The 48,040-nt window shown below is 65.2% G+C and carries 67 protein-coding genes and 1 tRNA gene (1 of these 68 cut by a window edge); 51 read left to right on the top strand and 17 right to left on the bottom strand.

What is annotated here, in order from left to right:
- Nucleotides 1–294: 294 nt before the first annotated feature.
- From GQS65_RS19255 to GQS65_RS21485, 7 genes are read right to left on the bottom strand one after another with little or no spacing between them, the layout of a single operon-like run.
- Nucleotides 295–1,227, bottom strand: a complete 933-nt coding sequence (locus tag GQS65_RS19255) for a hypothetical protein (protein WP_158206251.1) — start codon at nt 1,225–1,227, stop codon at nt 295–297.
- On the bottom strand, nt 1,224–2,003 hold the full coding sequence (locus GQS65_RS19250) for a hypothetical protein (RefSeq protein ID WP_158206250.1): 780 nt from the start codon (nt 2,001–2,003) through the stop codon (nt 1,224–1,226). The genes GQS65_RS19255 and GQS65_RS19250 overlap by 4 nt, the downstream gene beginning before the upstream one ends.
- Nucleotides 2,004–2,867 (bottom strand): hypothetical protein, encoded by an 864-nt coding sequence (locus GQS65_RS19245; RefSeq protein ID WP_158206249.1) that lies wholly within the window; start codon nt 2,865–2,867, stop codon nt 2,004–2,006. It abuts the gene before it with no gap.
- Entirely contained in the window at nt 2,860–3,531 is a 672-nt protein-coding gene (locus tag GQS65_RS19240) for a zinc ribbon domain-containing protein (RefSeq protein WP_158206248.1), read from the bottom strand. The genes GQS65_RS19245 and GQS65_RS19240 overlap by 8 nt, the downstream gene beginning before the upstream one ends.
- Entirely contained in the window at nt 3,528–3,836 is a 309-nt protein-coding gene (locus GQS65_RS19235; protein WP_158206247.1) for a hypothetical protein, read from the bottom strand. The genes GQS65_RS19240 and GQS65_RS19235 overlap by 4 nt, the downstream gene beginning before the upstream one ends.
- Nucleotides 3,833–4,303, bottom strand: coding sequence for a hypothetical protein (locus GQS65_RS19230; RefSeq protein WP_158206246.1), 471 nt, complete (start codon nt 4,301–4,303; stop codon nt 3,833–3,835). Before GQS65_RS19230 ends, GQS65_RS19235 begins: the two co-directional genes overlap by 4 nt.
- Nucleotides 4,303–4,455 carry a hypothetical protein gene (locus tag GQS65_RS21485; RefSeq protein ID WP_199268510.1) on the bottom strand — a complete coding sequence of 51 codons (153 nt, stop codon included), beginning with the start codon at nt 4,453–4,455 and terminating at the stop codon, nt 4,303–4,305. The genes GQS65_RS19230 and GQS65_RS21485 overlap by 1 nt, the downstream gene beginning before the upstream one ends.
- A gap of 185 nt (nt 4,456–4,640) precedes the next feature.
- Here GQS65_RS21485 and GQS65_RS19225 point away from each other — a divergent pair, with 185 nt between their 5' ends.
- The 51 genes from GQS65_RS19225 (at nt 4,641) to GQS65_RS21990 (ending at nt 42,654) form a co-directional block, all read left to right on the top strand.
- A complete protein-coding gene (locus tag GQS65_RS19225) occupies nt 4,641–5,003 on the top strand; it encodes a helix-turn-helix domain-containing protein (protein ID WP_158206245.1) in 363 nt (120 codons plus the stop codon).
- Nucleotides 5,000–5,455, top strand: coding sequence for a type II toxin-antitoxin system VapC family toxin (locus tag GQS65_RS19220; protein WP_158206244.1), 456 nt, complete (start codon nt 5,000–5,002; stop codon nt 5,453–5,455). The genes GQS65_RS19225 and GQS65_RS19220 overlap by 4 nt, the downstream gene beginning before the upstream one ends.
- On the top strand, nt 5,452–7,512 hold the full coding sequence (locus GQS65_RS19215; RefSeq protein WP_158206243.1) for a hypothetical protein: 2,061 nt from the start codon (nt 5,452–5,454) through the stop codon (nt 7,510–7,512). Before GQS65_RS19220 ends, GQS65_RS19215 begins: the two co-directional genes overlap by 4 nt.
- Nucleotides 7,513–7,583: 71 nt before the next feature.
- Nucleotides 7,584–7,775: a hypothetical protein gene (locus GQS65_RS19210; protein WP_158206242.1), complete on the top strand. Its 192-nt coding sequence runs from the start codon at nt 7,584–7,586 to the stop codon at nt 7,773–7,775.
- Nucleotides 7,768–8,811 (top strand): HNH endonuclease, encoded by a 1,044-nt coding sequence (locus GQS65_RS19205; protein ID WP_158206241.1) that lies wholly within the window; start codon nt 7,768–7,770, stop codon nt 8,809–8,811. Before GQS65_RS19210 ends, GQS65_RS19205 begins: the two co-directional genes overlap by 8 nt.
- A 121-nt stretch (nt 8,812–8,932) precedes the next feature.
- Nucleotides 8,933–9,097 (top strand): hypothetical protein, encoded by a 165-nt coding sequence (locus tag GQS65_RS19200; RefSeq protein ID WP_158206240.1) that lies wholly within the window; start codon nt 8,933–8,935, stop codon nt 9,095–9,097.
- Nucleotides 9,098–9,187: 90 nt separating this feature from the next.
- On the top strand, nt 9,188–9,541 hold the full coding sequence (locus GQS65_RS21740) for a hypothetical protein (RefSeq protein WP_233265206.1): 354 nt from the start codon (nt 9,188–9,190) through the stop codon (nt 9,539–9,541).
- A complete protein-coding gene (locus tag GQS65_RS19195; RefSeq protein WP_233265205.1) occupies nt 9,471–13,733 on the top strand; it encodes a phage tail tape measure protein in 4,263 nt (1,420 codons plus the stop codon). The genes GQS65_RS21740 and GQS65_RS19195 overlap by 71 nt, the downstream gene beginning before the upstream one ends.
- Nucleotides 13,734–13,927: 194 nt before the next feature.
- Nucleotides 13,928–14,099, top strand: a tRNA-Ala gene (locus GQS65_RS19190).
- A gap of 211 nt (nt 14,100–14,310) precedes the next feature.
- Nucleotides 14,311–14,547 carry a hypothetical protein gene (locus GQS65_RS19185; protein ID WP_158206238.1) on the top strand — a complete coding sequence of 79 codons (237 nt, stop codon included), beginning with the start codon at nt 14,311–14,313 and terminating at the stop codon, nt 14,545–14,547.
- 12 nt (nt 14,548–14,559) lie between these two features.
- The gene (locus GQS65_RS19180) at nt 14,560–15,030 is read left to right on the top strand and encodes a hypothetical protein (protein ID WP_158206237.1); all 471 of its coding nucleotides are present in this window, start codon (nt 14,560–14,562) and stop codon (nt 15,028–15,030) included.
- A gap of 2 nt (nt 15,031–15,032) precedes the next feature.
- A complete protein-coding gene (locus GQS65_RS19175) occupies nt 15,033–15,470 on the top strand; it encodes a hypothetical protein (RefSeq protein ID WP_158206236.1) in 438 nt (145 codons plus the stop codon).
- Nucleotides 15,471–15,480: 10 nt separating this feature from the next.
- The gene (locus GQS65_RS19170) at nt 15,481–16,449 is read left to right on the top strand and encodes a hypothetical protein (RefSeq protein WP_158206235.1); all 969 of its coding nucleotides are present in this window, start codon (nt 15,481–15,483) and stop codon (nt 16,447–16,449) included.
- A gap of 37 nt (nt 16,450–16,486) precedes the next feature.
- Nucleotides 16,487–16,885, top strand: a complete 399-nt coding sequence (locus tag GQS65_RS19165; RefSeq protein WP_158206234.1) for a hypothetical protein — start codon at nt 16,487–16,489, stop codon at nt 16,883–16,885.
- Between the two features lie 58 nt (nt 16,886–16,943).
- On the top strand, nt 16,944–17,795 hold the full coding sequence (locus GQS65_RS19160; protein ID WP_158206233.1) for a hypothetical protein: 852 nt from the start codon (nt 16,944–16,946) through the stop codon (nt 17,793–17,795).
- A 2-nt stretch (nt 17,796–17,797) separates the two neighbouring features.
- The gene (locus GQS65_RS19155; RefSeq protein WP_158206232.1) at nt 17,798–18,220 is read left to right on the top strand and encodes a hypothetical protein; all 423 of its coding nucleotides are present in this window, start codon (nt 17,798–17,800) and stop codon (nt 18,218–18,220) included.
- Nucleotides 18,221–18,306: 86 nt separating this feature from the next.
- Nucleotides 18,307–19,656 carry a baseplate J/gp47 family protein gene (locus GQS65_RS19150; RefSeq protein WP_158206231.1) on the top strand — a complete coding sequence of 450 codons (1,350 nt, stop codon included), beginning with the start codon at nt 18,307–18,309 and terminating at the stop codon, nt 19,654–19,656.
- A 9-nt stretch (nt 19,657–19,665) separates the two neighbouring features.
- Nucleotides 19,666–20,616 carry a hypothetical protein gene (locus GQS65_RS19145; RefSeq protein WP_158206230.1) on the top strand — a complete coding sequence of 317 codons (951 nt, stop codon included), beginning with the start codon at nt 19,666–19,668 and terminating at the stop codon, nt 20,614–20,616.
- Nucleotides 20,617–20,706: 90 nt separating this feature from the next.
- Nucleotides 20,707–21,381, top strand: a complete 675-nt coding sequence (locus tag GQS65_RS19140) for a hypothetical protein (protein ID WP_158206229.1) — start codon at nt 20,707–20,709, stop codon at nt 21,379–21,381.
- The gene (locus GQS65_RS19135) at nt 21,382–22,479 is read left to right on the top strand and encodes a hypothetical protein (RefSeq protein ID WP_158206228.1); all 1,098 of its coding nucleotides are present in this window, start codon (nt 21,382–21,384) and stop codon (nt 22,477–22,479) included.
- 43 nt (nt 22,480–22,522) lie between these two features.
- Nucleotides 22,523–22,921 carry a hypothetical protein gene (locus GQS65_RS19130; RefSeq protein WP_158206227.1) on the top strand — a complete coding sequence of 133 codons (399 nt, stop codon included), beginning with the start codon at nt 22,523–22,525 and terminating at the stop codon, nt 22,919–22,921.
- On the top strand, nt 22,918–23,748 hold the full coding sequence (locus tag GQS65_RS19125) for a DNA adenine methylase (RefSeq protein WP_368280355.1): 831 nt from the start codon (nt 22,918–22,920) through the stop codon (nt 23,746–23,748). Before GQS65_RS19130 ends, GQS65_RS19125 begins: the two co-directional genes overlap by 4 nt.
- Nucleotides 23,749–23,807: 59 nt before the next feature.
- Nucleotides 23,808–24,023, top strand: a complete 216-nt coding sequence (locus GQS65_RS19120) for a hypothetical protein (protein ID WP_158206226.1) — start codon at nt 23,808–23,810, stop codon at nt 24,021–24,023.
- The gene (locus GQS65_RS19115; RefSeq protein WP_158206225.1) at nt 24,020–24,325 is read left to right on the top strand and encodes a hypothetical protein; all 306 of its coding nucleotides are present in this window, start codon (nt 24,020–24,022) and stop codon (nt 24,323–24,325) included. The genes GQS65_RS19120 and GQS65_RS19115 overlap by 4 nt, the downstream gene beginning before the upstream one ends.
- Nucleotides 24,322–25,044: a hypothetical protein gene (locus GQS65_RS19110; RefSeq protein ID WP_158206224.1), complete on the top strand. Its 723-nt coding sequence runs from the start codon at nt 24,322–24,324 to the stop codon at nt 25,042–25,044. The genes GQS65_RS19115 and GQS65_RS19110 overlap by 4 nt, the downstream gene beginning before the upstream one ends.
- 9 nt (nt 25,045–25,053) lie before the next feature.
- A complete protein-coding gene (locus GQS65_RS19105) occupies nt 25,054–25,731 on the top strand; it encodes a hypothetical protein (RefSeq protein ID WP_158206223.1) in 678 nt (225 codons plus the stop codon).
- Entirely contained in the window at nt 25,731–26,354 is a 624-nt protein-coding gene (locus GQS65_RS19100; protein ID WP_158206222.1) for a hypothetical protein, read from the top strand. The genes GQS65_RS19105 and GQS65_RS19100 overlap by 1 nt, the downstream gene beginning before the upstream one ends.
- Nucleotides 26,355–26,390: 36 nt before the next feature.
- The gene (locus tag GQS65_RS19095; protein WP_158206221.1) at nt 26,391–27,845 is read left to right on the top strand and encodes a hypothetical protein; all 1,455 of its coding nucleotides are present in this window, start codon (nt 26,391–26,393) and stop codon (nt 27,843–27,845) included.
- Between the two features lie 2 nt (nt 27,846–27,847).
- On the top strand, nt 27,848–29,185 hold the full coding sequence (locus tag GQS65_RS19090) for a hypothetical protein (RefSeq protein WP_158206220.1): 1,338 nt from the start codon (nt 27,848–27,850) through the stop codon (nt 29,183–29,185).
- A gap of 80 nt (nt 29,186–29,265) precedes the next feature.
- Nucleotides 29,266–31,419: a right-handed parallel beta-helix repeat-containing protein gene (locus tag GQS65_RS19085; RefSeq protein WP_158206219.1), complete on the top strand. Its 2,154-nt coding sequence runs from the start codon at nt 29,266–29,268 to the stop codon at nt 31,417–31,419.
- Complete coding sequence (locus GQS65_RS19080; RefSeq protein WP_158206218.1) at nt 31,416–32,615, top strand: right-handed parallel beta-helix repeat-containing protein; 1,200 nt, start codon at nt 31,416–31,418, stop codon at nt 32,613–32,615. Before GQS65_RS19085 ends, GQS65_RS19080 begins: the two co-directional genes overlap by 4 nt.
- Before the next feature lie 91 nt (nt 32,616–32,706).
- Nucleotides 32,707–32,952, top strand: coding sequence for a hypothetical protein (locus tag GQS65_RS19075; protein WP_158206217.1), 246 nt, complete (start codon nt 32,707–32,709; stop codon nt 32,950–32,952).
- A 75-nt stretch (nt 32,953–33,027) separates the two neighbouring features.
- Nucleotides 33,028–33,195, top strand: a complete 168-nt coding sequence (locus GQS65_RS19070; protein WP_158206216.1) for a hypothetical protein — start codon at nt 33,028–33,030, stop codon at nt 33,193–33,195.
- A gap of 128 nt (nt 33,196–33,323) precedes the next feature.
- Entirely contained in the window at nt 33,324–35,378 is a 2,055-nt protein-coding gene (locus tag GQS65_RS19065) for a hypothetical protein (RefSeq protein WP_158206215.1), read from the top strand.
- Nucleotides 35,379–35,508: 130 nt separating this feature from the next.
- Nucleotides 35,509–35,967, top strand: a complete 459-nt coding sequence (locus tag GQS65_RS19060) for a hypothetical protein (protein ID WP_158206214.1) — start codon at nt 35,509–35,511, stop codon at nt 35,965–35,967.
- Complete coding sequence (locus GQS65_RS19055) at nt 35,964–36,680, top strand: hypothetical protein (protein WP_158206213.1); 717 nt, start codon at nt 35,964–35,966, stop codon at nt 36,678–36,680. The genes GQS65_RS19060 and GQS65_RS19055 overlap by 4 nt, the downstream gene beginning before the upstream one ends.
- Nucleotides 36,677–36,964 carry a hypothetical protein gene (locus tag GQS65_RS19050; RefSeq protein WP_158206212.1) on the top strand — a complete coding sequence of 96 codons (288 nt, stop codon included), beginning with the start codon at nt 36,677–36,679 and terminating at the stop codon, nt 36,962–36,964. The genes GQS65_RS19055 and GQS65_RS19050 overlap by 4 nt, the downstream gene beginning before the upstream one ends.
- Nucleotides 36,957–37,121 carry a hypothetical protein gene (locus GQS65_RS19045; protein WP_158206211.1) on the top strand — a complete coding sequence of 55 codons (165 nt, stop codon included), beginning with the start codon at nt 36,957–36,959 and terminating at the stop codon, nt 37,119–37,121. The genes GQS65_RS19050 and GQS65_RS19045 overlap by 8 nt, the downstream gene beginning before the upstream one ends.
- The gene (locus tag GQS65_RS19040; RefSeq protein WP_158206210.1) at nt 37,118–37,447 is read left to right on the top strand and encodes a hypothetical protein; all 330 of its coding nucleotides are present in this window, start codon (nt 37,118–37,120) and stop codon (nt 37,445–37,447) included. Before GQS65_RS19045 ends, GQS65_RS19040 begins: the two co-directional genes overlap by 4 nt.
- 286 nt (nt 37,448–37,733) lie before the next feature.
- Complete coding sequence (locus GQS65_RS19035) at nt 37,734–38,099, top strand: hypothetical protein (RefSeq protein ID WP_158206209.1); 366 nt, start codon at nt 37,734–37,736, stop codon at nt 38,097–38,099.
- A 56-nt stretch (nt 38,100–38,155) separates the two neighbouring features.
- Entirely contained in the window at nt 38,156–38,599 is a 444-nt protein-coding gene (locus GQS65_RS19030) for a hypothetical protein (RefSeq protein ID WP_158206208.1), read from the top strand.
- Nucleotides 38,600–38,643: 44 nt separating this feature from the next.
- Entirely contained in the window at nt 38,644–38,829 is a 186-nt protein-coding gene (locus GQS65_RS19025) for a hypothetical protein (RefSeq protein ID WP_158206207.1), read from the top strand.
- 102 nt (nt 38,830–38,931) lie between these two features.
- Nucleotides 38,932–39,264, top strand: a complete 333-nt coding sequence (locus GQS65_RS19020) for a DUF3307 domain-containing protein (RefSeq protein ID WP_158206206.1) — start codon at nt 38,932–38,934, stop codon at nt 39,262–39,264.
- A gap of 342 nt (nt 39,265–39,606) precedes the next feature.
- Complete coding sequence (locus GQS65_RS19015; protein ID WP_158206205.1) at nt 39,607–39,939, top strand: hypothetical protein; 333 nt, start codon at nt 39,607–39,609, stop codon at nt 39,937–39,939.
- Nucleotides 39,932–40,612: a hypothetical protein gene (locus tag GQS65_RS19010; RefSeq protein WP_158206204.1), complete on the top strand. Its 681-nt coding sequence runs from the start codon at nt 39,932–39,934 to the stop codon at nt 40,610–40,612. Before GQS65_RS19015 ends, GQS65_RS19010 begins: the two co-directional genes overlap by 8 nt.
- Nucleotides 40,605–40,859 carry a hypothetical protein gene (locus tag GQS65_RS19005; RefSeq protein WP_158206203.1) on the top strand — a complete coding sequence of 85 codons (255 nt, stop codon included), beginning with the start codon at nt 40,605–40,607 and terminating at the stop codon, nt 40,857–40,859. Before GQS65_RS19010 ends, GQS65_RS19005 begins: the two co-directional genes overlap by 8 nt.
- On the top strand, nt 40,852–41,133 hold the full coding sequence (locus tag GQS65_RS19000) for a hypothetical protein (protein ID WP_158206202.1): 282 nt from the start codon (nt 40,852–40,854) through the stop codon (nt 41,131–41,133). Before GQS65_RS19005 ends, GQS65_RS19000 begins: the two co-directional genes overlap by 8 nt.
- 54 nt (nt 41,134–41,187) lie before the next feature.
- The gene (locus tag GQS65_RS18995) at nt 41,188–41,499 is read left to right on the top strand and encodes a hypothetical protein (RefSeq protein ID WP_158206201.1); all 312 of its coding nucleotides are present in this window, start codon (nt 41,188–41,190) and stop codon (nt 41,497–41,499) included.
- A 51-nt stretch (nt 41,500–41,550) separates the two neighbouring features.
- On the top strand, nt 41,551–41,760 hold the full coding sequence (locus GQS65_RS18990) for a hypothetical protein (RefSeq protein WP_158206200.1): 210 nt from the start codon (nt 41,551–41,553) through the stop codon (nt 41,758–41,760).
- A gap of 348 nt (nt 41,761–42,108) precedes the next feature.
- The gene (locus tag GQS65_RS18985; RefSeq protein ID WP_158206199.1) at nt 42,109–42,447 is read left to right on the top strand and encodes an ArsR/SmtB family transcription factor; all 339 of its coding nucleotides are present in this window, start codon (nt 42,109–42,111) and stop codon (nt 42,445–42,447) included.
- A gap of 81 nt (nt 42,448–42,528) precedes the next feature.
- Nucleotides 42,529–42,654, top strand: a complete 126-nt coding sequence (locus tag GQS65_RS21990) for a hypothetical protein (protein ID WP_267902944.1) — start codon at nt 42,529–42,531, stop codon at nt 42,652–42,654.
- Here GQS65_RS21990 and GQS65_RS18980 read toward each other — a convergent pair whose 3' ends face one another.
- The 10 genes from GQS65_RS18980 to GQS65_RS18935 all read right to left on the bottom strand — a co-directional run.
- Entirely contained in the window at nt 42,655–44,742 is a 2,088-nt protein-coding gene (locus GQS65_RS18980) for a hypothetical protein (RefSeq protein ID WP_158206198.1), read from the bottom strand.
- 20 nt (nt 44,743–44,762) lie between these two features.
- Nucleotides 44,763–45,464, bottom strand: coding sequence for a DUF7504 family protein (locus GQS65_RS18975; protein WP_158206197.1), 702 nt, complete (start codon nt 45,462–45,464; stop codon nt 44,763–44,765).
- Between the two features lie 103 nt (nt 45,465–45,567).
- Nucleotides 45,568–45,816, bottom strand: a complete 249-nt coding sequence (locus GQS65_RS18970) for a helix-turn-helix domain-containing protein (protein WP_158206196.1) — start codon at nt 45,814–45,816, stop codon at nt 45,568–45,570.
- On the bottom strand, nt 45,813–46,073 hold the full coding sequence (locus tag GQS65_RS18965; protein ID WP_158206195.1) for a hypothetical protein: 261 nt from the start codon (nt 46,071–46,073) through the stop codon (nt 45,813–45,815). Before GQS65_RS18965 ends, GQS65_RS18970 begins: the two co-directional genes overlap by 4 nt.
- The gene (locus tag GQS65_RS18960; protein WP_158206194.1) at nt 46,073–46,264 is read right to left on the bottom strand and encodes a hypothetical protein; all 192 of its coding nucleotides are present in this window, start codon (nt 46,262–46,264) and stop codon (nt 46,073–46,075) included. The genes GQS65_RS18965 and GQS65_RS18960 overlap by 1 nt, the downstream gene beginning before the upstream one ends.
- On the bottom strand, nt 46,261–47,160 hold the full coding sequence (locus GQS65_RS18955) for a hypothetical protein (RefSeq protein ID WP_158206193.1): 900 nt from the start codon (nt 47,158–47,160) through the stop codon (nt 46,261–46,263). The genes GQS65_RS18960 and GQS65_RS18955 overlap by 4 nt, the downstream gene beginning before the upstream one ends.
- Nucleotides 47,161–47,214: 54 nt before the next feature.
- Complete coding sequence (locus tag GQS65_RS18950) at nt 47,215–47,397, bottom strand: hypothetical protein (protein ID WP_158206192.1); 183 nt, start codon at nt 47,395–47,397, stop codon at nt 47,215–47,217.
- The gene (locus tag GQS65_RS18945; RefSeq protein ID WP_158206191.1) at nt 47,394–47,672 is read right to left on the bottom strand and encodes an SWIM zinc finger family protein; all 279 of its coding nucleotides are present in this window, start codon (nt 47,670–47,672) and stop codon (nt 47,394–47,396) included. The genes GQS65_RS18950 and GQS65_RS18945 overlap by 4 nt, the downstream gene beginning before the upstream one ends.
- Nucleotides 47,665–47,835, bottom strand: coding sequence for a hypothetical protein (locus tag GQS65_RS18940; RefSeq protein ID WP_158206190.1), 171 nt, complete (start codon nt 47,833–47,835; stop codon nt 47,665–47,667). The genes GQS65_RS18945 and GQS65_RS18940 overlap by 8 nt, the downstream gene beginning before the upstream one ends.
- Nucleotides 47,832–48,040, bottom strand: partial view of a hypothetical protein gene (locus GQS65_RS18935; RefSeq protein WP_158206189.1) — the 3' portion only. It continues 193 nt past the right edge of the window; the window shows 209 of its 402 coding nt (coding positions 194–402); the start codon falls outside the window, past its right edge; the stop codon is at nt 47,832–47,834. Before GQS65_RS18935 ends, GQS65_RS18940 begins: the two co-directional genes overlap by 4 nt.

Below are 48,040 nucleotides of genomic sequence, written 5' to 3'. Positions count from 1 at the left end.
CCACGCCGGGCAGTCCGCAATGTGACGTGGTGTTCTACTGAAGGGGCACGCATCGGGGCCGTGGATCCCCTTGGGTGTGCCACCAACCCCGTTGGCCCCCGGCCAGGTAGGCCCGGATGCTCAGGAGTCAGTGACTACTCGTCGCTACGCGCCCGGTAGTTCACGTCGTAGTTCTCGTCCGTCCAGAACCCACGCGGCTCGTGGCCGTATCAGTTGTTGCAAATACGATTTTCTTTTATTTCAGTCTGCGGCGTGTATTTTTCGTTCCGATACCTCCGTCTCGCATGAGCTATCTCACCTGGTGACCTTCGTCTTTTCCTCTGAGTTCTGACACTGGTCCGGCCGGGGTTCGACCGGCTTCACTCGTAGCTCTCCGAAGCCGTACTTCGAGTGACTGCCGACCCGGAGAATGCCGCTCTTTGCGGTCTCTACCGGGCGGTCGCCCTCGTAGGCGACCACCTGCCCGTGGTCCACCGTCTGGAGCTTGTACACCTCGCGTTGCTCCAGCACCTTCTCCTCACGTTCACGGAGATCGCGGCGATCTTCCTTCCACCACCACGGAACGTCCTGGTCGTGAGCGTTCGGATACTCCGACTCCAGCACGAATGGCGTCACGAGTTCGAGGATGAACGCCTCGCCGTCTTCGAGACGCGAGTAGTCCAACGCCTCCAAGTCTACGACCTGCGTGTCTTTCAGCGCCGTGATGCCGTAGCCGTAGTTGCGCTTCCCGCCGAACTGGAGGCCATCCAGGGCGCTCTCGTCGAGCGGGAGGACGTCGTCCCGGTCGGCGTGCAGGTACGCGTTGATGTACCACTTCGTGGTCTGCTGCTGTTTCCGCGCACCCTCGGGCTTCCCCATGATGGTCGCGTGGGACAGCGCCGGGTGGCCGCTCTGAACGCGGATGTCGTGGGTGTTCAGCGCGTCTCGCGGCCGGGAGTCGAGAAGCCACGAGTGCGACGCCTGCCGCATCAGGAACAGGTCGTCGTAACTCTCGACGTCGGGAAGCCCGCTCCCGAGGTACGGCCGGATGCCGCTCTGCGAGTGTTCTTCGGGAAACGTCCCGAACTGCCCGGGCACGAAGACGCCATGACTCGCGTTCAGGTGGCGGTGGACGTCGTGCGGGAGCTGCTGGCCGAGCCCGTGCATGATGGCGTTCCCCGAGACGTAGTAGGGATGGCCGATGTAGTCCATCTCCAACTCCCAATGGACTTGCTGGATGCGCGTCATCGGTCGAACGCCTCCCGGAAGTCCTCGATGTACTGAAGTGCGGTGGACCACGCGCCGATCCGGCGAAGATTCGCGTCGAGCACCATGTCGTACTTGTCGTGAGCGGCGTCAAGCGGGTGCGCGGTCAGGCGCTTCCACGCTGACGCCCACGACCGCCACGGCCGACTCCCGAGACGCGCCGACGGTCGCCCGCCCGCGCTCTCGTCGATTCGAAGCGCGAAGTCATCGCCTGCGTAGACCGTCCGGTGGGGCACGATCTCCCCGGCGCGGTCCACGACCAGGAGGAGATCGGCGAACTCGTGGCCGTCGCGGTAGTTGTCCAGCAGGGCCGCCACGAGGAGCGTGTGGTACTTCAGACTCGTGTACGGGTAGTAGACGCTCTCGTTGAACGCCGAGACGACGCCGCTCTCCAGCCACGCCCGATGCATGGTCTCCGGGTCGTTCTTGGTCAGGAGGTCGCGCACGGCGCTCTCCACGCCATTCCTCGTGAACTCCTCCGGGTCGTACCGACTCTCGCCCTCGATGAGAGACAGCCGGTAGAGCGTCTCGTGGTTCTCCATCGTCTGCTCAGGCTTCCCATTGGGCCGGCTGAGCGCCGACGCATCGCCGTCCGCGCCGTGGGGAACCGTCTGGTTGACGGGAACCCCGGCGAACGTCTCCGGGGCGTAGTCGTGCGGCTGGCCGTTCATCTTGTGGGCGTCGTGGCGGTACGCGGCGACCATCTCGTCCTGGCCGCCGTCGCCCTGGAAGTCGGTGAGGCTGGCGTTCTCGGGCATCTACGGCCCCTCCCCAATGCGTTCTTCCAGCGCCTCCACGAACGCCGGGCGATACTCTTCGGCCCACTGGTCGTCTTTCTCGTCCATCTTGTTCGTGTTGCCCTTCCCGCGGTCGAAGACGCGCTTCAGTTCGCGCTCCTCGTAGAGCGGATTGATGAGGTGGCAATCGACGATCCCCGCGCCGAAATTCCGCGCACCGCCGAGCTGGTGCATGAAGTCGGTCTTGTGGAGATCGAGGAAGTCGATGCTCTCGGCCAGGAGGCCGATGAACTCGGGTTTCGTCTCTCGGAAGGAGAGGTGCCAGCAGCCGTCGAGATTCGCTACAGCGTCCACTTCGGCGTTCCGGAGCGGTTCGCGGTTGTCCTCCCGGTTTCGGGAGACGATGTTCCGGTTGAGTCGCCGGTAGTGGCCTTCGGCCTGTCCGCGCGTGTAGTCCACGCTGGAGCGGACGGGGTTGAATTTGATCGGCCGCCGCATCACCTTCCCGGGGACGCCACCGAAGCCGCCGAAGAGGTCGAAGACCACGCAGCCGTCGTCTTCTTTCGGGTTGTCGGTGCACGCGCCTTTCTCGTGGTAGCCGTCATCGAGGTCGCGCTCGTAGACGTCGCTCTTCATGAAGTTCGCGGAGGCCTCGCCGGGGTGGCAGGCGGTGCCGTCGTACTTGTGGACGACTTCCTCCATCCCGTGGCGAAGCCACCCGGAGAGGGGGAAGGCGGGGATGATGCCGCCGATCTGGTTCTGTGGGTCGTCGTCCTCGTAGTTGCCGTTCGAGGCGTGATGGCGGTCGGTCATGATGCTGTCGCCGACCACCAGCAGGTCGGTCTGAATCCGCACGAATACGTCGCGGTTGATGTCTTCAATCATGGTGAACAGGTTTCATGGACTGGTCGCGTTTAAAGGTCAGCGAGGGGGCTCGCTGTGCGATACTGAGGGCGGCGCTCTCGTCTCTGGAGACCGTGCCGACGGGACAGTCCTCGGTGGTGCACTCCACGGCGTCCTGGCTGACAGAGCCGAGGTCGCCGCAGACGTGGCACTGCTGAGTCGTGTACTTCGGATCGACGTACGTCACTGGAATGCCCGCGTCGCAGGCCTTCGCCGCGATGGCGTGCTGGAGCGCCGGGAGCAACCACGTTCCCACGTCCGAGGCCGTCCGGCGCTCCCACAGCGGGGCGTCACAGAACGGCAGGTCTTCGAGCACCAGCATCGGCCCGGCAAACTCCTGAGCGTACCGAACGACGCGGACAGCCGCGTCGTAGACCTGCGGGCGGATTTGGTGCCACAGCGCCGCGAACAGTTGGATCTGCCCCTCGGTGCTGTCGAACTTCGCGCCCTGGAGCGCCCGCATCGCTTCCACGAGCGCCTCGTGGCGCGTCCGGATGTGACCGCCCTCGATGGTGAACGCCGACTCCACGTCGCCGTCCGCCGGGGCCGCCGCGATGAGGTTCTTCACGCCGACGTCCACGCCGACCGGCGTGACCCCGAGCGGGCGGCGCTGGCCGACCGTCGTGGGGAGGGGGGTGCTGCTCATCGGCTCACCCACTCGTCGCGGTTGGTCGGGCCGTAGGCCACGATCTTGTCCAGGAACTCCTGGAACTCGGTGACGGTCTGGAACGCGCTGAGGTTGACCGTCTCGATGAGGGCGTCATTCTCGGCGTGGATGTCCCACACCCGCGGGCCGTCTTCGTAGTGCTGGCTGTACAGCTGGAGGCCGTGGTACTCCAGAACGACACCGCTCGGGTACGCGCCCACGAACATCTCGCCGAGGAAGTCGGCGGTGTCGTAGGGGAGATCGTCCCGCGGTGCGATCACGTCGGAGGGTTCGGGGAGCGTCATCGGTCGCCCTCCAGTTCGTTCATCCGCCGCGTCTCTTCGTCGAGAATCTCGATCAGCCGCTCGTGCGCGTCTTCATCGGCATCGACGCCGGAGAAGTTCACGTCGCAGGCCATGTCCGCCGCGCACTCGCCACACAGCTGGCCGGCGAGCATCCCGGGGAGTTCAGCCGCGCCGAGCGGGAACTCCACCTCGAAGTAGAAGCCGGGCGAGACGTCGTCGCCACACTGCATGCACTGCCCGTCGCCGTTGTCGTGGTTCTGGACGTGCTGGCACGCCCGGCAGATGTCTGCTTCGAGCGGGGCGATGGTTTCGACGGTCGTCCGTTCGACCATCCCCGCGGGCTTCTCAGCGTCACATACGTCGCACACCTGCGTGTCCGGGGCTTCGTCGTCGGTGCTGGTGGCCGCTTCGACCGTGGGGAGCGTCGTGAGCGCCGCCGCAGCGCCGAGGAACGTTCGCCGCTGCATCACGCAAACTCCCCCGTGAACTCGGCGTCGCTGTTGATGTAGCAGTCGGCGCACGGGAAGCCGTCGGCCAGCTCCGCGCATTCGTCGCAGATGTCTTCATCAGTCGATTCGGTCGCCGTGGCGGAACTCTGAAGTCCGCCGGATGCCTTCATTGACATGGGTTCTTCACTTGCTGGGGAACCCGGCCCGCGTGGTACCAACACGCGGGCGTTTCCTGCGATGGTCTCGCCCCGAGGGACCGGGCTTCCTCACCGTACACTACATAGTGCACGGTATTAAGCCTATCGGTACATCTATTAGTGTATGGATTGTACCCTGAACCAGAGGTCGATTATCCATGTCTGGGAACACCGAACGCGACGAAAGTGGACAGTTCGAGTCCGAACTGGGCAACGAGGACATCATGAGCTACTTCGCCGAAGGGCGTCCATTTCACACCGCACAGGAGGTGGCTGACCGGTTTGGTATCGACCGGTCAACTGCGTACCGGCGGTTGAGTCGGTTGGAGGACGAAGGACGTTTGGAGAAGATTTCCCTCGGCAGTCGGACGGTTGTCTGGTGGTACACGGCAGACACGGCCACAGCGCCCGATGAGGTCGAGTCTGATGATCCACTCTTCTCTGCTCCGAAGTTCTCGGTTGACGAACCCGTTGATGAAGACGAGATCGATGATGTTCTCTACGGCGAGATTGAGGGATGAGTGGGCCAGGAACCGCACCTCTGTTCGTCGATACTGGCGCGTTTTTCGCGCACTTCGTGGAAAACTCTCCTCGGCACAACCGCGCTCGTGCGGTGATGGACGCAATCCGGTCCGGAGACCTCCGATTTCGGCCGATGTATACGACAGGATACGTCCTCAGCGAATTGACGACGTTAATCTTGCGGAAGAAGGGCCACGAGAAGGCCATGGACACGTTACAGCGCATCCGGGAGTCTCCAGTGGTGACTGTACTTCACCCCGACGCTGCTCAATTCGCCGCCGTCTGTAGCGAATTTGGCCGCTTTGATGACCAGCAAATCTCATTCGTGGACCATTCGACCGGGGTGCTTGCAGGCGAAGTTGACGCAGAACACATCTTCGCCTTCGATAGTGATTTTCGGACGCTTGGGTTTTCACTCGTCCCGGATGACATTGAGCTCCCTGAGAAATGACGGACGGCGGGTCGCCTTTCGACGAGGACGGCGAGTGGGTGACCAACGTCCCCGACGACGAACAGGACGAGACAGCCGACGACCAGTTGGTACGCGGGACGAACCTCGCTAAAACCTCGGATTCCTCCGTCTACAACTCGCCGGAACCGGAGACGGTGATGACGCTGACCGACTGGTGGGATCTCGGGATCGAAGGCCAGTTGATTCGGCACCTCCAGAACGGTGCCGATCTTCCCGAAGCCGTCGGGAGGCTCCGACTTCACCCGTACTACCCCTCGAAGAACGTTTTCGACGACTGGAGCACCTACAAAGACGGCGAGGACCTGATGCGCGGCCACCTGTACAACCAACTCTCAGAGACGAAGGAGTACCGCGTGGGCGACCGTATTCAGGGCCGGACCTCCCTTCGGGAGAAACTCCGCATTGAGTCGATGAGCGGGTCCACGCTCAACCGCGCCGAAGACATCATGGACGACGACGTGTCGGGGTACGACGCCGCCGGGTTGTTGAACGACGCGGCTGAGGCCGCCGTTCGCCAGCTCCACGAGGACGGCGTCGAAGTGGAGGACCTCCGCGCCCCGATCTACCCGGAGACGATCTCCGACGGCGAGGGCGAGTACCCGCTGACGCTCATCCTCCGCGACCTGCGCAAGAAGACGTACCCGTACATCCGCTTCAACCGGGACAAGAGCGTCACACACTCCAAGGACATGCTCCTGCGGGTGCTCGCCAGCGCTGCGCGGGACTACGTCCACCTCACGACCGCTGCGGACGGCCTCAAGTACAAGCACTGGCTCGACGAGGACGACATCCCCTCGCGGTGGACACTCGGCTACCACTTGCGGAAGGTCGCCCTGGTGGGCTGGGGCGAAGATGACGAAGAGGAAGACGAAACGGACTCCACCGACGACGAGTCCGAAGAGCCCGACGGAGAGGCGCGTCAGTTGGGCCTCGATGAGTTCGAAGACCTCGATGAAGACGAAGTGGAGGAACTGGAGTTCCGGGACTTCTACAGCGTGATTGAGGACATTCGGGACATGTTTCTCGCGGCGAATCAGGAACTGCACGACATCATTTCGAAGCACGGCTACTACGACGGTCAGCACGCCGTGGCCTTCGACACGACCGACGTCCTCTTCCGGGGCGACCCGGAGACGCTGGGGGCGAGCGGGACGAAGGCGACGCGGAACGCCTCCCACGCGTGGCAGTTCATCAGCTGCTCTCTCGTCGGCGCGGACGCCCCGGCGATTCTGATGTCCGAACTCGTGAAGACCAGCGGCGACAAGGCCGCGTTCCTGAAGCGCGCGCTCTGGATGGCGGACACGATGATGGACGTGAACCGCGCGTATCTCGACAGCGGGTTCTACAACGAGGACTCGGCGCGTGCACTCGGTGAATTCGACCGCCTCGGGTGGGTGATGCAGGCGAAACAGAGCGCCGATAAGATTGACGAGATGATGGACCACGCCATCGAGAACGAGCAGGACTGGCAGGCCACGAAGTGGGGCGTGAGCGATGTCCCGGAGCGACACAACCTCTGGGTGATGGAGTCCGAGAAGAAGTCGAAACTGTACAAGGAGGAGCCCGACGACCCGAAGGACAAGTGGATCGCCTTCTACACGAACATCGACTGGGTGGCCGACAGCCCCGACGAAGAGATCGACACGGAGAGCCTCACCGAAGAGCAGCGGGAGATGCCGCTGACGCCGTTGGAGTTGGCCGATGATTTCCGGGCGAGATGGGGGATAGAGACCGGCTACCGCAAGTTGAAGGAGGATTTCCTGGCGAAGTCGCGCTCGACGCGGTACTACATCCGCGTGCAGGTGTTCTATTTCGCGGTGCTCTGGTACAACATGTGGCTGGCCGCGAACGTGATTCGGGCTGGCAAGCTCGGACTCGACCTCGGTGACGACGACGTGAACTACCCGTTCCCAGGACCCCACGTGATGCGCGCCATCGAGGAAGATCCGGCCGACTTGCAGATCGGGGAGACCGATGATTTATCAGTGATAGAGGACAAATTACAATCGTTCGATCCGTGGTCTGAGTTCCGGTAAGAATCCGACTCAGTTTCACGGGTCAGACTGAATAAAGAAATCGTATTTGCAACAACTGCTATCGAGCCATCATGACGGACACCGACCGCGAATACCTCGCCGGTGAAGGTGACGCGACGAAACACCAGCGCCAACAGTCGGCTTCGCGTGTCCGCTCACGTATCACGAAGGAACTCCCCCGAGACATCGCCATCCTCGCCGAGCACCGTCCCGATTTACTCGACGAGCTGCGAGACGTCGTGTGCGAGGGCGACGATGGGTAACCGCGGCGACAAGTTGCTCGAAGTCGAGCACGATGGCGACCGCTACTACTGTCCAAGCCCCGGGTGCGACTACGACACGGAGAGCAAGATGGGCCTCAAAGTCCACTACGGGCGGAGCAAAGACCACGACGGTAGCATTGCAGGTGATCTCATCGAGTGCAAGCAGTGTGGCGAGAAAGCTCGCGCGACGATTCAAGGGGGCGATGAAGAGTCCAAGTTCTGCTCCCGAGAATGTCATGGTCTGTGGAAATCTGAACACCGGCTCGGCGAGGACGCACACGCATGGAAGGGTGGCAAGATAACCCTCACTTGCGACTGGTGTGGAGAAACACACGAGCGCTTCCCCTCAGATAAATCCCGACGGTTCTGCAGTCCCAAATGCCACATGGAGTGGCGGTCTGAAGGGTTGGATATGGGCGGCAAAGCTAACCCTGCCTGGGGTGGCCGCGAAGACATCGAATGTGAAAGCTGTGGCGACGTATTCCAGGTTCCAACGGGAAATACAGCAGGTCGCAGGTTCTGTTCGCAGTCATGCGCGGGCGACTGGCTCTCAGACAGGGCAGGTGAGGCCCACCCACTTCGGAATCGGGTCGAACTGGAGTGCGCGGAGTGTGGCGATACGTTCGAGGAAACGCCATCTCGTGCATCTACCCGCGTCTGCTGCGGATACGAATGCGCGTCAGAGCGACGTTCGCGCCTATACTCCGGCGAAGGTCACCCCAACTGGCGTGGGGGAAAATCCATCTACGATGCTGTCAAGAAGCTACTCGGCCCAGTGCCGTTTCCGTCGGCGAGGGCGGAGACACGGGCTTCGACCGGCGGTGAGTGCGAGTGGTGTGATACGACGCGCGAAGAAAACGGCCGCGCACTCGACGTCCACCACATCGTCCCTATCATGGCCGGCGGGAATCACGCTCAAGAAAACTTGATGGCTCTCTGTCGGTCGTGCCACCGGACTGCCGAACTCTACACCCGGGAGCTACTTCATCCAGTTCTCGTTGAAGGAGATACACACAGCGTAAGAGACAAGACCTGACAGAACGTCATTTCACATAACCGCCCTCCACAGGCGGGTTCTTCGACCAGCCGACGCTGTCTCAATCCTCGACACTCCTGAGCGCGTAGCTATTTGTAGCGCTACAAACGTTACTGCACGCATGAGCGAACAGCGATTCGAGTACGAGACGTTCGAGATTCCCCGTGGTCAACTCGCGTCGTACGCCGACGCTCTCAACGAGAAGGCCGCCAACGGCTGGCAGGTCAAATACCCGCTGATGAACGGCGGGGCGATTCAGGGATTTCTCCTTGAACGTCCCGTCTGAACCGTCTGCTAATCACTACCCTCCGTAATTCACTATGTCCTCAGAGCCATCGCTACCGGCCAGTAGCGACAGCGCCCGGAGGTGGCTCTGATGGCGTCGGGGCAACTCATCCGTCGCCTCACCGTCGAGATTCGGGCCGACGCTGGGAACGCGATTACGAGTCTCGGTGCGGTCGACGAAGCCGGTGACCGGACGGCTGACACGCTCGGAACCACAGCCTCGAAAGCCGATTCGCTTCAGACTGCCTTCTTCGGACTGGGGGCCGCCGCCGGTGGCCTCGCGTTCGGCCTCACCCAAATTGCTCAGGGGGGGGATGCGCGTCGACTCCATCCTGAAGACGGTGGAAGCCACGACAGGAGCCAGTTCCGACCAGATGGAGCGGCTCAGACAGGAAAGCTCCCGGCTGGGTGCTCAACTCCCGGTCGACGCTATCCAGGCTGCTGAGGGCTTCCGTGAACTCGCGTTCGCTGGCTTCTCCGTCGAGGAATCGATGGCGTCGATGGGCTCAGTCGCCGAGCTTGCCTCCGGGAGCACGCTTTCCATCGGCGCTGCTGCGCGGACAGTCAGTTCGACACTCAACCAGTTCCAACTCAGCGCAGACCAAGCCGGGAGCATCGCCAACCAGATGGCGACGACCTTCGCTTCGTCCGCGCTGACGATGGACGAACTGAACGCCGCGCTAGAGTATACCGGTGCGGCCGCCTCGGCTGCAGGACAGTCTCTAGTAGAAGTAAATTCGGCCATCGGAATTCTTTCTGACAGAGGTCTGAGAGCTTCACGTGCTGGAGTTGGGCTTCAGCAGATGTTCCAACGACTGGCTTCGCCGTCACAGAAGGCGTCTGAGGCTCTAGCCCAGGTGGGCCTGTCGGCGGACTCGTTCCTCGACAAGAACGGCGATTTCAAGAACCTCTCCGAGATCGTCCGTATCCTCGGCGAGAACATGAACGACCTGCCCGAAGGTGAGCGCCTGCAGGTCCTTACTGACGCGTTTGGAGCGAGAGGCTCGCGCGCTGTTGCGCCCCTTATCTCGGACGTCACAGCGCTCCGGGACCGCGTAAACGAGGTTGCGGCCGGTGACCTCGCGGGGGCTATCGACGACCTCGGCGACCTCTCGACGGAGGAACTCGCCTCCCGCCAGGACGCCATCGCCTTCGACCTGCGTGCGGACATGAACACCGAGGACGTTCTCTCGCAACTGACGTCGCTTCGCTCGGAGATGAGCGAAGAACAGCTAGCGACGCAGATTCAGGTTGGCCTGAACGTTGACCAGCGAGCAGCAGAGTTGTTCGCCGGCCGGATCGCTGATGGCGAGTCAGCCCAGTCTCTCGCAAACTCGCTCGAAGAGGCCTCCACAGCGGCCGAACTCGCGGATGCCCGGATGCAATCGCTGAGTGGTAGAATCGAGTATATCCGTGGCTCAATTAGTTCTTTTTCTCAGGATATGTACGCAGGATTTAAACCTGCACTGAACGCTGGCGCGGGTGCGGTCATGTCGCTTCTCGACGTGCTGAACGGCGTCCCGGGGTTAGCGAAGGCGACGGGTGTGGCCGTCTTCGGCCTCACCGCTGCACTCGGGACGGCCGCTACTGCTGTCGGTGGGATGTACGCGCAGGTCGCAATCTCGAACACCATCCAGCAGGCGCCCGCGAAAAACACGGCAACGTATCGAGCTGCTCTGTACGGACAAGCAGCCGCGTCTCGCGTGGCGACTGGCGCACAGGCGACCTACACGGCTGCCCTCAATGGCAACCTCATGGCGCTGACGCGACAGAAGGCGGCGCAGGCAGCCTCCACGGCGTCGACCTACCGGCAGGCAGCGGCCTCAAAAGCCTCGGCTGTCGCCTCGCGGGCGAGTGCAGCGGCCACCACCGCCCAGACGCTCGCCTCGAACGCGGCGACGGGCGCACAGAACCTCTACACCGCGGCGACGAACCGTGCGACACTGTCGCTGGCGAGACAGAAGGTCGCGGCGTGGGCCTCCACGGCGGCGACCTACGCATCGAGTGCGGCAAGCTACGCGGCGTCGGCTGGGCAGACGGTGTTGGCAGCGGTGACGAGCGGGGCGGTCGTCCCCTCGTTGTACGCTGCAGCCGGTGCTGCGAGGGCATTCCTCGCCGCTCTCGGACCCATCGGGTGGGCGGCGATGGCCGGTGGCGCGCTCCTGTTGGGCGCGGCCGTCTCGGACTTCGGTGGGACGGTCGACGCCGTCCTCTCGCCGGTGCAGGGCTTGCTCGCGCTGGGCGGTGACCTGCTGGGGTGGACGCTCGACCTCGCGGGTTCGGTCGGCGGGCTAGCGATGGCGCTCGGCGGGCTCGGTCTCGACGCAGTGCTCACGCCCTTCGAGTTGTTCTACGACCTCGTCAACGCCTTGACGGGTGGCGGGGTCGACGAGGCGGCCTCGCAACTCGGTGGGCTGGCGGGCGCGGCCATGACACTGCTCGACCCGCTCATCAGCCTACCCGACACTATCGATAGCGTCACGGAGCGCATCGAGAACTTCGACGCCGGTGCGTTCCTGGCGGGGCTGCCCGGTCAGGCGGCCGACGCCGCTGCTGGTGTGCCCGGTGCGATTGCCGACCGGCTCGGCGGACTGTCGTGGACGGCGGCGGTCCCGCCGTTGGCTATCGGTGACCTGCTCACCGGCGGTGGTGTGAGCGACGCTATCGAGAACGCGCTGGGCGGGCTGTCTTGGGAGTCGTTCGTCCCGCCGCTGAACTGGACGACCGTCGTCCCCGTCCTGGGGTGGATGAACTTCATCCCTGGCTTCGACTGGGGCGAGTACGTCCCGACGCTCGACCTCAGCGAGCGAGTGTCGGGGGTCGACCTCGGTGCGTTCCTCACCAACGCGACGCTGGGGAGTCTCGTCGCGCCGGTTCGTCTCGCGGAGTTCGTGACGGGCGTCTCTCTCGACGAGCACGTTTCGTGGCCGGGGTGGGCGAGCGTGTTGAATCCGCTGTCGTGGGGCGAGTTCGTCCCCGACCTTTCGCTGGGTGAGGACCCGACGCTCACGCCGCGTGTAGACACGAGCGAGTGGGACCTGTCGGACCTCGGGACGCTCGCCGGTGGTGGGCTCGGTGGCCTGACCGCGACGGCGGTCGTCCGGTCGCGTGGTGTGGACGCCACCCAGCGGCGGATCGACGCACTCAAACGGGAGTTGGAGGCGCTCGAATCGGCTGGTGCCCCGCCCGAGGCGCTGGCGGCGACGGAGAACCAACTGCAGGTCGCTCGCCGGGAAATGGACGCGACCGAATCCGAGACGGGGCGACTCCGTGGGGCGCTCGCCTCGCTGGCGGTCGACCCGCTCGGGATGGCGACGGACGGCGTGACCCGGCTGCAGGCCGCTCTCGACGACGTCTCGCCGGACCCGCTCGGCGCACTCCGGCGGGGGGCGAGCGACGCGCGTCAGGCACTCGCCGCGCTGCCCGACCGGTTGGGCGTGACGGATGCGTTCGGTGCTGCCGAGCAGGCTGTCGACGACTCCGTGGCGAGCATCCAGTCTCGCTTCGCGTCGCTGTGGCCGGCCTTCGAGGACCGCTTCCCGCGAACCGCGGCGGCACTCGAAACCCGAGCCGACCGCCTCGGCAAGAAGTTCCGCGCCGTCGGGATGGGCGCGGAGGCGCTCGGCGATGCGGTCGGTGAGACGCTCCGCCCGTTAGAGGGCTACGCCGACCGGGCTGCCGACGTGGCCGGTGCGGCCGGGGCGAGTGCCCTGGGACCGTTCGTCGCCGGTCTGCGGGCGACCGAGTCGGCTGCTGACGACGCCCGGGCGGGGTTCGACCGCCTCGTCGGCGCGCCCGTCGATGCCTTCGTGACGGACGTCAAGACGGGCGTAGCCGACGCGCGGCGGTTCCTGCGTGGGTTGGTGCCCTCGCCGCGTGAGGTGCTCTCGGACGCACGGGCGTTCGGGAGTGGCGTCCTCGACGCTATCGCCGGTGGCCTCCTGACGGGGCTGGACGTCACGTTCGCCACGCTCCTCACGCCCGAGGAGATGCTGCCGAAGGTCGCACGCTGGTGGTACGACGCCGGTGCGGGCTTCATCGGCGCGCTGGCGGATGGGATTCGCAACGCTCCCGAGAAGGCCAAACAGGCGCTCATCGGCGTCCTCAAGGACCTCCTGCCGTTCCTCCCGAGTTCGGACGCCCAGCGGGGGCCGCTGTCGAGTCTGACCGACCACGGTGGGTCGGTTCCTCAGACGCTCGCGTCGGGTGTCGAGAGCGAGTCGGGGACGCTGGCGAGCACGTTCTCCGGCGTGCTGGCGTCGGCGATGCCCGAGGGGGCCGGTATGGTCCCGACAACGCCGACGCCCACGCTCGCCGGGCTATCGATGCCCGGCGTCCCGGCGGCTCCGACCCCACCCCGGCCGCCCAGTCCACCCCGCCCACCCCAGCCACCGACGCCCGAGACGGCCGAGGCGTCGAGTGGCCCGTCGGCCGACGACATCGGTCGCGCGGTCGCCAAACACGGCTCGTCGGGCGTCACTATCGAGCAGACTAACATCGACGCCGGGACGACTATCGGCGAGGTGCGGCGCATCCTGCGTGAGGAAGGCGTCGACCCCGCGTCCCTCGACGGCGCGCTGACCGGCCTGTTGCGCCGTGGCCGGTCGGGTGTCGGTGTCGGGCGCGGTGGTGAGTGACGCCCCACCGCAAGACTCTAGATTGACCGACACGTCCTCGTGATAGGGCCAAGACGACAGGGACGTCGCTGGGAAGGAATCGAGTCACGGGATGTGCAGAGTCGGGGGACGCCCCGGCCAGTGGGTGACCGACTGCACTGCCTCGTGGTGAAGCGACCCAGTCCTCCGAGTTCGAGTCTCGGTTGGCTCATTGCGGACAGGTAGCTCAAGGGTAGAGCGGACGACTCGCGTCCATCCCGCGTAGAGTACCCCCGACAGGCTGGCCGGGAGACGCGCCCGATGTTGCCCTCTGTTGGTGTGGAAGAGCGGCCGGCGTCCCTGCCGGTGGCGCATCGCAACGTGCTGGTTCGAGTCCAGCCCTGTCCACTCCCTATGCAACACTACCTCGCCAACACAGACACTGACGTCGCCACACCCATCCGCGGCACGGGTGTCTGTCAGTGGTGTGGTGACCGCGCCAACTCGACGTATGGCGTTTACTCCGTCGTCGCCTCGGCCTCGGGTCGCTTGCGACGTGGCCTCTTTTGTGACGTCGACTGCCGAGAAGCGTACGAGCACCACGGCGTCTGAGCCTGCTATGATGTCGCTCGCCATCGGCCACACCCACGCCGAGTGCCCGTGTGTGGTCTGCACCGGACACAACGAGGTCGGCTACGACCAGGACAATCGCCGCTATACGAAGAACACGCTCCACGGCGAACTCTGCCCCTGTCAGACCTGTGGTCGGCTCAAGACCGAGTACGTCGACCACTTCACGTGGGGCGAATACGAGTGCTGGTGGTGTTCTGACCGCGCCCGTGCCATCGATTGCTGACACGCTCACCACATGACCATTCAGAAAATCCAGCTTCGCGGGTCGCCGCTCACCGACGTGGGTGGCGTCGAAGTGTTCGGTAACGTCGCCGAGGACGCCCAGGCGAGTCAGTCCGTCCCCGAGCGGAAGGTGGACTCGAATTACACCTGGGGCACCAGAGTCGGCCCGGACCCGAAGACGCTGACTATCGAGGCGTGGTGTGACGACGCCACCCAGAGCGCGCTCGTCGCGCTGACCGAACGGGCCGAACCCGTGAGCGTCGTCGGCGCGACCCTCTCGCTTCCCTCGGCGGCCGTGACGTCCGTGGCCCCGTCGACGACGGGGAAAACGCCGGGGAGTTGGAACACGACTATCGACATCACGGAAATCCAACAGGGAGGCCTGAGTGGGCGTGGCTTCGGCGATTCGGGTGGGTCGTCGGCCGGCCGTGCGCCCGATGGCCGCCCGTCGGCGGGGGCCTCCCAGCCGTTTCAGCCACTTTGAGCATGTCCGAGCCATCCTACCCCCGAGACGTCCGCGAGACGTTCGTCCCCTTCCGGTATGGCGAACCCGAGCGCCTGGCCCTCGACCAGTTTCAACAGGCGATTACCAACAGACAGGACTTCGCCTTCGAGGATATCGAACTGTTCTCGTGGCCCGGCCAGCGCCTCGACGTCTCGTTCACCTACTCACCACCGGCTGCACGGTGGCTCTGGGAGGTCGTCCACCGCCGCCCCACGCGCGAGGACGTGACGCTCGTCGACGCGCCGGCGGTCATCCACCGGCCCTATCGCTATCGTGACGTGCTGGTGTTCACCTTCCGCTACACGGGGCAGGTACGCCCCCAGAAGGTGGATGCGAGCAACCTGGGGCGCAGGGTCGAACTCGTGTGCTATCCGGGCCCGGAGAGCGAGGCGTTCCCGTTCGACCTGAGCGAGGCGTAATTATCCATCAATGCGCTATCAACAGCAACGCCGCCTGTCGTTCGACGGTGTGACCGTCGAACACCTCGGGCGGCCCACCGACGACCTCGATTTCGAGGTATCGGTCTCGACCAAAGAAGAGGGGCTGGGCTTCACCATCACCATCTACAACCTCGCCGAAGCCTCGTGGTCGACACTGCAGAAGAAAGACGAGGTGCAGATCGACCTCGGGTGGGCCGAGACGGGTCTGGGCGGCGTGTGTCTGGGGCGCATCGAGGATTCCCGAGCAGAGCCGGCCAACGGCGGTGCGGACACGAAATACGTTTTAGAGGGTGTCGACGCGACGAGCGAGGCGTACGCCTTCCGGTACAACCGGACGTGGTTCGACGCGGACCCGGCCACGATTGCCCGGCAACTCAACGCCAACGCCGGTGGTGGGACGCCCGCTATCGTCGAGTCGGTTGGTCAACCGCTCGACGGCGCGTGGGCGGTCAAAGACGACCTCGCGGTCCGTGACCACCTCGACCGTCTCACGAAAGAAGCCGAGGGCATGACCGGCGAGCAGTGGGAGTGGGACGCCAGAGGCGGCAAGTTCTACTTTCACCCGACGGGCACGCCCGGCGAGGGTGGCTATCAGTTGTTCTCGACCCAGACCGAGGGCACGCTCCAAAGCGTGTCGCGGGCGACGGGGAACTCTACGCAGGACGGTGGCGAGGAGTTGTCGTTCCGGGCGTATCTCGACGCTGCGATTGGAAAACACACGCCTGTGAGTCTGCAGAGCCAGCGCAATCCGGGCTACAACGGCGAGTATCTCGTCAGCGACTACGAGTTCGTCTCCGATACGGTCTCTGGCGACCACTACGTCGAAGGCACGCTGACGCCGACGGCCGCCACCTACAGCGCGCCGCTGCCCGGCAACCCCTCGATGAAACAACTGCTCCTCTCGAAACAAGACGAGCTTGAGCGGGCGGCTGACCCCGACGACCGCGACGGTGTCTGAACCCCTACTCAAGAGGCGATGGGTGAGTGTGTAGAGTATGGTAGACGAAACGCAGTCGCAGGGTGTCGAACACGACCCGAAAGCCGAGAACGACGAGTGGAGTGGGAACAACAAGCGGTGGGCCGAGCACTTCGCCATCTACGTCCGGGCAGAAGGAAACGAGCGTCTCGGCGAGCAGATGATAATGCCCGCAACCAGAGTTGTTGACGCACACAAGAGTTCGGACGAAACGCCGTTTGAGCCGGGCAACGTGCCCAGTAGCGCCGAAGCCGTCTCCGACACGTGGTCGGAGATTCGCTGTTGGGACTATCGGGATACGACCCTCGAAGTGGAGATGAGAGCGACCGACGAAATGGAGCGGTCTGCGTTCACGGCGCTTGCCGATGCGGTGGGCGAAGCACTCCCTGAGGACGCTGAGGTGTTCGTCCATGAGTGACAGACCCTCCACGACCCTCTAGCGCTGCCGTCCCTGTTGACACCCCCATCCTCCACCCATGCCTGATTTCTCCACCGAACTCAACCGGCGGATTCGCACCCACCAGCGTGGCCTCTACACGGCGACGTTCGCTATCGTCGTTGAGGAACCCGACCCCGAGACACGGCGGGTCGTCGTCGCCCACCAAGACGCTCCACCGGAGTCGGGGGCGGGCGACGGCCCCGGCGGTGGCGTCGTCGTCGACAACGTCCCCGTCGCCTCCTACTACGCCGGCGATGGGTATGGGATGACCGCGCCCATCAAGAAGTGGGACCACGGCCTCCTGTTGCAGACGAAAGACCCTATCGACCAGTTTCTGACGACGCCGGATTTCCTGGTCGACGTCCCCAAGCAACGCCAACACGACATTCGGGACGCGGTGTTCATGCCGATGGTGTGGACGGACTTCGAGGCCGTCCCGGCCACCGCCGACGGCCACGACCCCGAGGAGTGGCTCTGGATGCACGAGTCGGGGACGTGGATGCGGATGCGCCCCGAAGCGAAGACGGGAGCGTGGGAGGTCCAACACGCGGTGGGCCACTCCGCGCTCGTTTCGGATACGGAGATTACGCTGGAGTACGAGAACGGGACAGCGCTCTCGGTGCTCCGCGAGGAGATACTCGCCGACGGCGACCTGCACGTCACGGGCGACCTCGTCGTCGACGGCTCGATTACTGCCGGTGGGGACATCACCGACGGGCAGGGCAACACGCTGGCTGACGTTGCGGCGACGGCCGAGAGCGCCCAGACGACCGCCGACTCCGCGAGCACGTCGACGACGTCGCTGTCGGACACGCAAGACGTCCAGCAGACGACGCTCGACGACCACGAACAGCGTATCAGCGACCTCGAAAGCGGCAGTAGCACGTAATCATGGCCGGTGAACCACTCCCCGAAGACGACACGCCACCGAAGGGGTCGACGTACGGCACTGCCATCGCCCTCACGGACAACGGGTCACCGAAGCCCAACGGCCGTGGCGGGTGGGCACGCGTCCACGACGTCGATGCCGTGATTCAGGACCTGAAGATCGCCGTCCTCACGCCACAGGGTGACGACCCACTCCGACCCCGCTACGGGCGCGTTCTCTCGCGGCTGTTGGGGTCGTCGGTCCCGTCGTTCAAGACGGAACTCCGGCGGATTCTGCTGTTCGACGGCCGTGTCGCGGCCGTGCCGACTATCGATATCGACGGCAACCCGGCGGTGAACCGCTCGAATCTCGACGTGACCGTGACAGTCGAACTGCGCGAGGGCGAGGTGGCGACGTTCTCGTTCACCCCTCGGACCTTCGCGTAACGCCCCACCGACGTCTCGCTCACCACTCCGCGCCTCACCACCGACGCCGCACCAGCCCCTGCTGACGCCTTCTTCCCCATCCATCCATGCCCGACGAGTACGACCCACAGGCCGCTGCGGCGGCCTCCGAGTACGGCGTGCAGTCCGACGGCTCGTTTGCCGTTCCCGAGACACAGGTCATCTTCGAGCGGATGGACAGCGCGCTCCGCGAGCGCCTGCCCACCTACGACCCGGCGGGCGGGTCCGCCGAACAACAGCTTCTCGAAGTGTTTGCCGACGCCCTCGACGATGCCTGGCAGTCCAACCGCGAACTGTTCTACTCCGGGTATTTCGAGGACAGCTTCGGCGCACACCTCGACCGCCTGCTCGCACTTGCGGGCGTTCAACGCCAGGTCAGACGCGGGGCGACCGGCGAGGTCACCTTCGACGCTGGTAGCCCCGTTCCGAGCGCCCTGACGATCCCCGCCGGGACGACCGTTCTCGCCCCCGCCACCGAGGACGAACCGGCTATCCCCTTCCGAACCACGCACGCCGCTCGTCTCGCCGCTGGCGAACAGACCGCCGAGCGCGTCTCGATTGCCGCGCTGTCGCCCGTCGAGACCGACCTCGACGAGCGGTGGCTGGGGGCGGCGACCAACGTTGCGTCGGGGGCGATTCAGCGCATCCGCGACCCCGTCCAGGGCATCCCGCCTAGTGGCGTCACCAACCCGGAACCGACGGGCGAGGCCGGGACGCGTGCCGACGGGTCGAGCTATGGGTTTCAACGCGGTGTCGACCGCGAGACCGATAGCGAACTCAAAGAGCGCTATCGCACCCAGTTGGGCTTTGGCGGGCAGGCGAGTCTGAAGAACATCCGTGCGGCCGTCGCGGCGATGGACGTCGTCGACAACGCGAGTATCGAAGAGAACGTCCAGATGGAGGCCGTCGACGGCATCCCACCAAAGGCGTTTCGCGTGACCGTCCTCGCCGAGCAGGGCCACGCCGACGACATCGCCCAGACAATCAAAGACACCGCCTCGGGTGGCATCAACACCGGCGGGGCGGTGACGGGCACGGCCGTCGTCCACGGGCAGGCCTACGACGTCAACTTCGATTTGGCCGGGCAGGTCGACCTGTCAGTCGATATCGCCCTGCAGGTCACCGACGAGTTCCCCACCGACGGCGAGACGCAGATTACCAACGCCATCGTCAACTACGTCGGTGGGCGGACGACCGACGGCGAACTCCGGGCGGGGACGCCTATCGGCCACGACGTCTCCCAGGGGCGGATTGCCTCGGCGTGTTTCCTCGATGACTCCGTTTTCGAGGCGGACGTGACGCTCGCCACGCCGAGCCAGAACTACGGCCAATCGAACGTCCCCATCGGCCCCCAAGAGGTCGCCCGGACGGTGCCGGCGAGCATCGACATCACGACGACGACCACCGAGGTGCCCTGAACACCAGCCATGAGTGGAACGCCCGACGACGAGGAGACGACGGAAAGCCAACCCAGCGCGTATGGCGACGGGTCGGTCGGCGAGGGTCGCTTCGGTGGCACCTCGCCTGCCAGGGAGACGAGCGACCACCCGTTTCTCGGCGATGCCGGTATCGGGCAGGGCTATCTCGGGACCGGCGACCCCACCCGTGGACAGGCCGATGCCACCACGCAGGCGACCTACGCAGTCGGTGAGTACGAGTCGCTGGTGTCGTCGCTCGACCCGCCCGGTTCGGCGGCGGCCCGCGAGCGCCTGAGCGAGTTCCTCAAGACACCGTTTCCCGTCACGCCGAGCGCCCAGCCCGGCGACGACGAGTACACGCCGTGGGACGCGTATCTGCAGACGCTCGGCGACGAATTCGAGCGCCTGTCGTACGCCCGTGACGAGACGGTCTTGGCACGCTACGTCGAGACCGCACAGGACGGCGCACTCGACAGTCTCGGCGCACTCGTCGACACGCCGCGTCAGCGTGACGAGACCGACCCTCACTACCGAGCGCGCCTGAAGCTGCAGTTGCGCGTGAGTATCGGCGGCGGGACAATCGCCGACGTCAAGGAGGCGGCGGCGGCCATCCTGCAGACCAGCCCCGAGGCGATTCGCATCGACGAACCCTTCGGGACCGAACCGGCCCGGATGGACCTCTCGGTCCAGCGCGAAGACCTCGATGAGGCGGCCGTCGAACTCGACGAGTTCGTCGAGGTGCTCACGGATGCCAAAGCGGCGGGCGTGCGCCTGTTCGGGACGCTCCTCGGTGGCTTCGAGCATCGGTCGCTCGCTGACGCCGAGAACAGCGTCAACGACCCCGAGAAAGGCTACGCCAAGAGCTACGCGACCGACGAGGCGGGCGCGGTCGTCTCCCGGAGTGGGGGTGGCGAGTACTCCTCGCTGCTCTACACGCCCGATGCCGAGGTGACGCTGTAGCGCTGCTCAAGAGGCCGTCGCGCCTCGCTCCTGACAGCCCTCCACAGTCCCTGCTGACGCCCAGCCCTTCCCTTTCCCTCCCCTCCACTCATGTCCGACACACCACTCCCCGACACCGATAGCGACGAGCGACGCACCGACAGTGACAAAGCCGCTGCCCCGGACGCTGACGCTGATGCCGGCGACACCCGCGAGGTAGTCGTCGAGACTGACGGCGCTCCCGACGAGGAGACAGCCATCCGCCAGCGAGCCGAAGACGAGTTCGAGCGGTACTTCCGCGACACGAACGGCGACTCACGCCGCGAGCGGCTCCACCAAGCCAAGGCCGACCTCACCGCCAAGCACGAAGAGCTGGTCGGTCAACACCAGCAACTCGGTCAGAAGCTCTCGAAAACCGAGCAACTCATCGACGGAGCCGAGCGCCTGCGCGGGGAGGTGGCCGACGCCAGCGAGCAGGACGCGGAGGCCGCCCCGACGTTCTCCGTTCCGCTCGAGCTCGGCGTCATGAAAGAGGTACCTCACGACGACCTCGGCGGTGTCATCGAGGATATCGACGAGCGCCTCACCGAGTTCCGCGAGCGCCGCGAGGCACTGGCAGAGCGTGAAGACGCCTACGCGGAGTTCCGACAGGTGTTCACAGTGGCCGTCCAGCATGCCGACGAAGAACTCCGGCGCGAAGGCCGGTATGCTGAGATGGATGGCAGTGGTGAGGCCGGCGGTGGCCGACCGACCGACCAACCGGGCACCCACGGAGGCTCACAGTAGATGGTTCTCGAAATCGCACCGCGCGAATCGTTCGTCTGGACCGACAAGGGCGTCGAACCGCAGAACTACGAGGAGGCAGCGTATAACGGCGGAGAGCAACCGATTGCGGAGTTCGACAATTTCACATTATGGGCGTTGTCGAAAGACGTCGAGACGCTCAAGAGCGAGATTACAGAGCACGTCGCCCGCCACGCCGCGGGCGGCCCGGACGAACTCGACCTGCGCAACCTGTCGGTGTCGAACGTCGGGACGCTTCGGAAACCCGCCGCGAATCGGTTGCGGGTCGCCGCCGGCGAAGCCCCCGACGGGACGCCACTCATCGAGTGGGATACTACCGCCGATGCCGAGTCGGTCACCGCGCTCCCACCGCTGTCGACCGCGCTCACTGCCCACGCGGGCGTGTCGGTCGAACAGGCCCCCCTCGACGTGACCGACCAGCCGATTGCCGCCGGCGAGACGACGGTGTGGGACGCCGCCGAGGGCGAGGTGCCCAAGCCCCAACTTGGCGGGCCGGCCTCGCAACTGACCGCGTATCCGCTGCCCAACGAGGATTTCGCCAACGACGCGGTGACGATCCAGACCGAGGGCTCGCTCTCTGGGGGTGGGTCGGTCGCACTCGGGGGGTCCATCACGCTTTCCTCGTCGAGTGCGGGCAACATCACCGCCGAAGACCTCTCCCAGAACTGGTTCGAGGCCGAAGAGGGCGGGCTGGTCTTGGAGGGTGACGTCGCGTACGTCCTGACCGCCCGTATCGACCCCGGACAGACGGTCAACGTCTATCAGGCCCGGCTTATCGGCCCCGACCTCGGGCCGGTCCCCGAAGGCATCGACCTCGTGCTCGTCGGTGGTGACCCGACCGACGACACCGGCACGCAATCGCTGACGCGCCTCAAGACGATTCTCTCCGGCGACGGGTCGACGCGCTTTACGGACGTCTCCGGGGAGACGCCTATCGCTTCGCATACGAACACGGCGAACCACCCCCGCGACGTCTTCATCGGTGTGGACAACGGCGATTCGCAGGTCGGGCTCTCGTCATCGGGCGCTGCTCGTGAAATCCAGGCCGGCTGCATCGTTCACACTCCCGAGAACGAATGATGCCACAGGCCCTACTCAAGAGGCGATGGCCGGGAGTCGTGGTATGGTAGACGAAACGCAGTCGCAGGAGGTGTTGCACGAGTCGGAGATTGAACCGGCGTCGATAGACCCACACTGGCGGGCAATAGGTGCGCTTCAATCGCTTGCCGACAACCCGGAGCGGGCGCTACGAATCGAGTCAAATCCGAACCCGATGTACGCGACCGTAGAGGACAGCGAACTGGTGTTTTGGTGCTTTGACTACTCGAAGAAGTGCCAAGTGCAAGACGACGTAACCGAGTCGAAGACGTTCACCGCTGAGAACGCCGCAGACATGGTTCACATCTACGCACACCGCGAATACGGGTTTTCGTTCACCGACCGGGGCGAAATCAAGACCGAACCGGAGCCACGGGGGACGACCCTGCGCTCGTTCGGCAGTGAACAGGAGGCAGAACAGTGAGTTTCTCGCCGTTCCCGTGGCCGGGCGGAAAGGCCGCGCACGTCGAGTGGATTCTCGACCACGTCCCCGAACATACGACGTGGTGTGAGCCGTTCGGCGGCTCTGCGGCGGTGCTGTTCAACAAGCCACGGTCGCACATCGAGGTCTACAACGACCTCGACGGCGACATCGTCCAGTTCTTCGACGTGGCACGTGAGCGCCCCGACGACCTCAAAGAGTGGTGTCGCAGGACGCCGTTCTCTGAGGAGTTGTTCAACCGCTGGGCACCCGCGTACTACCGCGGAGAGCGACCGGACGACGACGTTGAACGGGCCGGTATCTGGCTGTTCCTCCGGTTCACCCAACACTCGGGGAAGGCCGACCACGTCGCCGGGTTCAAGCGCGACTACCCGCGGAAGAAACGCGGGTCGTCGTTCCGCTGGCAGAACGTCGACGCGAAGATCGACGCTATCGCCGACCGTATGCAGGGCGTTTCGATTCAGAGCGGCGACTTCGCCGAGATGATTGCCCGCTACGACACCCCCGAGACGGTGTTCTACTGCGACCCGCCGTACCTCGGGAGTGAGAACAGCTACCGGGTGCGAGACTTCGAACACGGCGACCTCGCCGCCGCCCTCCGGGGCATCGAGGGCTACGCGCTCGTGAGCTACACCGACCGACCCGACGGCTACGTCGGCTGGTTGGAGGAGACTCGCGAAAGCCACCACGAGGGGCACCAAGACGCCAAGCAAGTCACCGAACGACTCCTGATGAACTTCGACCCAGAACGACACCCACGCTTCGTCGACGACAGTCAGCGGACACTCGCGGAGGTCGGTTCTCAGTGAGCCGAAACGATACGTTGTCCACGATTGTCTAGCCGTTCGACCAGCCGCCCGTCTCAATCATGCCCGACGATACATCCGACGAGAGTGACGAGTACGACCCCGAGACCACCTACGTGTTGCACGTCAACCTGACCGACGAGCGCCTGCGCGACCTGCAGCGTGGCGAGCCCCTCACCGTCGGGTTCGACGCCGAGGAGGGAATGCCAGCCGTCGACGTCGTCCTCCATAGCGACCCCGAGGACAACCCCCACCGCGTCCGAGGTGACCTTCGGTGACTGTCCAGATAGACTTCGAAGCATCGAACACCACCGGCGAGTACGGCAATCTTCGCCTCCGGAACCCCGAGCGCGACTGTGACTATGCGTCATGGCCTTTCGTCGCCGATGGACAGGAGGCCGACCGACGGACGGCCGATGGCAATACGACGTGGCACTGGACGAACCCCGACGAGCCACTCGGAGACATCACGCTCGCCCCGTCGCTGAAACTCGACTGGGACGAGGATGGCTTCCACATCTTCGTCCGCGACGGTGAGATAGAACACTGCAGCGACTGTGCCTGTGGGTGTCACCAATGACCGCTCGGCCCTTCGCCGGGACGGGCGAGTCCGACCTCGACCCCGAGGACTACTACATCGACGACGATTTCGACGACTACGCGCTGACGAATCGCTCACCACAGACGTTTCACGACCACTTCGCCCCGGAAGAACAGGCCGGCGTCCGCCTGCGCGGGGCGTTCCAACCCGACTACCGCGTCGTCGACGGGACCGTCGAAGCACAGGACGTCTTCACGAACGGGCGACTCGTCTACGGCCCTGGCGGCGAGGCCGGCCGTCACGAAGTCGCGCTCTCCTCGACGGTCACCACTGGTGAATGGCTCCTCAACTTCCGGTACGAGGAGGTGACGGGCGTCGACCAGTACTGGTTCGTCGACCTCGTCCACGACCCGGCGACGGGCGAGGCGATTCAGTTACGCGGCGATACGGAGTTCGACCTCACGCTCCGCAAGCGCTACGCCGACGGGAGCGAGGACGTCATCCTGCGTGGGGAGTGGCAGTATTCGTGGAACTCTATCGCCGTCTTCGCGGAGTGTCGCATCATCCGGGACAGCACCGGCCACTGGACGGTCGCCACCGACAAAACGGGCGCGCAAGGCGACGTGGTTGACCCGTGGCTACCGTCGAATCCCCGCGAGATACGCTTGGGGTCCGATGCCCCGCCGGGTGGGGCGAACACGGTCGAGAAACAGACGTCGAATCTCTTCGTGAACACACAGAACCCCTACCAGAGCTAATCTACACCCATGCCAGCCGGCCCATTCGACTTTCGTGGTGACACGCTCGCCCCCTACCACCTCCGGGAGGACTGGGGCGACGGGCGGTATCGTAATCGTGACCGAGCCTCCGCGACGGCAGGCCACCAACAGTGTCTCGACGGCGCACACGACGCCGTCGCCGGGCGCGTCCTCGCCGCCCGTGCGCGTCCGGAGTGGGCCGTCTTCGAGGGCGACCCGCTCGTCGACGCGGGGGGCCTGACTCACGATGGCGCATCGCTGGGCCTGGCGACGGCGGCCAACCAGACGATTGGGGAGTGGCGACTGACGGTCCAGTGGCCTCGGACGCCGACGCCGAGTGCGAGCGTGGCGATGGACGTCCTCGCCCGCCATCCTCGGCCCGACCGTGACACGACTGACGACGACACGGACCGCCTCGACCTCCTCGTCAGTGGCGACCAGACCTGCGCGCTCCGGGCGGGTGGCGAGTCGGTTATCGACGGTGGGTGGTCCGCGACTCGAAGCGCCCCACACGTCTATCGGGTGCGTCGCCACCCCGACGGGCGGGTCAGCCTCGCCGTCAACGGCATCCAGCAGGGGAGCGTGCCGGCGGCGACCGTCGGCCCGGTCCGCCCCGGCGTCTGTGGCCTGCGCTTCGCTGGTGCGAGCGGTGCTCGCCAGCGCGTCACTCGCGTGGAGGTTCGCTAATGCCCGCCCGGACGCTCGGCGGCGCGGTCGGCCTCGACGACCAGCCGTTTCACCTGTTCGACGATTTCGCCGACGAGCGCCTGACCGACCGCGCGCGGTCCTACCGGGGCCTGTTCTTGGACGCCCCCTACGAGAACGAACCGGCGAGTTACCTCACCGCCCAGGCCTATCCGACGTGGGGGCGTGTCGCCGGCCGCCCACTCCCGGACGCGCCGGCCGGCGAGGTGGTGTTGAGGAGTGCGACCGGCCTGTCGACGCCGTGTGTCCTCACGCAGGGGGCGTGGACGCTCGACACCGCCGCCGTGTCGGGGGCGTTCACTTGGCGATTCTTCGAGACACCCACCGGACAGGGCTACGCACTCCGCGTGACCCCCGACACGGTCACGCTCGCCCGTGACGACACGGCCGGCGTCGAGGCGGGCCTGACGCCGCTCGTGAGCGACACCGGCTCGAACACGAGTGGTCGGTCGGTCAGCGTCGAGCGGACGCCCACGGGCGCGTTCACGCTCCGCGTCGACGGCACCGCACAGGGAACGGCCACCGACCAGCGCTACTCGACGCCCGCCCGGACGACGCTGCTCGGTGACGGTACGGCAGCCCTGACGCGTCTCGACGTTCGCTAGCCGGCGCATCGCCTGTTGACGACTCACTCACACATCATGCAATCGACGAAAGCCACCGGAGCGACCGCACTGTTCGAGGACGCCGGGACGAACTCGGGGATTTCGCTCTCCGACCGAAGTAAGGACCCACCCGACACCGACGACGCGGCCAACTTCGGGCAGGCCTTCCGCGCCTATGGCCTCTCGAATCGGGTCAGTTTCGGCCTCACCTTCGAGAACTACGACGGCGCGTCGACACCGCCGACTGTCGACATCACGCGCGGAGCGGCCGCTATCGACGCCCCGAGTGCCTTCGCCGCCAAGGCCGGCCGAACCCGACAGGACGTCTCCTACCCGGTTCGCATCCCTGCCCAACCGTCGGTGCCGCTCGAAGCCAACACGCAGAACGAACTCTGGGTCCACCTGCCGTTGACGGGTAACGACGAAGTCCGACTCATCGCTCGGGACGTCGCCACCGACCCCGTCCCGAACCAGCCCGCGCTGAAAATCGGGAGTGTCGACACCGCGACGGCGACGAGTGCGGCCGACGTCACGCTCCACTCGCGCGGGGCGATCCTGAACCTCAAAGAGATCGTCGGCGGCATGACCGACGGCGTCTCCCTACGGAGTTTCGTCGACGGGGATTTCGCCATCAACCAGGCCGGCGCACTCGTCTTCGACTCCTCGGGTGGCGCTGACCTCTCGGATGCGGACACGCTCGGTGGGGATCCACCCAGTTACTACGCCGCCGTCGAGGAGAACGAAACAATCACCGGCGCGTGGACGTTCCAGAACGGGCTGACGACCGCCGGCGACGTCGTCGACGGGGCCGGAAACACGGTCTACGACCACTCGGCGGGCGTCGTCCCGAGCGCCCGGCTGGCGAGTGACGTCGATGCAGCGACGGTCAAGGGTAACGATATCGACACTGACGGCGACGGCATCGTCGACCAGGCCGACCTCGCGGACGACGCGGTGCGACTTGGCGGCATCCAGCCGGGGAACTACGCCCGGACGGACGTCGGCGAGACGTTCGACGACGGTATCTTCATCGACACGCACGGCTTCGGTGGCGGCCCGGCCCAAATCGGCGTGGCCGTCGGCGATAACGACACCGGCCTGGATTCGACGACCGACGGCGAGTTACAGGTCTACGCCAACAACGACATCGTCGGGCGTATCAGTAACGCGACGGGGGCGGATTTCACGACACTCAAGGAGGCCAACGAGCGGGTCGAGACCCGCCAACACGCGAGTGAGACCTATCGGTCCGGGACCGTCCTCATGACGGGGTCGGTGACACTCTCGGGTGGCTCGGGGCGCATCACCACCGGGTCGGCGAACAGCAGGCTGAACGTCGACCTCGAAATCGACGGCTCGTCGGTGTCGGGTGACTGCACGGTCGGGGCGCGACTCATCTGGGATAACTCCGCCGGGAGTCACGATATCGAAATCGTCGAACAGGGCACCGCACAGGACCCCCGCGTTCGATTCACCGTCTGGGAGGACTGACCGTGTTCTGGACGGTCATCGACGCCGGCGCGACGCTGCTCGCACAGGGCTTCGAGAACGGGTTGGGGATGTTCGACCGCGTCGACTCGGCGTACACCTCCACGAATCACGCCCTGCCCGAGTCCGACGGGCAGTTCGGCGCGGGGTTCGACGGGTCGCAGTACTCCCAAGAAGAACTCGCAGCCTACGCCGGGTCGCTCGAACGGGATTTCGAGCCGGGAACGACGGTCCACGTCGCCTACGAGAAGCTGTCGGGCGATGGCGTCAACGTCTATTTTGGCCTGCGCGACGGGTCGTTGCTCACCCGCTATCACCTCGTGCTCTACCCGCGTGGTGGCTCGGGGGGCTACGCCCTGTTCCACAACGACGGCTCGCGGTCGACACTCCGTGATGCGTCGGGGGTGGCCAACTTCCCGGCGGACGCCGGCAACTGGGGGCACATCTACCTGACGTGGGACCCGCCCGCGGGCGACCCGCGTGATGGCGATAGCGACCCGACGGGCGACTGGCTGCTCGAAGTCCAGAACCAGGCTCACGAACCGCTCGTCACCGACTACATCGACGCTGGGGACACGCGGTTGCGCGACGGCGGCCTCGCGTTCGTCCAGTCGGGCGGCAACGGCTGTTTCTGGGACGACCCACAGATTGGCGACCACACCGCCTTCGCCCCAGCGTTCGACCCGCTCCGACACCATGCCGGCCCGGCCGAAATTCACAGCTTCGAGCACGCCGACCTCTTCGCCTTCGGGTCGGCAGACAACCGCCGGCAGTTCCGCTGTTCGAGTGCGCCGCCGACGCTCGGGCAGGCGTTCGTCCTCGCCAACCCCGCCGGGACGGGTTTTTCACAGGTGTTCAGCCGGCCCGATGGAGCGGTGACCGACCAGCGCCACACGCTCCCCAACTACCACCCCGACGGGACGGTGGCGGATATCTACCTCCGGGCCGACCAACTCCAAGGTCGCCAGGACGTCTACTACGCGGCGGCGGGCGGTGACGATTACCTCCGCTTCGAGACGCGCTATGGCGAGGACCGCCTGCGCGTGTTGACCAGCGTCACCGGCACACCCAGTGTCGAGTTCGACAGCGACGACGGGGCCGCACCCGGCCTCTCCGGCGACCAGTGGTATCGACTCCGGAGTGACCGAACCGTCGCTGGTGATGACGTCAGGCTCTCGCTCGACCGGGTCGCCACCGACCGCTCGGTCCTCGGGTCGGTCGTCGACGTGACGGTGAGCGTCCCGAGTGCGCTCGCCGGCAACGCTGGCGTCGGTCTCGGTGGCGCACAGAACACCGCGACGACCGACGCGACGTTTTTCTTCGCCGACTGGGCGCTCGCCTGACGCCGGCCGTCGACGCGCAGACTCACGCCCACGCCGCCGTGCTCGCACAGCCCGCCGACTAGTGCCGTTCCTGTCCCTTCATGACAACGTTCAACCCCGAGAACTTCCCCGAGACGCCCCGTGCCGCTCGTGACGACGATATCCTGTTGCCCACACAGGGGACGTTCGACAACGCGTGGCACCGCCCGCTCAACCACAACTTCGACCGGATTGCGACACAGATTGCGACGCTGCAATCGAACAGTCGCACCTCCGAGGAGTTCACCGCGGCTGTCGTCTCGCTACTCACCAGTGGCGTCGACGCCGCGACTATCGACGCCCTCACCGCCACCTCACTCGACGGCCCGCTCACCAGCGGCGCAACCGTCACGTCGCTCGTGGGACCGAATCTGAGCGTTCAGGCGGGGAAACTCGCCGCGACACAACTGTCCGATTCGGACGTCGTCACCGCGGTCGAACAGGCGGGCGCTATCACCCTCTCGGGCGACCTCGACATTTCCGATAGCTTCCTCCGGAACGTCGAAGGGATTTATTTCACCGGCGATAACACCTACGACTCGCTCTATATCCAAGGTAACACCCTCCGTGTCGAAGACCAAGCGAGTAATACCACCCTCTTGGAACTCGACACGAATGGCGTCAGAGCGCCGAACACACTCGTCTCGGACAGTCGTGGGACGCTCGCGGCCGAAGGGGCGACGGACGTCACGGACTTCGTCTCCGGCGCGGCGGCCGACGGGGAACTTCCGACCGCCGACGGGACGGGTGGCGTCGCGTGGGAAGCACCGCCCTCGGGAGGCACGTCGGACACGCGGGTCGACCTGAGCGACGGCACGACGACCGTGAGCGGGCCGTCAGAAGCGACGTTCGCGGCGACCGATGCAGCGGACGTAGCGGTCGCCGACGACGGTGACGGGACCGCGACGGTCACCGTCTCCGCGAGTGTCGACGACGACGCAATCACACCGTCGTCGGTCAACGACCTTCAGTATCCACGAACGAGTGGGATAGCGAGTCGCATCGAAGGCACCTCCGAGACGGTCGAGTTGCCGGCCGGAGAACACACCGTCGACAATCCCATCACGCTCACGTCAGGCGTGACTATCCGCGGGAACAACGCCGTCCTCGTCCCGCAGAACGACGGCCACCTCTTCCACGCAGACCAAGTCGACAACGTCACCGTCGAGAACCTCGTCGTCCACGATAAGAACGCCGTCACGACGGGCGACTCGGCGGCCGTGGCGTGTGACTCGTGGCGGGACTGCCAGGTCACCGGCGTCCGGGTCCGAAACTACGCGACAGGATTCCGGCTTCGCACGACTGTCAACTCACACAGCACGGAGCGAAGCAACTTCCACAACCTCACGACGCTGTTCTGCCGCGTGCAGGACATGCTCATCACCGACTCCGTTCAGGACAACTCGTTCACGAATCTCACGTTTTGGTCCGACCCCGGAACCGGGAACGGTGGGGGGCTGAAGATGGACCGGACGCAGGGACCGGTCACCGGCCAGCACGGCGGGAACAAGTTCGTCAACCTCAAGATCATCGGCCCGCCGAACTTCGGCCTCGAACTGACCAACTGGGATCAGGCGTGGTTCCAGAACGTCGTCATCGACGGAATCGACAACAACCACGGCCTCAACATCAAATCTGTCGGCGTCGCGCCCAAGCAGCTGTATTTCCTGAACCTCTGGAGCAACGTCAACGGGAATCTCGGCGTCCGCATCAACGGAGCGCCCGGAGCGGTCATCGAAGACCTCCAGATGGTGAACGTCGCCATCGGCGCGAACACGAACGAGGGCGTCAAGATGGGCCACGTCAAGGATTCGGTGTTTCAGAACGTCATCATCCACGACAACGGCCGCGAGGGCATCAAGTTCAACGGCCCGGTGACGAACTGCCGGTTCACCGACGTGGTGTTCCGCGACAACTCGTTTTTCTCCCTCGACCACAACGGCAACGGGACGGACAACACCTACCGTGGCTGTTCGTTCCCGAGTGGCGTCAACGTCGGCACGCGGGCGGTCGTCAACGACTGGGGGCTGACCGCCGGCCCGCCCGACGAGACGGGCGACTGGCTCGGCGAGGGCTTCGAGGGCTTGCAGGTGCGTGATACCGTCGACGGCGTCAACTACGCCTACCGCGGCGGGTCGTGGTTCCCGGTCTCGCCGGTCTACAAGGGCGCGACCGCCCCCGCTGACGACGACCTCGTCTGGGTGAATGGACCGTGACGGACTACTACATCGGCCCGGCTGGCGACGACTCGGCGGGCGACGGGTCGGCGAGCAACCCGTGGTTCACGGTCACCCACGCACACCAGCAACTCACTGCTGGTGACCGTCTACTGGCGTTTGGCGGCGTCTACAGCTACGACGCGGCCGGTACCCAGAACATCAACAACCAGAACGGGACCGCCTCGAATCGCTGTACGTTCACGAACGTCGACGGCGAAACACCGATTCTGGATTTCGGCGGCGACACGGGCGGTGACTTCAACTCCTTCGCTGATGGCGGTCTCGACGTCCGCGAGGACTACTGGACGGTCTCGGGAATCACGGTTCGGAACAGCCCGTACGTCGGGTTTCTCTGCCGGACGGGCACCGACATGGTCGTCGAGGACTGCGTCGCTCACGACTGTGCGATTCCCGGCTTCTACGTCATTTCCTCGGCCGGGACGACCGTCCGCAACTGCACGAGCTACGACAACACCGAGGACGCCGGGAACGCCGACGGGTTTCAGGCGACGTCCGGAGCGAGTGACGTCCTGTTCGAGGGCTGTGCGGCCTACGGAAACGGCGACGACGGGTTCGACCTGTTCGAGGCGTCGAACGTCACCCTCCGCGCCTGTCGAGCACACGACAACGGCATCGGCGGCGACGGGAACGGCTACAAACTCGGTGGTGAGGATGGCTCTGGGAACAACACTGTCGAGCAGTGTCTTGCCTACCGGAATCCGGGATACGGCATCGGCGACAACATGCCGACGGGCAACGGACGGACCTACCTTCCGGTCACGATCCGGAACTGCACCGTCTGGAACAACACCGGGAACGGCGTCGAACTCTACAGCGACGTCGGTCACGAGGTGTCGAACACGCTCGCGTGGAACAACGCGTCGGCGTTTTCGTACTCGAACCCCTCGACGGTCACCGAAAATACGAACTCGTGGACCGAGTCCATCGGCGACCCGCTGTTCGCCGACACCTCGGTTGATGCTAGCGGCGTCCCGACCGACCCGGCGACGTTTCTCACGCTCTCGGCGGGGAGTCCGGCCATCGACGCCGGGACTGCGTTCGACGAGACGTTCGTGGGAAGCGCCCCAGAGATCGGCGCGAAAGAGTTCCCGACGGTCAGGCTCTACGACGCGACCACCAGCGCGTGGGTGAGTGCGAGCGTGAAGACGAACGACGGGTCCGGGTGGAGTTGACCGTTGCCGCCATCGGTGCTGACGAGGCCGGGCGGACGCTAATCAGTCTCCAGGCAGTGCTTAATACAATCGAACTGCAATGTATAATCCAATGCCAGTTCGGGACGCTATCCGGAGGGTCGCACAGGTGCTCGGGGCAACGGACGGGGCAGAGTCCTCCCAGTCCTCTGGAGACGCCCTCAACCTCTTTGCAGAGACGTGGTGTGAGGAGTGCCACTCCTACGCTCGCGTCGACATCCTCGACGTCCACACGGGGTTCGACGAGCACACCGGGTCGTGTCAGTGCGAGGAGACCCGTGTCCACGCGAGTCTCGAACCGCTTTCCGAACAGAGGTAGCGCGCTTGCCGTCTCCGGTGGCCGGTGCCTCCTGGGTTTACAGACAGCCGTTGACGACCTCCGCACCCCTCAGCCATGGCTTCCGAGCAAATCACGATTACCGCGACCGATAGCGACGGCACCGTCCTCGAAACACTCGTCCTCGACGTCTCGACCGAGACCGATATCTCACTGACCGCCGGGTCACTGCCGGACTCTGGTGTCGGTCAGGGTGGCTACGGCGACGCCATGTGGGGCGTTTGACACCCACTGCTCAAGAGCGCCGCCGGCCCGTCGTGAGATAGCGAGGGCCGATTGGAACCCACACGGCCACACAAGAGCCCCTTCGGCGGGGGCGTCCGGCCCGACCCCGCCAGTGCTACCAGCTACCCATGACTCCAGACACCAGACACGGTATCCAGTTCGACCGCACCGTCCACGCCGTCGACGACCTCGGTTGGTCGCCCGACGGTGACGAGCCAATCGATGTTCCGACCGACGACGGCCTGCTCATCGAGGTCCCGCCCGGCGAGTACGTCTTCGAGGGCTCGGGGTCCAAACACGGCCCCGTCGACGGGACGCTTCGACGCTGGGGGATTCGCGGCACGGGCGACGACCCGGCGGACGTCGTCGTCCGGTCGGATGGCCCCTCCACGCGGTTCATCAACAGTTCGTTCGACAGCGAGGGCATTCTCGTCGAGAACCTCGCGTTCGACAACGGCGACTCCTGGACCGGCGGGGACATCGGCAACGCGCTTCGCGCTCGGGACGGCATCGAAGTCCACGACGTCGACCACCTGGGCCGGTCGGGCGCGGAACCGTTCTGCCGGTGGTCGCTCATGCCGCTCATCGGCGAGCCCGGCGGTGAGGGGACTATCGAGCGCTGGCGGAAGACCGGCCCCTCCATCTACGTCGGGCACGGCTCCTCGGACGGCGGCGGGGGTGTGTTCAACCGTCACGAGGGGCATCTGACGTTCCGGGAATGCCACGTCGCCAACCAGGGCGGTGACGGCGGGCTCTACACCGGGAAGCACCCCGGCACGATCCGCTTTGAGGATTGCGAGTTCGAGCACAACGACATGGCGGTCATCCGGTCGGCCGCCGGGTCGGAACTGCACGACTGCACCGTGGTGATGGACTGGGAGAACGCACACCCCGACAACCTGCTCGCCTCAGAGATACCCGAGGCGGTTCGGGAGGTCTACAACGCCCACCGCAAGCCGTTCGACGACACGAACAAAGGCGGTCCTATCGAGGAGGACCAACCGACGGGCGTCAACGGCGTCTACTTCTCCAGCGCCCAGTTCGGGAAGTCCGGCGGCGGCATCTACGGCTGTACCGTCGAGATTCGCTCGGTCTATAGCGACCGCGGGCAGGCGGCCATCTGCATCAACAACTCCGACGGCGACGTCGAGATTCACGACACGGTCGTGGTCGTCGACGTCGACGGCCTCCCGGCCATCTGGTGTCGAGACCCCGCCGACCAGCGCCTGTCGAATCACACGCCGCCCCCCGACGATGCGTGGAACGTCGACCTGCGGAACGTGACCGTCAGCGGCGACGGTGATGGCGACGGCCGGGCGGGTATCGTCCTCGAAAATCGCCACGAGTCGCGGTTGGAGGCCGTCGATGTAGCCATGCCGAACGCCCCACAGGGCGTGGACATCGGTGACTCTCGTGGCGTGGTGCGGACCGACGGGGGGACGGACAGCGGCGACGGCGACGACAGCGAGGAGACGATAGACACGCCCATGGACCTCACGTTCACCAACGACACCGACAGCACCGCCTTCTACTCGTTTCGCGCCGACGGGGTGACGCCTCCCGACTCGGTCTCAGAGGCCGGGGGGGTCCGCTCACACAAGGACGACGACGGCGGGGGCGGGATTCTCGCACCGAGAGAGACCCACACCTGGCGTGTGGTGAGTTCGCCGGGGAACTGTTCGACCGCCCCGACCCGTGGCGACGGCGTGGTCGTGACGGTCGGGGGCGACTCACTCGGCGAGGTCTCCCCGATGAGCACGCCCGACTACGAAGCTCTCGCCGAGTCGTGGGGCTACTCCCCAGCCGATTTCGAGCGCGACGATTCGGGAGACACACCCGACGGCTCTGGCGGGGACTCTGGCGGGGACTCTGGCGGGGACTCTGATGGCGACGAGCGCGACGGTGACGGTGACGGTGACGCAGGGGGCGAAGAAGAGGAGACCGAGCCACCGGCCGGCGATGGAGCCGACGACACGACGGGCGTCAGCCCCGAGCGAGTCGCCGCTCTCGAAGCGACTGTCCAAGACCTCACCGCGCGCGTCGACGCCCAGAGCGAGGCGCTCACCGCCGCCAAGACGGCTCGCAGTGAGTTGCAGGCCGACCTCGACGAGGCCGAGGCCCGACTCGACGATATCGAAGCCGACGGGTGGCTTCGCCGCCGGCTCACGGCGCTGTTCGGCTGACCGACGTCGACGACGACCCTGCGAGACTCCTTTTTCAGCGGAACTCCGGTGTGCTATCTGAACGTACAGTGGCGACGCTGGCCGGTCGTCGACCCCTACTCAAGAGGAGGTGGCGAGACGGTAGAGTCGTATGGCACGACTCACCTGCGCCCACAGCAACTGTGGGACGTTCCTGATGGACGACGCACTCGTACAGCGGCTCAAGCGGACCGGTGACCCGTTTTACTGCCCGGGTGGCCACGAACAACACTTCGATGGCGCGTCGCCCGAAGCGAAACTCCGTGAGCGCATCGCCGAGTTAGAACAGGAGGTCACGCGACTCACCGAGCGCGCCAAGAACACACGCGAGCAGTTGTTCGACACCTACGACGAACTCCGCGACGAGCGCGCGCGACGCAAGCACGTCGAGGCGCTGTACCTCGCCGGTCAAGAGGGTGTCGTGGAAATCACCGACGACGTCTACCGCTGGGTGTGCCCCTGTGGCGCATCGTGCCGGACGGATTTCGAGACGCGTGGTGAGGCCTACGGCGCGTACGACGACCACCGTGGCCGAGACGCCTGTGACGAGACCGAGCAGGTGGTGGCGTGAATCGCCGTCAGTTCCCCGACGAAGCGCGCGAGAAAGCCACCACCATGTCACCGCGCGAGGCATTGCAGACACAGGTCCACAGCGCCCTGAACAACACGATTCCTGCCGTCGCTGCGCTGTGGTCAATCGAGCGGGCGCTGGCGGTCGAAGACGCGGGCGGCAGTGTCGATTGGGACCGCGTCGAAGACGACCTCTGGAAGGCAGCCGAAACGGTGGGGTTCGCACACACGTACGTCCACGACGACGCCGGTGTCATCGAGCAGTGGCTCCGGCTCGAAGACCACCCCAGCGACGGGCCGAAACAGGTCAGCGAGGAGTTGCGCGAGCGCCCACCGATGCAGCTCCTCGACGACATCCAGAAACTCGCTGCAGACCCTGACTCGAAACTGCGCCCCGAAGACCTGGCGACGATAGCGAGCAACGTCAACGACCGCGAGACGATGGGACTGGCAGCCGAGTCCTGCCGAGGCGAAGGAGCGCCCTCTGAGGGCTCTGTGGCCACGTCGGTGACTGAAGACATCACACAACCGAACGCGGTCTCGGATGACGTGTGGGAGTCAGTGGGGCCAGTGAGCAAGCGGTGGCTCTCCGAGGAGGCGATGGGCAGCCGCATCGCCACACCGGACGGCCTACAGCCAGTCAGCGGATTGGGGAGTAGAGCCATCGCGGACTACGCCCACGCGTGGCGGTCCCGGTCGGGTGGTGACCGATGACCGAGGAGACGCACCCAGACTATCCCTGGGCGGCGCGGGAACTCGTGATCGACCACGCCGACGAGCGGTTTCGAGAGAAACTCGACGAGCACGGGTCCGGAAAGAACTGGCTCGGAGATAACCCGGCGTGGCACGCCGACGATGCGGCCGAGAAACTGAACGAAGCGGCCGATGCGCTGGAGGCCGGTCACACGAAGACGGCGGTCGTCCGATTCGGCGATGCACTCAACCGGATGGCGATGGCCACCGAGATAGCGACACTGGGGTTGATTGACGATGAGTGACTGCGCTATCGAGAACGTCATCACGAATGTCGCGGAGTTTCAGCCCGACCCGTTCAGCGAGCCGAAGATGGTTCGCCACTTCGTCTGTGGGGACTGCGATGCTTCGTTGGAGACCCAGCCCATCCCGCGCCACCGACGCATCGGGGGGCGACGATGAGTGACGACCAGACCCAGACAGCCGGCACCGACTTTTCAGAAGAGGCGGTCAAGACGATGAAGGCGGCCATCCAGAACAGCATCACTCAGTACGAGGCTGCAGAAGACGGCTCCTCTGAGGCCCGTCGCATCGAGCAGGGGTTGCTCAGAGACATTGCGCGTGTCTGTGATGCCTACGACGTCATCGGCCCAGAACAGCGACTCACGCTCGCTGTCGAAGCCTTCCGACGCGTCGCCTACGAAAACGCCGAATCCGCCGTTGCGACGTTCGCCGAAGACCTGAACGCCCAGATGCGACTGTTTGGAGGTGAGCGTGGCGATGAGTGACGCCACCTGTGAACTCCCGACAGCGGCGCTCGGGAAGCTCTCTCAGGCCTGCGAGACGGCGAGCGACGCGGTCGGGGGCTTTCATGTCGTCGCCGGAGTCCACCCATCGCCGTGCGACACGTGCGGATCGGCTGCCGTCCGCGTCTTGGACGTTATGAACGTGCGAAACAACACCGACAGCCCACAGCGAGTCTGTGGGTTCTGCGGAGACTGGAGGGGCCGATGAGTATGCTACGAACGGCGATAGGGCCGGTTATCGGCAGAAAGCAGACCGCGGAGTGGTGCCATGAGTAACGGGTTCCACCCTGCTGCGATGAAGGGCAGGATGTCGAGCATGAGCAACACGCTATTCATGGCTAAACTCGCCCGCATGGAGCGGGGGAAGAAAGACCGTCTACTCGACCGCTATCATCCGAACCGAGACAACATCCCGTGGGGCGAGCTGCATGACCACTGGATGCGGTTGTGGGAGAATCCTGAAGCGTTCGAGGGGGCCGAGTTTGACCAGTGGCGAGAGACGCCGTGGTTGACTATCTTCCAGCTTGGCGTTCTGTTCGGCATCGACTATGAGCAGGCATACCCGGAGGGGAGAAACGATGAGTGGCCGATTCCGAAAGATGAGCGCCATCCGGGGGCGAGTGGCGATGACTGACCCACGGGGCGAGATGAAGCCGTTTATCAACAGAGGACAGGCCGGAGTGTGGTGCCATGAGTGACGATGATGACCCCTCCGGCGAGGACGACCGCGTCATATCCGGAGAGTGGGATGGAACGGGCGTTCCTGCGTGTAACACGTGCCGCGCCCCACTTTCGTTGTCGGAAGTCGCCAACCCCGAAACCCACCAGTGCGAGCGAACTGCTGAGGAAGCGGTGCGCATCGACCGAGTTGGTGAGAAATTCGACCGGATGTGCGACCTCGTTGACGAAGAGAATGCTGAGACAGGACACATCACATCCAAGTCACACGGACTGGATGTCGTGCTCGAATATGACATTGGCACCCCTCGGCACATCATCGAAGACCGCGCGGCCCGGCTTGCCGACTCCGAAGGTGCTGATGAGGTGCGGACACGTTTCGGGATGTACGAATCGCAGCTCGTCCTCGAATACCACGACGACGTGTTCGTTCTACCGGAGAGTGGCGATGACTGACCTACAAGACGAGATAACATCACTTAGCCGCCGCGAGGATGGCGATGGGTGACAACCTCACAGAGTGTATCGGTGAGGACGAGGGGTTCCGTTACGATCCGGACCGATACGACCCGGCCGAGACGAATACTCACTGTCTCGACTGCGGCGAGCGCTTCGACATGCGCGGAGACAACATCACAGTGCTGTGGACATGTACGACCTGCGAAAAAACGGTGCTGGTCCGATGACTGACCACTCAAAGTGCGTCCCGCTCTGCGGGGCGACCAAAGCCTACGGCGACCGAGTGAAGCGCCGCCACCATTCGCCGCTGTGCCCCGCGAGGAACGCCGATGAGTGACCTCTCGCTGCTCGCCGCTCACCTGCTCGCCGATTTCCCACTTCAAAGCGACCGGATGGCCGCAGAGAAACTCGACGACTGGGGCGTGCGCCTCGACCACGTCGCAGTCCATGCCGTGACGACCGCGCTCGCTGTCGCGCTCACGAAAGGGGTCGACCGCCGACTCCCGCTGTTCGTCGCGGCAGTAGTCACGACACATTACGGCATCGACACGCGGCGCTGGGCCGGCCCGAAAGACGGCTTCGAGGCCTACCCGCTCGCAGTCGACCAGACACTACACGTCGTCGCATTGGCGACACTCTCGGCGGCCGTCTACGGCGAGTGACGGCCCCGGAGTGACACTGTTGTCCTGCACCGAGGTAGTTTCACCGTGGGGCGAGCGTTGACACCCCTCCCGGGGAGAGTGGTGTGTGGGGATGGACCACTCGGACTGACTATCGGAACGTGTGCTTTTCCGATTCTATCGCTCGGTGTCGCCTTCCAGCACCCCTCTGACGGCAATCGAGCGAGTATCGGAAGAATCGGAACGGACACGAGAACCGATTATACAGTCCCGTGTGTCCACTCCAGATGCCCACACAGGCATCGGGCGGCTGCCCACCTCCCACCCCTTCAGGGGAGCATCCCACGACCCTCTACTCAAGAGCGCTTCGTGGCGAGTGACGGTATGGCAAGCGACAGCGAACCGTGGTGGTCACAGTCGAATCCAGGCCGTGATAAGAGGATACGCACGCAGTTAGAAACCACCGGCACAGACCACGTCAATCTGGTAGCGGTGACCTATGGCGTCGGCGGGCCGGAAGGCGATACGCTTGACGAGCGAGAGTACGACTATCTCTGCGTGCTCGACGCCACCGGCGTTGACGAGCACGGCGACCCGCTCGTCGTCGGGGTGCCTGCTGGGGCTGTCTTGGATGCAGACGCGCTCGTGACGATGAGTGATACGGAAGCACGCCGACACGGCGTGTTGCCAGACTACGCAACCCCTGTCGATGAGTGACACCACAACCCCACAGTTTCGAGTCGAACAACCCGGCGACGAATACGAACTCGTCCCGCAGTTCCAACCGAGCCGTCTGGAGGGCGCGGCGGCCACCCACTACACGCAGTTGCGGGCGAGTCACGGCGACCGTGAGGGGGCGCTCATCGTTCCCAACCACATGACCCAACACGTCGAGCGCGGCGCGACAATCACCGTCTCACGCTATCACGGCCTCTGGGACGAATGGAGCGGCGGCCCCGTCGAGGTCGGCGGCGAGACGAGGGTGCGGGCAAACTACGGCCCGTCGGGAGTCGCGGGTGTCGAAGACGACTCAGAGGGCACTGTCGAGTATATCCAGCCGGTGGCCGGCGTCGACCCGTTCGACGTGCCGGTCGCCCCCGGCAGCCCGCTCTCGAAGATGCACTCTGGTGGTGCTTGTGACTGTGGAAACGCGTGGTGGCGACTCACCACCACCGACGGCGAGCCGACCGCCGAATGCATCGAGTGTGGACGACCACCCGACGACGAGCCGGTCGAGGAGTGGGTCGCCGTCGGTGCCTACGGGAGCGTGAAAGCGACCGGATTCGACACCGAGCAAGCGGCGTTCGACTGGCTCGAAGCACGCGACGATTTTACCGGTGTCGCCGAACCGGCGAGTGAGCACGATCTGGAAGCTGATTGGAATGAGTGATGAAGGCAGGCCAGAACAGAACCACGAGACCGTGTTCGTCGTGGTGCGGTACGGGGCCGATAGCAGCAAGCCCCTCCGAGCGTTCAAGTCGAAATCGGCAGCGGACGTGTGGCGCGAGAAACACGTCTCCCAGTTCGATGAGTTGGGCGAGCGAGACAGCTTCGAGTATCACATCGGGATGGGAGCGAAAGCAACGTTCAGAGTCAGAGAAGTACCACTTGAGACTGTCGGAGAGAAGCGTGACTGACCCAACAGATGGCCCTGGGGGTTGGCGCGACGGCCCCGACGACTGGACGCCGGAGAAGTACGGCGGTCGCACGTTCCCCATCGGGCCGCTCGGCACCCACGACGTCGGGCCGTCGCTCGTCGCTATCGGGTTCTGTCCGTTGTGCCACTCCAACGCCCGCGGAACGACCGCCGAGCGTGGCATCTTCGACTGCCCACGGTGTACGATGTTCTGGTACGACGAGCGCGTCGGCGAACAGTCGTACAGTCTGGAGGACTTCGCCCATGCCGGGTGATGCAGACGGGCGCGAGAGGCGGAACACGGCCGCGGTCAATGCGAGACGGGTGTCTTGCACGACACCGACGAGTGTGACGTGTGCGGCGATGAAACGCCACTCGACGGCGAGAACGGCATCAACCACGGCGGACAAGTCCTCTGTGGTGACTGCTGGGACAAACCCGTCAAGTTCCGCGTCACCTGCGAGGCCCGTGGCTGGGAGATGTGCGACTTCGAGCACGAAGTTCAGCGCAACGAACTGAACCGCTATCAGGTCCGTCAGAACGCCGAGATGCACGCGAACAACCACGAGAACGAAAAGCGCGTGTTCGAGGACGAGATTCACGAGACCACCGTTGAGGAGGTTCCTGTTTCCGATGGCTGACGACAGACTCGAAGCAGGCAACTAACGGTCCCGTAGCTCTTCTGGACTGCTATGACCCTTTCAGAGCGCGTCGTCCGCATCGTCGAGCTCCAGACGACCACAAAGCAACGCGACACCGTCGCCGAGCACGTCTTGGTCCGCATCCTCTCGCGGTCAATCACCGACCCCGACAGCGCGCGGGATGCCATCGCCACCGCGGTCGCTGATGGCCGCCTCGTCGAGCGTGACGGTCGCTACGCCGTTGGAGACCCATCGTCGTAGACGGCCGGTCGGCCTACGGACTGGGATAACGGAGATTATCGACACGCGTAGTCCCACACAACGAGATTGCAAGGCGGTTCTGCGGGGGGAGTTGCCCCCGCGACGTTAGTATCGTGACATGGAGTGTATGAACGGCCGAGCACCGCCGGGTGCGAGAGGCGTTGAAGGGGTAGGGCGCGAGGCGTCACGCGCTGCGTCGGCCGTGGAGCCCACGCTATCTCGTAAGAGCGAGGAGATTCACTAAAACCTTTCTGTTATCTGATAAGTATGCGTTGAAATGAGAAGCCTGCAGGTGCGGCCCGAAGTCAACTTCGGGTCCTTTAACATGGTTGCGTGTGTGGCTCTCTCATGGTCAGCGAAGCGGGCGGGATGCTGCAGCTTTGCACACCGGAGTCGCGGGCAGCGGTCGTTCAGGCACTTCTGGGGACGACCGACAGCGACGGCCTCTCGGTGAGCGAACTCGCCAGTCAGACTGGCTACTCGGCGCGGACCGTCTCACAGCAGCTATCCCTGTTGGCGGAGTTGGGCCACGTCGACTGTGAGCGTGTTGCCTCCGAACGTCGCCACTCACTCACCTCACACAAAGTCGACGAGACGATCCAGCGCCTCGACGTCCTCGCACTCCACGCCGGCCGAACCGCTGCAGAACGCGAACTCCACGCCATCCGAGAGTTCATGGCGAAGTAACCACCACCCTGGTTTCTTTCTGTCAATTCTTACAGCACTTCTTTAGCAAAATTTTTCGAGAACGCGCGACGTGGTGTATGTATGGCAGAAAGCCTACTCTCGACGATGCTGCGTGAGGAACCAAAGTACATCGGCCTGCTGTTCCTCGCAGCGCTTTCGGACTGCAAGCCAAGTTTCGGCGGTGCGACCGGGAACGTCGGCCCGTAGTTACCGCTCCGAAAGCTGGGTGCCGAGGTCATGTGCCCACTCTAACTGACCATTGTACCGGACCGGAATGTTCCCCGACAGCCCGAAGTATTCGGTGAGTTCCTCGGCAGTGACCGTTATCGACGTGATACGGCCTGCATTGAGACAGCGTGGTGGGCTCGTCCCGATATTCGGTGAATGAGTCGTTCCTAACGGCCACTTTCGTGTCGGGTATCCGTAGAACGTCATGTCGAACGCATCACCAGAGCGAGTGAGCGTGATGCTGTGTGGTGTTGCGCCCTCGGTCGTCGCAATCGTCGCGTTCCCGTCTCCGACAATCGAGTACTGCGTCGCCGTCGCCAGGGTCTCGCGCAACACCGCTAACGCACCGGCCAGGGAGAACCCAGCCGTCAACAGTCGGGCGGCCTGAATGCCGATTCGCGTCGCCGAGTCGTTCGCCACCGACGCCAGCGTGACCAGCCCGCCGACGGCCCCGGCGTCGAGGAGCGCCCGGCCCTGTTGATAGGACCGACAGGCGTTCAGGATGAACGCCCGCGCACCGAGCGTGTCGAGCGTCCGTGCATCCAACGACCCATCACGACACTGCAGCCCCTCGTCGGTGACGTGCCCGACGAAATGCACGAGACTCCGGTCGGCTTCGAGCACCGCTCGCGTCTCCGCGACGGTCAGCCCCTCGTGGACGGTGACGTCCATCGCCAGGAGGTCTCGCACCTCGTAGATGTCGCCCACCGACCGCTCGGCGGCCATCGACTCGTCGTTGACGATAACCGCAATCTCGACCGGGCCATCACCCACGGGGTCGAGTTGCCGACGACAGGCTGCTGGCGTCGGCGTCGACGCCCCCAGCGGGATGCCCGGCCCCAACCACGCGTGTTCGATGCTCTCCACGGGCGGTGGCGTCACAATCGGGACGTGGCCGCTCGCCGAGTGACTCGGCCGCGCTTCGCCGTCGGCCGGTAACTCGACCGTCCGGACGTGACCGAGGTCGTACACCCCAAACGGGAGGTATGGAACGTGCTCGGCGTGCGGGGCGAGGTCGGCCGTGAGTTTCCACTGTGGTATCGCCCCCGTGTCGGCAAGCGCCTCGTAGTCGACGCCCAGATACGCATCGAGGCGCTGGACGCGGTCGGCGGCATACAGCGTCTCCGGGTCGGGCGAGAGGAGGTCGGCGACCGCGTCGTGACCGGCGAGCAGGGCCGGGAACTGCCCCGCACTCCGGACGTGACAGTCCAGCGTGAACACCTGTTCGAGCAGGCGACGGCAGCCCGACTCGAAGCGTGCGTGGGCGACGTCGTCGACGACCGTCTCGTCAACCGGGCCGCGAATCGGGATGGACTCTGCCCCGACGTGCAGTGCCGGGTCGCCGGGCGTCACGGGCGCGTCGAGATAGTAGGCGAGTGAGGCGACCGGCAGGACGTACCGCCGCTCTTCGGGCACCGTGAGGTGGATCGGCCGGCTGGTCCGTTCGAGCCCCTCGGGAGCGTTGAAATGCCGCTCGGCGTCGACGACGTCGAGTGCGGGTGGAAAGCCACGGAGCGTGGGCCACGAGCGCTCCGGTGAGGTGGTTTTGAGCGCCGACCCGAAACACGAGAGCGCCCGCATCAGGTCGCGTGGGTGAGCACTCGTCTCGACGGTGGCGTGGGGCCGTTCGTGCAGCGAGCGAAGGCCGATGTCGATATGGTCTGCAGAGGTGTGGATGATGCGCGCCCCATCCTCGAAAACGGTCGTGAGCGTGCCTGTAACGTGGAGATAACAGACGATGCCCAGCGATTGGACCTGCAGGACGTACTCGCCTGCCTCGGCGTCGAAGCGCTCGCGGTGAGTCACCTGCGTGAGCGGGTCGCCCGCCCCCGTCCGGATGACCACCTCGACGGGTTTGGGAACCGAGAGCCGCCCGGTATCGACGCGCCAGCCCGAATCGAGTGGGTAGGGACACCACGCCGTCGTGTGTTCGATACACGACGTCGCGCCATCCGCTCCGAGCAGCGCCCGCACACCCTCGGCGACGTCGTGAAGCCGTAGCTCCGAGCGAGCGCCGGGACACACCAACTCCGCAGTTGGTTCCCGCGGCCGGTCAGCGGGGCGCATTTCGATACCTGAAGGGGGCGTCAACCATCTGTCGTGATGTCAAGTGGGTGCCACTGTGACTTGGTAGTACCGTCTTGAAGCACCCAGCGCTGTTCGGGCGTGTCAAGCCCCGGCTCCCAGCGCAAGCGCACTTCGGCATCGACGACGTCTCGAATCGGCTCCAACGTCGCCGTCGGCGTCGGTAGCCCCGAGCCGAAGAAGGCGACACCACGAGACAGCGTCACCTCCGACCCAATCAGGCGGCAGAAACTCGCCACCTCGTCCGGGCTGTTGTCGTCGAGTAACGGTCGCAGCGTCAGGACGCCCACCCGTATCTCGCTTGGCGACGGGTCAACCCCGTCACGGACGCCCGCCAGCCCGTCGTAGATATCGGTTCGGAACGCCCGCAGCCACGATGGAGGTGGCGGGCGCTCGACACCCCCGTCACAGTGCATCGCCGCCGACCCCCGCGCATCGCCGTGGCGAACGATGGCTGTCTGGTCGTCCGGGACCGACGAGGGGAGACAGGCGTCGACCGCCGCCGCGTCCAGGTCGGCCGTCGCCAACACGCGCGGCCGAGGGCCATCGCCGAACAGCTTGCGGGCGAGTCCACACAACACGTCCTCACCGACGGCCCCGCTCACCAGGATGCGGCCACCGCTCGCGTGGAGTGACTGCAACGCTTCCTCGACGGGATGGGCAACGTCGTCAGCGGGGGCCGAATTCGGCACCGAGTCGGTCATGGAAAACCTTGTTGCAGGTAGACAGGTGGCGAGTATTTATGCATACGGGTCGCGTCGACCGCTTCTCGACTCGGTGACCAAGCCGAGCGACTACAGACCGCCATCATCCCTCACCTTCGACCCCCTGGTCCGGGACGTCCGAACACGGCAGGTGTTGGGGCAGGTTCACCTTCCGGTCGCCACAGACCGGACACGTCGTTCCCGGTGCCTGGTGGTGGGTACACTCCTGTCGGATGTGTTTCCCAGCGGTCGAGCGGTTGATACCGATTTCGGCGGCGATCTCTCGGATGGCCCACCCCCGTTCGACGAGCGTGGCGATTCGAGCACACTGCGCGGCGCTCACGTCGGTCACTGACCCTCACCACCGAAATCCAACAGAATCGTCTTACAGACGGCGTCTTCGACGGCGATAGCGAATCCAACCTGTTTGGCGGCGTTCCACCGGACCACCTCGTCGGGTTCGCTGTGGTCGAGTGAGGCCGGGACCGGGTCGGTCGCAGCGGCGAGGGCGGCTTCGACGTCGTGGCGAGTTGCGAGCGGGTCGACCCGCATCCGATAGCGCAACACCGAGTGGTCGGTTATCCTCGGCGTCCGGCGCGTGGCCGCCATCAGCGACGACCCACCGTGGCGAGGAGCGCCACGCCCATGCCGGCGATCCAAAGCGCGAGTGCGGGCGTCGACCCGACCGGGTAGCCAAGGCCGCCGAGGCCGACGGCGAGAAGCGCGAGGCCACTGCCGAGCAGGACGGTGAACCACGCGAGAGACCGAGTGCTCGCGGTGAGGTCGCGGGCGACGCTCACGTCGACCACCCCTGTGACGCGACCGACTCACGCTCCTCACAGGTCGGCAGGTGCTTGGCGAGCGACGGCGCGCGTTGCTGACAGAGCGGACAGCAGTTGTCGGTCCCGTCGCCAGTTCCGTGAGCGCAGTTCCGTCGGCCGTGGCGTGTGACCGTCTGTGAGTCCCACTCGAAGTCCGCGGCAATCGCTCGCGGTGACTCCCCGTCGTCGAGGCGGGCGCGAAACGCCTCGCACTCGGCTTTGGAAACCTCCGGCGAGTCTCCCGGCGGCGCTCGCGGAATGTCGAAGGCGTCGAGGCGGCGGATGCAGCGATTCGCCCCGATGCCGAGTAACCGCGCCGTCGTGGCGATGGAGTGGTTGCGCTCGACGTAGAGGTACTCGACGGTCGCTCGGTCGGCCCACATGTGATACAGCGCTCGGTCGTGGTCGAACGGGCCGGTATCGAGACGGCGCGGGCCACAGTACCGACACCGCTCGCCGGTCGCGTCGGTGGCGAGGTAGGCCCCCACCGCGTTCTGTCGAAAGCCGCGACACAGCGGGTCGACGTGCGTACACCGACGATCCGCGGCGACGTACAGCGACTCGGTGACGCGGTCGGTGCGACAGGCCGCGCTCGTTCTGAACAGCATCGGTCGGTGACCGCCCGTCGGTGGTGTCTCACCGCGGCGTGTGTCGAGGCCGCCCGTCTCCGCCAGCCGGCGACACACCTTGCGTATCGATTTCGTGCAGTAAGGCGTCTGTGCGGCGATATCGGCGGCCTTCTGGTAGGTCCGAGTCACCAGCAACACGGCGCGTGCCTGGTCGCGTCTCCGGTCGGTCGCCTCGATGAACGCCTCGGGCAGGACGACGGGGTCGTACCCGTCGCCGTCTCTCTGAAGGGGTTGGCCTGTTGCCATAGGTTCACTCGTGACGGGAGCCTCTTGAGTAGGGGTCGAGAAAGCGCCGAAGCGTCAGTGGGACCGCTCACAGAGGGCGATGCGCTCGGGGAGGCCAGTGCGGCCACAGGAACACACCAGAAGGTCCTCGCTCCGACAGGCCGTACACAGCGCGCCCGGTTCGACGCTCCGGTCACGCCGAAGCACCAGCCGGGAACAGCCCGCACACTTCCGGCCGTCGAGCGTCGGGAGGGTCATCGGGCAGGGAGCGTCAGCGGGGTGAGTGGCCGTGTTGAGTCAGCGGTCACGAGCGCCACCCGCACCAGATGCTTACACCGTATGTCACGATAGGTACTCTGCGGACAGCTACAGACCTGCTCGCGGACGTCGACGGTGTAGGTGTTGCCCGACTCCGAAGCGACCTCGTAGAGGTCCGGCGCGACGTCGGTGACGCGCATCGGGCTGGTAAGCGCGGCGAGACACCGGCGCTCGAAGCCACTCGCCACGTCGGGGCGTGTCGCCAGTTCAGGCATGGCAGACCCCTCGACGGACACGGTCCTGGCAGCCGAGACGCTGACAGACGCTACACGCCCGCAGGCGGTCGCGGTCGCCACGACAGGCATCACAGCGCGTCTCGCCCGCGACTGCCTCGGCGACGACCAGCGGCGCACCACACCGACAGTGCGTGAGCGTCATCGTTCCTCCGTGACGTCCCGTAGGTCGGCGTCGGCGTACACCGGCGCTTCGCCCTCGCAGTAGGCCACCGCGTCTTCGCGGTCGTCGAAGACCTCCGAGGTGACGGCCTGTTTGGTGGCGAGCATGGTGATGCGCTCGCCATCACGCAGGACGCGCAGGGACGTGCGCTTGACCTTCCCACGCCAGTCACCACCGGGGCCGCGGT

The organism is Halomarina oriensis, assembly GCF_009791395.1.
GTDB lineage: Archaea > Halobacteriota > Halobacteria > Halobacteriales > Haloarculaceae > Halomarina > Halomarina oriensis.
Note: the sequence above shows the minus strand (reverse complement) of the source record. Positions and strands in the feature narration are given on the sequence as shown.

Excerpts from the sequence above, each read along its gene's own strand:
- GQS65_RS19255 (WP_158206251.1), bottom strand. The coding sequence starts at position 1,227 with ATGACGCGCATCCAGCAAGTCCATTGGGAGTTGGAGATGGACTACATC.
- GQS65_RS19250 (WP_158206250.1), bottom strand. The coding sequence starts at position 2,003 with ATGCCCGAGAACGCCAGCCTCACCGACTTCCAGGGCGACGGCGGCCAG.
- GQS65_RS19245 (WP_158206249.1), bottom strand. The coding sequence starts at position 2,867 with ATGATTGAAGACATCAACCGCGACGTATTCGTGCGGATTCAGACCGAC.
- GQS65_RS19240 (WP_158206248.1), bottom strand. The coding sequence starts at position 3,531 with ATGAGCAGCACCCCCCTCCCCACGACGGTCGGCCAGCGCCGCCCGCTC.
- GQS65_RS19235 (WP_158206247.1), bottom strand. The coding sequence starts at position 3,836 with ATGACGCTCCCCGAACCCTCCGACGTGATCGCACCGCGGGACGATCTC.
- GQS65_RS19230 (WP_158206246.1), bottom strand. The coding sequence starts at position 4,303 with ATGCAGCGGCGAACGTTCCTCGGCGCTGCGGCGGCGCTCACGACGCTC.
- GQS65_RS21485 (WP_199268510.1), bottom strand. The coding sequence starts at position 4,455 with ATGAAGGCATCCGGCGGACTTCAGAGTTCCGCCACGGCGACCGAATCG.
- GQS65_RS19225 (WP_158206245.1), top strand. The coding sequence starts at position 4,641 with ATGTCTGGGAACACCGAACGCGACGAAAGTGGACAGTTCGAGTCCGAA.
- GQS65_RS19220 (WP_158206244.1), top strand. The coding sequence starts at position 5,000 with ATGAGTGGGCCAGGAACCGCACCTCTGTTCGTCGATACTGGCGCGTTT.
- GQS65_RS19215 (WP_158206243.1), top strand. The coding sequence starts at position 5,452 with ATGACGGACGGCGGGTCGCCTTTCGACGAGGACGGCGAGTGGGTGACC.
- GQS65_RS19210 (WP_158206242.1), top strand. The coding sequence starts at position 7,584 with ATGACGGACACCGACCGCGAATACCTCGCCGGTGAAGGTGACGCGACG.
- GQS65_RS19205 (WP_158206241.1), top strand. The coding sequence starts at position 7,768 with ATGGGTAACCGCGGCGACAAGTTGCTCGAAGTCGAGCACGATGGCGAC.
- GQS65_RS19200 (WP_158206240.1), top strand. The coding sequence starts at position 8,933 with ATGAGCGAACAGCGATTCGAGTACGAGACGTTCGAGATTCCCCGTGGT.
- GQS65_RS21740 (WP_233265206.1), top strand. The coding sequence starts at position 9,188 with ATGGCGTCGGGGCAACTCATCCGTCGCCTCACCGTCGAGATTCGGGCC.
- GQS65_RS19195 (WP_233265205.1), top strand. The coding sequence starts at position 9,471 with ATGGAGCGGCTCAGACAGGAAAGCTCCCGGCTGGGTGCTCAACTCCCG.
- GQS65_RS19185 (WP_158206238.1), top strand. The coding sequence starts at position 14,311 with ATGATGTCGCTCGCCATCGGCCACACCCACGCCGAGTGCCCGTGTGTG.
- GQS65_RS19180 (WP_158206237.1), top strand. The coding sequence starts at position 14,560 with ATGACCATTCAGAAAATCCAGCTTCGCGGGTCGCCGCTCACCGACGTG.
- GQS65_RS19175 (WP_158206236.1), top strand. The coding sequence starts at position 15,033 with ATGTCCGAGCCATCCTACCCCCGAGACGTCCGCGAGACGTTCGTCCCC.
- GQS65_RS19170 (WP_158206235.1), top strand. The coding sequence starts at position 15,481 with ATGCGCTATCAACAGCAACGCCGCCTGTCGTTCGACGGTGTGACCGTC.
- GQS65_RS19165 (WP_158206234.1), top strand. The coding sequence starts at position 16,487 with ATGGTAGACGAAACGCAGTCGCAGGGTGTCGAACACGACCCGAAAGCC.
- GQS65_RS19160 (WP_158206233.1), top strand. The coding sequence starts at position 16,944 with ATGCCTGATTTCTCCACCGAACTCAACCGGCGGATTCGCACCCACCAG.
- GQS65_RS19155 (WP_158206232.1), top strand. The coding sequence starts at position 17,798 with ATGGCCGGTGAACCACTCCCCGAAGACGACACGCCACCGAAGGGGTCG.
- GQS65_RS19150 (WP_158206231.1), top strand. The coding sequence starts at position 18,307 with ATGCCCGACGAGTACGACCCACAGGCCGCTGCGGCGGCCTCCGAGTAC.
- GQS65_RS19145 (WP_158206230.1), top strand. The coding sequence starts at position 19,666 with ATGAGTGGAACGCCCGACGACGAGGAGACGACGGAAAGCCAACCCAGC.
- GQS65_RS19140 (WP_158206229.1), top strand. The coding sequence starts at position 20,707 with ATGTCCGACACACCACTCCCCGACACCGATAGCGACGAGCGACGCACC.
- GQS65_RS19135 (WP_158206228.1), top strand. The coding sequence starts at position 21,382 with ATGGTTCTCGAAATCGCACCGCGCGAATCGTTCGTCTGGACCGACAAG.
- GQS65_RS19130 (WP_158206227.1), top strand. The coding sequence starts at position 22,523 with ATGGTAGACGAAACGCAGTCGCAGGAGGTGTTGCACGAGTCGGAGATT.
- GQS65_RS19120 (WP_158206226.1), top strand. The coding sequence starts at position 23,808 with ATGCCCGACGATACATCCGACGAGAGTGACGAGTACGACCCCGAGACC.
- GQS65_RS19110 (WP_158206224.1), top strand. The coding sequence starts at position 24,322 with ATGACCGCTCGGCCCTTCGCCGGGACGGGCGAGTCCGACCTCGACCCC.
- GQS65_RS19105 (WP_158206223.1), top strand. The coding sequence starts at position 25,054 with ATGCCAGCCGGCCCATTCGACTTTCGTGGTGACACGCTCGCCCCCTAC.
- GQS65_RS19100 (WP_158206222.1), top strand. The coding sequence starts at position 25,731 with ATGCCCGCCCGGACGCTCGGCGGCGCGGTCGGCCTCGACGACCAGCCG.
- GQS65_RS19095 (WP_158206221.1), top strand. The coding sequence starts at position 26,391 with ATGCAATCGACGAAAGCCACCGGAGCGACCGCACTGTTCGAGGACGCC.
- GQS65_RS19085 (WP_158206219.1), top strand. The coding sequence starts at position 29,266 with ATGACAACGTTCAACCCCGAGAACTTCCCCGAGACGCCCCGTGCCGCT.
- GQS65_RS19075 (WP_158206217.1), top strand. The coding sequence starts at position 32,707 with ATGCCAGTTCGGGACGCTATCCGGAGGGTCGCACAGGTGCTCGGGGCA.
- GQS65_RS19070 (WP_158206216.1), top strand. The coding sequence starts at position 33,028 with ATGGCTTCCGAGCAAATCACGATTACCGCGACCGATAGCGACGGCACC.
- GQS65_RS19065 (WP_158206215.1), top strand. The coding sequence starts at position 33,324 with ATGACTCCAGACACCAGACACGGTATCCAGTTCGACCGCACCGTCCAC.
- GQS65_RS19060 (WP_158206214.1), top strand. The coding sequence starts at position 35,509 with ATGGCACGACTCACCTGCGCCCACAGCAACTGTGGGACGTTCCTGATG.
- GQS65_RS19050 (WP_158206212.1), top strand. The coding sequence starts at position 36,677 with ATGACCGAGGAGACGCACCCAGACTATCCCTGGGCGGCGCGGGAACTC.
- GQS65_RS19045 (WP_158206211.1), top strand. The coding sequence starts at position 36,957 with ATGAGTGACTGCGCTATCGAGAACGTCATCACGAATGTCGCGGAGTTT.
- GQS65_RS19040 (WP_158206210.1), top strand. The coding sequence starts at position 37,118 with ATGAGTGACGACCAGACCCAGACAGCCGGCACCGACTTTTCAGAAGAG.
- GQS65_RS19035 (WP_158206209.1), top strand. The coding sequence starts at position 37,734 with ATGAGTAACGGGTTCCACCCTGCTGCGATGAAGGGCAGGATGTCGAGC.
- GQS65_RS19030 (WP_158206208.1), top strand. The coding sequence starts at position 38,156 with ATGAGTGACGATGATGACCCCTCCGGCGAGGACGACCGCGTCATATCC.
- GQS65_RS19025 (WP_158206207.1), top strand. The coding sequence starts at position 38,644 with ATGGGTGACAACCTCACAGAGTGTATCGGTGAGGACGAGGGGTTCCGT.
- GQS65_RS19020 (WP_158206206.1), top strand. The coding sequence starts at position 38,932 with ATGAGTGACCTCTCGCTGCTCGCCGCTCACCTGCTCGCCGATTTCCCA.
- GQS65_RS19015 (WP_158206205.1), top strand. The coding sequence starts at position 39,607 with ATGGCAAGCGACAGCGAACCGTGGTGGTCACAGTCGAATCCAGGCCGT.
- GQS65_RS19010 (WP_158206204.1), top strand. The coding sequence starts at position 39,932 with ATGAGTGACACCACAACCCCACAGTTTCGAGTCGAACAACCCGGCGAC.
- GQS65_RS19005 (WP_158206203.1), top strand. The coding sequence starts at position 40,605 with ATGAGTGATGAAGGCAGGCCAGAACAGAACCACGAGACCGTGTTCGTC.
- GQS65_RS18990 (WP_158206200.1), top strand. The coding sequence starts at position 41,551 with ATGACCCTTTCAGAGCGCGTCGTCCGCATCGTCGAGCTCCAGACGACC.
- GQS65_RS18985 (WP_158206199.1), top strand. The coding sequence starts at position 42,109 with ATGGTCAGCGAAGCGGGCGGGATGCTGCAGCTTTGCACACCGGAGTCG.
- GQS65_RS21990 (WP_267902944.1), top strand. The coding sequence starts at position 42,529 with ATGGCAGAAAGCCTACTCTCGACGATGCTGCGTGAGGAACCAAAGTAC.
- GQS65_RS18980 (WP_158206198.1), bottom strand. The coding sequence starts at position 44,742 with ATGCGCCCCGCTGACCGGCCGCGGGAACCAACTGCGGAGTTGGTGTGT.
- GQS65_RS18975 (WP_158206197.1), bottom strand. The coding sequence starts at position 45,464 with ATGACCGACTCGGTGCCGAATTCGGCCCCCGCTGACGACGTTGCCCAT.
- GQS65_RS18965 (WP_158206195.1), bottom strand. The coding sequence starts at position 46,073 with ATGGCGGCCACGCGCCGGACGCCGAGGATAACCGACCACTCGGTGTTG.
- GQS65_RS18955 (WP_158206193.1), bottom strand. The coding sequence starts at position 47,160 with ATGGCAACAGGCCAACCCCTTCAGAGAGACGGCGACGGGTACGACCCC.
- GQS65_RS18950 (WP_158206192.1), bottom strand. The coding sequence starts at position 47,397 with ATGACCCTCCCGACGCTCGACGGCCGGAAGTGTGCGGGCTGTTCCCGG.
- GQS65_RS18945 (WP_158206191.1), bottom strand. The coding sequence starts at position 47,672 with ATGCCTGAACTGGCGACACGCCCCGACGTGGCGAGTGGCTTCGAGCGC.
- GQS65_RS18940 (WP_158206190.1), bottom strand. The coding sequence starts at position 47,835 with ATGACGCTCACGCACTGTCGGTGTGGTGCGCCGCTGGTCGTCGCCGAG.